Annotated in this window: 56 protein-coding genes (1 of these 56 running past the window's edge); 21 read left to right on the forward strand and 35 right to left on the reverse strand. The window is 73.4% G+C overall.

The window, feature by feature from the left end:
- Positions 1-55: 55 nt before the first annotated feature.
- Complete coding sequence (locus C3486_RS18615; protein ID WP_258052854.1) at positions 56-1,087, reverse strand: Lrp/AsnC family transcriptional regulator; 1,032 nt, start codon at positions 1,085-1,087, stop codon at positions 56-58.
- Between the two features lie 359 nt (positions 1,088-1,446).
- Between C3486_RS18615 and C3486_RS18620 the strand changes: the two genes are divergently transcribed.
- Both C3486_RS18620 and C3486_RS18625 read left to right on the forward strand, forming a co-directional pair.
- Complete coding sequence (locus C3486_RS18620) at positions 1,447-2,088, forward strand: SDR family oxidoreductase (protein ID WP_258052859.1); 642 nt, start codon at positions 1,447-1,449, stop codon at positions 2,086-2,088.
- Between the two features lie 20 nt (positions 2,089-2,108).
- Positions 2,109-3,083 (forward strand): amidohydrolase family protein, encoded by a 975-nt coding sequence (locus tag C3486_RS18625; protein ID WP_103833853.1) that lies wholly within the window; start codon positions 2,109-2,111, stop codon positions 3,081-3,083.
- 216 nt (positions 3,084-3,299) lie between these two features.
- On the opposite strand, the gene nrfD is transcribed toward C3486_RS18625, so the two are convergent.
- From nrfD to fdh, 3 genes are read right to left on the reverse strand one after another with little or no spacing between them, the layout of a single operon-like run.
- The gene (gene nrfD, locus C3486_RS18630) at positions 3,300-4,286 is read right to left on the reverse strand and encodes an NrfD/PsrC family molybdoenzyme membrane anchor subunit (protein WP_181138600.1); all 987 of its coding nucleotides are present in this window, start codon (positions 4,284-4,286) and stop codon (positions 3,300-3,302) included.
- Positions 4,283-5,233: a 4Fe-4S dicluster domain-containing protein gene (locus C3486_RS18635; protein WP_103833854.1), complete on the reverse strand. Its 951-nt coding sequence runs from the start codon at positions 5,231-5,233 to the stop codon at positions 4,283-4,285. The genes nrfD and C3486_RS18635 overlap by 4 nt, the downstream gene beginning before the upstream one ends.
- A 2-nt stretch (positions 5,234-5,235) precedes the next feature.
- Positions 5,236-8,505: a formate dehydrogenase gene (gene fdh / locus C3486_RS18640; protein WP_103833855.1), complete on the reverse strand. Its 3,270-nt coding sequence runs from the start codon at positions 8,503-8,505 to the stop codon at positions 5,236-5,238.
- Between the two features lie 191 nt (positions 8,506-8,696).
- Here fdh and C3486_RS18645 point away from each other — a divergent pair, with 191 nt between their 5' ends.
- Positions 8,697-9,254 carry a cysteine hydrolase family protein gene (locus C3486_RS18645; protein WP_103833856.1) on the forward strand — a complete coding sequence of 186 codons (558 nt, stop codon included), beginning with the start codon at positions 8,697-8,699 and terminating at the stop codon, positions 9,252-9,254.
- Positions 9,255-9,339: 85 nt separating this feature from the next.
- Positions 9,340-9,672 (forward strand): plasmid stabilization protein, encoded by a 333-nt coding sequence (locus C3486_RS18650; RefSeq protein ID WP_103833905.1) that lies wholly within the window; start codon positions 9,340-9,342, stop codon positions 9,670-9,672.
- Positions 9,673-9,685: 13 nt separating this feature from the next.
- Here the strand turns inward: C3486_RS18650 and C3486_RS18655 are convergent, their stop codons facing one another.
- Genes C3486_RS18655 through C3486_RS18680 form a run of 6 tightly spaced genes read right to left on the reverse strand, consistent with a single transcriptional unit; the run spans position 9,686 to position 16,262 of the window.
- Complete coding sequence (locus C3486_RS18655) at positions 9,686-11,071, reverse strand: S9 family peptidase (RefSeq protein WP_103833857.1); 1,386 nt, start codon at positions 11,069-11,071, stop codon at positions 9,686-9,688.
- Between the two features lie 19 nt (positions 11,072-11,090).
- The gene (locus tag C3486_RS18660; RefSeq protein ID WP_103833858.1) at positions 11,091-12,419 is read right to left on the reverse strand and encodes an MFS transporter; all 1,329 of its coding nucleotides are present in this window, start codon (positions 12,417-12,419) and stop codon (positions 11,091-11,093) included.
- On the reverse strand, positions 12,416-12,871 hold the full coding sequence (locus C3486_RS18665) for a MaoC family dehydratase (RefSeq protein ID WP_103833859.1): 456 nt from the start codon (positions 12,869-12,871) through the stop codon (positions 12,416-12,418). The genes C3486_RS18660 and C3486_RS18665 overlap by 4 nt, the downstream gene beginning before the upstream one ends.
- Before the next feature lie 42 nt (positions 12,872-12,913).
- Positions 12,914-14,419, reverse strand: a complete 1,506-nt coding sequence (locus C3486_RS18670) for a long-chain fatty acid--CoA ligase (RefSeq protein WP_103833860.1) — start codon at positions 14,417-14,419, stop codon at positions 12,914-12,916.
- 22 nt (positions 14,420-14,441) lie between these two features.
- The gene (locus tag C3486_RS18675) at positions 14,442-15,308 is read right to left on the reverse strand and encodes an amidohydrolase family protein (protein WP_103833906.1); all 867 of its coding nucleotides are present in this window, start codon (positions 15,306-15,308) and stop codon (positions 14,442-14,444) included.
- An 18-nt stretch (positions 15,309-15,326) separates the two neighbouring features.
- Positions 15,327-16,262 (reverse strand): SDR family NAD(P)-dependent oxidoreductase, encoded by a 936-nt coding sequence (locus C3486_RS18680; protein WP_308461254.1) that lies wholly within the window; start codon positions 16,260-16,262, stop codon positions 15,327-15,329.
- A 229-nt stretch (positions 16,263-16,491) separates the two neighbouring features.
- On the opposite strand from C3486_RS18680, the gene C3486_RS18685 reads away from it, so the two are divergent.
- On the forward strand, positions 16,492-16,986 hold the full coding sequence (locus C3486_RS18685) for a MarR family winged helix-turn-helix transcriptional regulator (RefSeq protein WP_258052855.1): 495 nt from the start codon (positions 16,492-16,494) through the stop codon (positions 16,984-16,986).
- A gap of 12 nt (positions 16,987-16,998) precedes the next feature.
- Here the strand turns inward: C3486_RS18685 and C3486_RS18690 are convergent, their stop codons facing one another.
- Positions 16,999-18,693 (reverse strand): IclR family transcriptional regulator C-terminal domain-containing protein, encoded by a 1,695-nt coding sequence (locus tag C3486_RS18690; RefSeq protein WP_103833862.1) that lies wholly within the window; start codon positions 18,691-18,693, stop codon positions 16,999-17,001.
- A gap of 236 nt (positions 18,694-18,929) precedes the next feature.
- On the opposite strand from C3486_RS18690, the gene C3486_RS18695 reads away from it, so the two are divergent.
- From C3486_RS18695 to C3486_RS18710, 4 genes are all read left to right on the forward strand, one after another.
- The gene (locus C3486_RS18695; protein ID WP_103833863.1) at positions 18,930-20,126 is read left to right on the forward strand and encodes a 4-hydroxybenzoate 3-monooxygenase; all 1,197 of its coding nucleotides are present in this window, start codon (positions 18,930-18,932) and stop codon (positions 20,124-20,126) included.
- Between the two features lie 186 nt (positions 20,127-20,312).
- The gene (locus C3486_RS18700; protein WP_103833864.1) at positions 20,313-20,984 is read left to right on the forward strand and encodes an HAD family hydrolase; all 672 of its coding nucleotides are present in this window, start codon (positions 20,313-20,315) and stop codon (positions 20,982-20,984) included.
- A 100-nt stretch (positions 20,985-21,084) separates the two neighbouring features.
- On the forward strand, positions 21,085-21,384 hold the full coding sequence (locus tag C3486_RS18705) for a hypothetical protein (protein WP_103833865.1): 300 nt from the start codon (positions 21,085-21,087) through the stop codon (positions 21,382-21,384).
- 20 nt (positions 21,385-21,404) lie between these two features.
- Entirely contained in the window at positions 21,405-22,637 is a 1,233-nt protein-coding gene (locus C3486_RS18710) for a cytochrome P450 (protein WP_103833908.1), read from the forward strand.
- 76 nt (positions 22,638-22,713) lie between these two features.
- Here C3486_RS18710 and ligD read toward each other — a convergent pair whose 3' ends face one another.
- From ligD to C3486_RS18730, 4 genes are all read right to left on the reverse strand, one after another.
- Entirely contained in the window at positions 22,714-23,730 is a 1,017-nt protein-coding gene (gene ligD / locus C3486_RS18715; protein ID WP_103833866.1) for a non-homologous end-joining DNA ligase, read from the reverse strand.
- Positions 23,731-23,735: 5 nt separating this feature from the next.
- A complete protein-coding gene (locus C3486_RS18720) occupies positions 23,736-24,368 on the reverse strand; it encodes a DNA polymerase ligase N-terminal domain-containing protein (protein WP_258052856.1) in 633 nt (210 codons plus the stop codon).
- Positions 24,369-24,483: 115 nt separating this feature from the next.
- On the reverse strand, positions 24,484-24,900 hold the full coding sequence (locus tag C3486_RS18725; RefSeq protein WP_181138601.1) for a VOC family protein: 417 nt from the start codon (positions 24,898-24,900) through the stop codon (positions 24,484-24,486).
- Between the two features lie 272 nt (positions 24,901-25,172).
- Positions 25,173-25,613: an SPW repeat protein gene (locus C3486_RS18730; protein ID WP_103833868.1), complete on the reverse strand. Its 441-nt coding sequence runs from the start codon at positions 25,611-25,613 to the stop codon at positions 25,173-25,175.
- 230 nt (positions 25,614-25,843) lie between these two features.
- Here C3486_RS18730 and C3486_RS18735 point away from each other — a divergent pair, with 230 nt between their 5' ends.
- Positions 25,844-26,407 carry a hemerythrin domain-containing protein gene (locus C3486_RS18735; protein ID WP_103833869.1) on the forward strand — a complete coding sequence of 188 codons (564 nt, stop codon included), beginning with the start codon at positions 25,844-25,846 and terminating at the stop codon, positions 26,405-26,407.
- A 129-nt stretch (positions 26,408-26,536) separates the two neighbouring features.
- On the opposite strand, the gene C3486_RS18740 is transcribed toward C3486_RS18735, so the two are convergent.
- The 10 genes from C3486_RS18740 to C3486_RS18785 are packed head-to-tail and all read right to left on the reverse strand — an operon-like array spanning position 26,537 to position 32,045.
- Positions 26,537-26,821, reverse strand: a complete 285-nt coding sequence (locus C3486_RS18740; RefSeq protein ID WP_103833870.1) for a gas vesicle protein K — start codon at positions 26,819-26,821, stop codon at positions 26,537-26,539.
- Positions 26,812-27,033 (reverse strand): gas vesicle protein, encoded by a 222-nt coding sequence (locus C3486_RS18745; RefSeq protein WP_103833871.1) that lies wholly within the window; start codon positions 27,031-27,033, stop codon positions 26,812-26,814. The genes C3486_RS18740 and C3486_RS18745 overlap by 10 nt, the downstream gene beginning before the upstream one ends.
- On the reverse strand, positions 27,030-27,902 hold the full coding sequence (locus C3486_RS18750) for a GvpL/GvpF family gas vesicle protein (protein WP_258052857.1): 873 nt from the start codon (positions 27,900-27,902) through the stop codon (positions 27,030-27,032). The genes C3486_RS18745 and C3486_RS18750 overlap by 4 nt, the downstream gene beginning before the upstream one ends.
- Positions 27,899-28,264: a gas vesicle protein gene (locus C3486_RS18755; protein ID WP_103833872.1), complete on the reverse strand. Its 366-nt coding sequence runs from the start codon at positions 28,262-28,264 to the stop codon at positions 27,899-27,901. The genes C3486_RS18750 and C3486_RS18755 overlap by 4 nt, the downstream gene beginning before the upstream one ends.
- 11 nt (positions 28,265-28,275) lie before the next feature.
- On the reverse strand, positions 28,276-29,490 hold the full coding sequence (locus C3486_RS18760) for an SRPBCC family protein (protein ID WP_103833873.1): 1,215 nt from the start codon (positions 29,488-29,490) through the stop codon (positions 28,276-28,278).
- On the reverse strand, positions 29,483-30,169 hold the full coding sequence (locus C3486_RS18765) for a DNA primase (protein ID WP_103833874.1): 687 nt from the start codon (positions 30,167-30,169) through the stop codon (positions 29,483-29,485). The genes C3486_RS18760 and C3486_RS18765 overlap by 8 nt, the downstream gene beginning before the upstream one ends.
- Before the next feature lie 16 nt (positions 30,170-30,185).
- On the reverse strand, positions 30,186-30,470 hold the full coding sequence (locus C3486_RS18770; RefSeq protein ID WP_103833875.1) for a gas vesicle protein GvpG: 285 nt from the start codon (positions 30,468-30,470) through the stop codon (positions 30,186-30,188).
- A complete protein-coding gene (locus C3486_RS18775; protein ID WP_103833876.1) occupies positions 30,470-31,273 on the reverse strand; it encodes a GvpL/GvpF family gas vesicle protein in 804 nt (267 codons plus the stop codon). The genes C3486_RS18770 and C3486_RS18775 overlap by 1 nt, the downstream gene beginning before the upstream one ends.
- Entirely contained in the window at positions 31,273-31,734 is a 462-nt protein-coding gene (locus tag C3486_RS18780; RefSeq protein ID WP_103833877.1) for a gas vesicle structural protein GvpA, read from the reverse strand. Before C3486_RS18780 ends, C3486_RS18775 begins: the two co-directional genes overlap by 1 nt.
- Positions 31,731-32,045, reverse strand: a complete 315-nt coding sequence (locus C3486_RS18785; RefSeq protein WP_103833878.1) for a gas vesicle protein — start codon at positions 32,043-32,045, stop codon at positions 31,731-31,733. Before C3486_RS18785 ends, C3486_RS18780 begins: the two co-directional genes overlap by 4 nt.
- Positions 32,046-32,295: 250 nt before the next feature.
- On the opposite strand from C3486_RS18785, the gene C3486_RS18790 reads away from it, so the two are divergent.
- Complete coding sequence (locus tag C3486_RS18790; RefSeq protein ID WP_103833879.1) at positions 32,296-33,210, forward strand: SDR family oxidoreductase; 915 nt, start codon at positions 32,296-32,298, stop codon at positions 33,208-33,210.
- Positions 33,211-33,246: 36 nt separating this feature from the next.
- Here the strand turns inward: C3486_RS18790 and C3486_RS18795 are convergent, their stop codons facing one another.
- From C3486_RS18795 to C3486_RS18810, 4 genes are all read right to left on the reverse strand, one after another.
- The gene (locus C3486_RS18795) at positions 33,247-34,293 is read right to left on the reverse strand and encodes a Ku protein (protein WP_103833911.1); all 1,047 of its coding nucleotides are present in this window, start codon (positions 34,291-34,293) and stop codon (positions 33,247-33,249) included.
- Positions 34,294-34,542: 249 nt separating this feature from the next.
- The gene (locus C3486_RS18800) at positions 34,543-34,956 is read right to left on the reverse strand and encodes a DUF2795 domain-containing protein (protein WP_103833880.1); all 414 of its coding nucleotides are present in this window, start codon (positions 34,954-34,956) and stop codon (positions 34,543-34,545) included.
- A gap of 190 nt (positions 34,957-35,146) precedes the next feature.
- A complete protein-coding gene (locus C3486_RS18805; RefSeq protein WP_103833881.1) occupies positions 35,147-36,187 on the reverse strand; it encodes an SDR family oxidoreductase in 1,041 nt (346 codons plus the stop codon).
- An 80-nt stretch (positions 36,188-36,267) separates the two neighbouring features.
- Entirely contained in the window at positions 36,268-37,812 is a 1,545-nt protein-coding gene (locus tag C3486_RS18810) for an FAD-dependent oxidoreductase (RefSeq protein ID WP_103833882.1), read from the reverse strand.
- Between the two features lie 165 nt (positions 37,813-37,977).
- Here C3486_RS18810 and C3486_RS18815 point away from each other — a divergent pair, with 165 nt between their 5' ends.
- From C3486_RS18815 to C3486_RS18850, 8 genes are all read left to right on the forward strand, one after another.
- Complete coding sequence (locus tag C3486_RS18815) at positions 37,978-38,397, forward strand: DUF2267 domain-containing protein (RefSeq protein WP_103833883.1); 420 nt, start codon at positions 37,978-37,980, stop codon at positions 38,395-38,397.
- A gap of 276 nt (positions 38,398-38,673) precedes the next feature.
- Positions 38,674-39,231 carry a hemerythrin domain-containing protein gene (locus C3486_RS18820; protein ID WP_103833884.1) on the forward strand — a complete coding sequence of 186 codons (558 nt, stop codon included), beginning with the start codon at positions 38,674-38,676 and terminating at the stop codon, positions 39,229-39,231.
- Between the two features lie 67 nt (positions 39,232-39,298).
- The gene (locus C3486_RS18825; RefSeq protein WP_103833885.1) at positions 39,299-39,715 is read left to right on the forward strand and encodes a CBS domain-containing protein; all 417 of its coding nucleotides are present in this window, start codon (positions 39,299-39,301) and stop codon (positions 39,713-39,715) included.
- A gap of 130 nt (positions 39,716-39,845) precedes the next feature.
- Positions 39,846-42,962, forward strand: a complete 3,117-nt coding sequence (locus C3486_RS18830; RefSeq protein ID WP_103833886.1) for an FAD-binding and (Fe-S)-binding domain-containing protein — start codon at positions 39,846-39,848, stop codon at positions 42,960-42,962.
- Positions 42,963-42,980: 18 nt separating this feature from the next.
- A complete protein-coding gene (locus tag C3486_RS18835; RefSeq protein ID WP_103833912.1) occupies positions 42,981-44,804 on the forward strand; it encodes a thiamine pyrophosphate-requiring protein in 1,824 nt (607 codons plus the stop codon).
- On the forward strand, positions 44,804-45,931 hold the full coding sequence (locus C3486_RS18840) for an enolase C-terminal domain-like protein (RefSeq protein WP_103833887.1): 1,128 nt from the start codon (positions 44,804-44,806) through the stop codon (positions 45,929-45,931). The genes C3486_RS18835 and C3486_RS18840 overlap by 1 nt, the downstream gene beginning before the upstream one ends.
- Positions 45,932-45,977: 46 nt before the next feature.
- Positions 45,978-47,840, forward strand: coding sequence for a glycoside hydrolase family 15 protein (locus tag C3486_RS18845; protein ID WP_103833888.1), 1,863 nt, complete (start codon positions 45,978-45,980; stop codon positions 47,838-47,840).
- 69 nt (positions 47,841-47,909) lie between these two features.
- Positions 47,910-48,242, forward strand: coding sequence for a plasmid stabilization protein (locus tag C3486_RS18850; protein WP_103833889.1), 333 nt, complete (start codon positions 47,910-47,912; stop codon positions 48,240-48,242).
- A gap of 18 nt (positions 48,243-48,260) precedes the next feature.
- Here the strand turns inward: C3486_RS18850 and guaD are convergent, their stop codons facing one another.
- Genes guaD through C3486_RS18865 form a run of 3 tightly spaced genes read right to left on the reverse strand, consistent with a single transcriptional unit; the run spans position 48,261 to position 50,689 of the window.
- Positions 48,261-49,634 carry a guanine deaminase gene (guaD, locus tag C3486_RS18855; RefSeq protein ID WP_103833890.1) on the reverse strand — a complete coding sequence of 458 codons (1,374 nt, stop codon included), beginning with the start codon at positions 49,632-49,634 and terminating at the stop codon, positions 48,261-48,263.
- A 35-nt stretch (positions 49,635-49,669) separates the two neighbouring features.
- The gene (locus C3486_RS18860; RefSeq protein ID WP_103833891.1) at positions 49,670-50,185 is read right to left on the reverse strand and encodes a MarR family transcriptional regulator; all 516 of its coding nucleotides are present in this window, start codon (positions 50,183-50,185) and stop codon (positions 49,670-49,672) included.
- Between the two features lie 18 nt (positions 50,186-50,203).
- Positions 50,204-50,689, reverse strand: a complete 486-nt coding sequence (locus tag C3486_RS18865; protein WP_103833892.1) for a DUF5709 domain-containing protein — start codon at positions 50,687-50,689, stop codon at positions 50,204-50,206.
- 727 nt (positions 50,690-51,416) lie between these two features.
- On the opposite strand from C3486_RS18865, the gene C3486_RS18870 reads away from it, so the two are divergent.
- Entirely contained in the window at positions 51,417-52,697 is a 1,281-nt protein-coding gene (locus C3486_RS18870; protein WP_103833913.1) for an MFS transporter, read from the forward strand.
- Between the two features lie 107 nt (positions 52,698-52,804).
- Here C3486_RS18870 and C3486_RS18875 read toward each other — a convergent pair whose 3' ends face one another.
- The 3 genes from C3486_RS18875 to C3486_RS18880 form a co-directional block, all read right to left on the reverse strand.
- Positions 52,805-53,455 carry an endonuclease gene (locus C3486_RS18875; protein WP_103833893.1) on the reverse strand — a complete coding sequence of 217 codons (651 nt, stop codon included), beginning with the start codon at positions 53,453-53,455 and terminating at the stop codon, positions 52,805-52,807.
- Between the two features lie 37 nt (positions 53,456-53,492).
- Entirely contained in the window at positions 53,493-53,612 is a 120-nt protein-coding gene (locus C3486_RS38065) for an LPFR motif small protein (RefSeq protein ID WP_258052858.1), read from the reverse strand.
- A gap of 69 nt (positions 53,613-53,681) precedes the next feature.
- A complete protein-coding gene (locus C3486_RS18880) occupies positions 53,682-54,602 on the reverse strand; it encodes a polysaccharide pyruvyl transferase family protein (RefSeq protein ID WP_103833894.1) in 921 nt (306 codons plus the stop codon).
- Positions 54,603-54,749: 147 nt separating this feature from the next.
- On the opposite strand from C3486_RS18880, the gene C3486_RS18885 reads away from it, so the two are divergent.
- Positions 54,750-55,061: the beginning of an NAD-dependent epimerase/dehydratase family protein gene (locus tag C3486_RS18885; RefSeq protein ID WP_103833895.1), read on the forward strand. It continues 732 nt past the right edge of the window; the window shows 312 of its 1,044 coding nt (coding positions 1-312); the start codon lies at positions 54,750-54,752; the stop codon falls past the right edge of the window.

Below are 55,061 nucleotides of genomic sequence, written 5' to 3' on the forward strand. Positions count from 1 at the left end.
ACCCCCGCGCCCATCCCCGCGCCCGTCCCCCGCGTCCGCCCCCCCCCCGCGCCCGTCATGCTCGGCTGTGTGCAGGCCCGACGAGGCGATCGCCGGACAGCAGCGTGCCGGCCTGCTTGACGTGCTGCAGTACAGGCGAGACCTCCATGCTCTGCAGGCCGGCCAAGGAGCCGATGCGATCGGACGTGAACTCGAACAGCTCGTCGAGGTCCCGGCAGTGCGCCACCGCATGGATGTTGTGCGGCCCGGACACCGCCGCGGCGAAGGCGATCTCCGGTTCCTGCGCCAGCGTGCGGCCGACGGTCTTCACCGCCGACGGGTGCACGCGCAGCCACAGGTTCGCCCGGGCGTGATACCCCAGAGCGGCCGCGGCGATCTCGACATCGATGTGGACGACCCGGCTCCGGAGCAAGGCACCAAGACGGCGTGACACGCGCCCCGGAGTGGAGTCCGCCGCCGCGGCGAGGTCGACGAGGCTCGCACGGCCGTCCGCGGCAAGGGCGTCGAGGATCTTCTCGTCCTCGGCGGTGAGGCGTACGGGATCGCGGGCGACCACGGGTGACTCGGTGAACGGCGGACCGTCGCTGCCGAGCGCCGCTTCCTGCTCCGGAGTCAGCGCGCCGTGCAGCGCCGTCCAGTAGTGGCCCCGCCCGCCCACGAACTGGCGGAGCATCGCGAAGGCATTGATGTCGAGCACCGCAGCGGTACGCGGAAGCCGCCGCCCGAGCAGGTTCTCCCGCTGTTCCCGCGTACGCGACTGGGTGGCGCAGGTGATCTCGCAGCCCGCCGCGCTCAGGGCGACCCAGTTGACATCGTCGCGTCGGGCGAGCGCGTCGGCGATCGCCGCGACGCTGCCGGGGCGGCAGCGGAGCCGCACCAGCCATCTGCTCTGCCCCAGCGCCCCCGGGTTGACCATGCCGGCGACGCGGAGGACGCCCTCCGCGCGCAGCCGCCGGTACCGGCGGTTGACGGCACTCTCGGTGAGTCCGAGAGCGGCTGCGATCGAGGCGAAGGAGGCACGCGGAGCGATCTGCAGTGCGCGAATGATACGCACATCGTCCGGCTGCACAGCGACGGATTCAGACATGGAGGCACCTGGCATACGGGGAATCGTACGGACGGCCCTCTTCGGCTCGCTCCGGCGACAGTCCGGCGGACACACTCGTCCCGCACGGCCGCAGAGCCGTCATGGCGTCACCGGCCGGGCCCGCCTCCGTGCGTGTTTCGGTGACGCACACGAAAAGCTCACCACGTGAAGAACGGAGATGACGCCGGATGTCATCGACTGAACCCGGGCACGGCCCCGGGCAGGGACCCGAGCGCGAACCCGGGCAGGGGCCCGGGCACGACCCCGGGCACCACCCCGGGCACCACCCCGGGCACCACCCCGGGCAAGGCACGCCGACCGCTCTCCTCGTCGGCGCCTCGCGCGGCCTCGGGCACGCGATGGCGGCCGAATTCCTCGACAGGGGCTGGAACGTCATCGGCACGGTCCGCGACACCACGGCCCGCACACCCCTGCACGACCTCGCAGACCGGGCCGGCGGACGCCTGACCATCGAGCACCTCGACATCAACGAGCCCGGCCACCTGGCGCCCCTGCACGAACGCCTCGCGCGACGCCGGCTCGACCTGCTCTTCATCAACGCCGGCACCACGAACAACGAACAGACACCGATCGGCGCGGTGCCGACGGCCGACTTCGTCGAGGTGATGGTCACGAACGCCCTCAGCCCCATGCGCGTCATCGAAGCGCTCGAAGACCTCGTCACCCCCACCGGACTCATCGGAGTGATGTCGTCCGGGCAAGGCAGCATCACGAACAACACGAACGCGGGACGTGAGGTCTACCGGGGAAGCAAGGCGGCCCTGAACATGTTCCTGCGCAGCTTCGCCGTCCGGCAAGCCGGTACCCGGCGCGGCTTCGTCCTCCTGGCGCCGGGCTGGATCCGCACCGCGCTCGGCGGGCCGGACGCGCCGTACAGCGTCGAGGAGAGCGTCCCGCTGCTGGTGGACGTCCTGCTGGCCAAGCTGGGCACGCCCGGCCTTGAGTACCTGGACCGCACGGGCCGGACCGTCCCTTGGTAAGCCCGCAGAACCGTCCGGCCATGCCACGCATCGCTGTCGAAGAACACTGGGCCATGCCGGAATTGACGTCCGCCCTCCGGGCCGCGCGGCATCCCGACGAGAGTCTTCTCCTCAACGAGACGGGCGACAATGAGGAACGCCTGACGGACCTCGGGGCCGGCCGCATCGCAGCCATGGACGCGCAAGGCATCGACATAGCGGTCCTCGCCCTGACGCCGCCAGGGGCCCAGCCGTTGCCGCCCCAGGAGGCCGTGCAGCTCAGCCGCGCCGCGAACGACATGGCGGCGGCAGCCGTCGCCCGGCATCCCGACCGTTTCCGCGCGTTGTCCACGCTGCCCATGTCGTCGCCGAAGGACGTCGCGGACGAGCTGGCACGGGCCGCAGGCATGGGGCACGTGGGCACCATGGTCTACGGCCGGTCAGGCGACCTCTTCCTCGACGACCTCGCCTACGACGACTTCTTCTCCGCCGCTTCGGCGCTCGGCCAGCCGGTGTTCCTCCACCCTCAACTGCCCTCGGCGGCCGTCCGCGACGCGTCGTACCGCGGTTTCGATCCCATGACGGACCTTGCCCTCGCCACCTTCGGATGGGGATGGCACATGGACGCGGCGACGGCGGCGCTGCGGCTGATCCTGCGCGGTACGTTCGACCGGCATCCCGGGCTCCAGGTCGTGCTCGGGCACTGGGGCGAGATGCTGCTGTTCTGGCTGGACCGGGCCGACGGTCTCTCCCGTATCGCCGGGCTGCGGCGCTCCGTGGCGGAATGCATCCGGGCGAACTTCCATTTCACCGCCTCCGGCATGCTGAACCCGGCGCTCCTGCGGCATGCCTTGGCCGTCACCTCTGCCGACCGTCTGCTCTTCTCGACCGACTACCCCTTCCAACGGCCGGCCGGAGAAGAAATCGATGGCTTTCTGGCCCACTTTTCCTCGGACGCGGAACGTCAGCGGTTCTCCTCGGCCAACGCGGCATCCCTGTACGGCATCGACCGCTAGGTGAGGGGGCGGGGGCGGGGTGGTGGAGGGGCGGCGAGAGCGGGGCACGGGGAGCGGGGAGTGTGGGGCGGGGCGCGGGGGCGAGGGCCGCTGTACCGTTTCCGCCCCCTCTTCCCCCATGGGGGCGAAATGGGGTCCCCTTCTCAACACAGTACGCGGGGGTACTGACACCCCCCGCCCCCCACAGCCCCTGTCCCGCCCCCCCCGTCCCGCCCCCTACGACTCCGCCCGCACCTCTCGCTCCCGGTCCCGGCGTCGTTCCCGTTGCGGCTCCACCGTGTACTTCGGGTCCTCCGCCGAGGCCATGCCGGCGTGGAAGACGCCGAAGCGGGTGAGGGCCGAGCCGGTCAGCAGGGCCAGGCCGCCCGCGACGGCGGCCGGACGGCTGCGGCCGCCCAGCAGCCCTGCGGTGGCCGCGCCGCCCACCGTCAGCGCCTGTGCCCAGCGCATCAGCGTGCCGGCCTTGCCCGAGTGGTAGGTCTCGGCGACCATGCCGAGCCGCCGTTCGGCCGCGGTCGTGGCCGCCTTGTCCGCGGCGGCGGCCAGCAGCGCGGCGCACCGCGCGGGGCCGGTCTCCCGGGTGGGGGAGACCACCAGCGCCATGCCGGAGGCGGCGGCGGTCGCGGAGGCGGCGAAGAGGTACGGGAGTTCGCGGTGGGCGCCGTGCCAGGCGGGCACCGCCGTGTCGGCCGCGAGCACCGCGGTGTACGTCGCCACGGCCGGGCCGAGCAGCGCGGCCGCGCCGGTCGCCGCGGCCCCCACGCGCGGCAGCCGGCCGGTCACCGCGCTCGCGGCCGCCGCGCCCGCCATCGGCCCGTACCCGGCCAGCAGCCAGGAGCCGACGCTCATGGGGGAGGTGAGCTTGCAGACGCGGAGCATGTTGGCGAAGCGGTCCGGGCGGCCCAGGTCGTTGATGAGCGCCGCGGTGGACAGGGAGATCGCCGCGAGGGAGGAGACCTTCAGGGCCTTCGCCATCGTGCGGCGGCCGGTCAGCTGCGCGCCCGCCGCCAGTACGGAGCCGGCGCCCGCCAGTCCGCCGGTGAAGAAGTACCCGGCGATGTCCCGGTCCTTCCAGGACGGTGCCTTGATGACGGGGCGGCCGTAGTAGGAGTCGAAGTCGGCGCGCGGCACCATCAGTTCCTCGCCCTTGCCGCGACGCCCCTTCCCGCCCTTGGACCGGGTGCCGGTCGTCGGCCCGCTCATCGCCGTCCCTTCCGTTGCATGATCGCCGGGAGTACGAAGGACGTCACCGCGCCGGCCGCCAGGGTCAGGGCCGCGGCGCCCGCGTGCTTCCACATCGTGGGCAGGTCGCGGGTGGTGACCACCGGGTCCGGCGGCAGGCCGTACACCTCGGGCTCGTCCAGGAGGAGGAAGAACGCACCGTCGCCGCCCACGCCGTCCTCCGGGTCGTGGCCGTAGAGCCGGGCCTCCGGTACGCCTGCCTCGTGGAGCTGGTCGACGCGGAGCGCGGCGCGTTCGCGCAGTTCGTCCAGGGGGCCGAACTGGATCGAGTCGGTGGGGCAGGCCTTGGCGCAGGCCGGTTCCTGGCCGGCGCCGAGCCGGTCGTAGCACATGGTGCACTTGAAGGCCCGGCCGTCGTTCTCGCGCTGTTCGATGACGCCGTACGGGCAGGCCGGTACGCAGTAGCCGCAGCCGTTGCAGATGTCCTCCTGGACGACGACCGTGCCGTACTCGGTGCGGAAGAGCGAGCCGGTGGGGCAGACGTCGAGGCAGGCCGCGTGCGTGCAGTGCTTGCAGACGTCGGAGGACATCAGCCAGCGCAGGTCCCCGGCGGGGCGCTGCGGGTCGTCCTCGGCGAGCGGGAGTCGCGTACGGCCGTCCGGCGCGGGCGATTCCGCGGGCACCGGTACCCGGCGCGGCGCGGACTGTTCGATGAAGGCGACGTGCCGCCAGGTGGAGGCCCCGAGGCCCTGGGTGTTGTCGTACGACATGCCGGTGAGCGACAGGCCGTCCTCGGGGATCGCGTTCCACTCCTTGCACGCCACCTCGCACGCCTTGCAGCCGATGCAGACGGAGGTGTCGGTGAAGAAGCCGACGCGGTCGGGCGGGTTTTCGTGGCCCGCGTCGCCGGCCGGGTCGGGCTCGGGGCCGCTGAAGAGACTGCCGGTCTCGAAGAAGACGCCGGTCATGGCTACTGCTCGCTTCCCGTGAGCTCGGTGATCCCGGCGCGCCGCCGGTAGTCGGCGACCAGCCGCGGCAGGTCGGCGCCGCGCGGCCGGCGGCCGGGCCGGATGTCGGCGGTGAGGGCCTTGTCCTCCTGGATGTGCGCGTTGGGGTCCAGCGAGATGGCCACCAGTTCGTTGGCGGCGTCGCCGGTGACCACGCCGTTGGGTCCCCAGTGGAACGGCAGACCGATCTGGTGGACCGTGCGGCCCTGTACGGTCAGCGGCTTCATCCGCTCGGTGACCAGGACGCGTGCCTCGATGGCGTTGCGCGCGGTGACGATGGTGGCCCAGCCGGTGTGTGCCAGCCCGCGTTCGGCGGCCAGCTCCGGGGACACCTCGCAGAAGAACTCCGGCTGGAGCTCGGAGAGGTACGGCGACCAGCGGCTCATGCCGCCCGCCGTGAAGTGCTCGGTGAGCCGGTAGGTGGTGACCACGTACGGGTAGGTGTCCGCGCCGGGTTCGTCGCCGCTGGGGTGGTAGCGGTTGCCGGGCCGGGAGTGCACCTCGCGCGCGGGTGACCGGGAGCGGGAGGGATGGAGCGCGTTGGTGAACGGGGAGTCCTGCGGCTCGTAGTGGGTGGGCAGCGGCCCGTCGAGCAGTCCGGCGGGCGCGAACAGCCAGCCCTTGCCGTCGGCCTGCATGATGAACGGGTCGTCGCCGCGCAGCGCGTCCGGGCCCTCGGCGTCGTCCGGCGGTACGTACCCCGGCTCCTTGTCGGGGACGAAGTCCGGCACGTCGCGCCCGGTCCACTTGCCGGCCTCGGCGTCCCACCAGACGTACGCCTTGCGTGCGCTCCACGGGGTGCCGTCGGGCCGGGCCGAGGCGCGGTTGTAGAGGATGCGGCGGTTGGCGGGCCAGGCCCAGGCCCACTCGGAGGCGACCCAGTCCTGCTCGGTGTGCGGCTTGCGGCGGTCGGCCTGGTTGATGCCGTCCGCGTACACCCCGCAGTAGATCCAGCAGCCGCAGCTGGTGGAGCCGTCGTCCTTGAGCTGGGTGTAGGCGGAGAGCGGCGCGCCGTCCGGGCCGCGGCCGTTGATCTCGGCGAGCACGGCGTCGGCGACCGGCTCCTCCAGCTCGCCCTCCACGGGATAGTCCCAGGCCAGGTCCTGGATCGGCCGGTCCATGGGGTCGGTGGAGGCGGCCAGCTTCGCCTTGATGCGGCGGCCCAGGTGGTACATGAACCACAGGTCGCTGCGGGCCTCGCCGTCGGGCTCGACGGCGGCGTGGTGCCACTGCAGCCAGCGGTTGGTGTTGGTGAAGGAGCCGGACTTCTCGGTGTGCGAGGCGGCGGGGAGGAAGAAGACCTCGGTGCCGATGTCCTCGGTGCGCAGTTCGCCGGACTCGATCTCCGGGCCGTTCTGCCACCAGGTGGCCGACTCGATGAGGGAGAAGTCGCGGACCACCAGCCAGTCGAGGTTGGCCATGCCGAGCCGTTGCAGGCGGGCGTTGGCGGAGCCGACGGTCGGGTTCTCGCCCATCAGGAAGTAGCCCTTGCAGGCGCCGTCGAGCTGGGCGAGGACGATGTCGTAGGCGCCGTGCGAGCCGGTCAGCCGGGGCAGGTGGTCGAAGCAGAAGTCGTTCTCGGGCTGCGCGGCGTCGCCGTAGTAGGACTTCAGCAGGCTGACGAAATAGGCCCGCATATTGCTCCAGAATCCCTTGTCCGTACGGCTCGCCGTGACGAACGTGTCGAGATCCTCATGGGCGTGCGCGTGCGGCATCGGCAGATATCCGGGCAGCAGGTTGAACAGCGTCGGAATGTCGCTGGAGCCCTGGATGGAGGCGTGGCCGCGGAGCGCCTGGATTCCGCCTCCGGGGCGTCCGATGTTGCCCAGCAGCAATTGCAGGACGCTGGCCGCGCGAATGTACTGGGAGCCGACCGTGTGCTGCGTCCAGCCCACCGCGTACACGAATGCGCTGGTGCGGTCGGGGCCGGAATTCTCGGTGAGGGCTTCGCAGACGCGCAGGAACTGCTCCCGGGGTACGCCGCAGATCTCCGACACCATCTCGGGCGTGTAGCGCGCGTAGTGCCGTTTGAGGATCTGGAAGACGCACCGCGGGTGCTGGAGCGTGGGGTCCTGCGCGGGGGCCGACTCGGCCTGCGCGCCGCCCGAGCCGTGGGTCTCGGCGTGGCCCGCCGCGTGCAGGTGGCGTCCGGTCTCGGGGTCCTTCTGGAGCCGCTCGTCGTGCCGCTGTTCCACGTCGCCGGACGGGGCCTGTACGTCGGCGCCCTCGTACTGCCAGGTCTCGGCGTCGTAGCGGTGCTTCTCCTCGTCCAGGCCGGAGAAGATGCCGTCGAGGTCCTCGGTGTCCTGGAAGTCCTCGCTGACGAGGGTGGCGGCGTTGGTGTACGCGAGGACGTAGTCGCGGAACTCCTTGCCCTCGGTCAGGACGTAGTTGATGATCCCGCCGAGGAACGCGATGTCGGTGCCGGCCCGCAGCGGTACGTGCAGGTCGCACAGGGCGCTGGTGCGGGTGTAGCGCGGGTCGACGTGGATGACGGTCGCGCCGCGTGCCTTGGCCTCCATCACCCACTGGAAGCCGACCGGGTGCGCCTCGGCGAAGTTGGAGCCCTCGATGACGATGCAGTCGGCGTGCTGGAGGTCCTGCATGAAGGTGGTGGCGCCGCCGCGTCCGAAGGACGTGCCGAGCCCGGCGACCGTGGAGCTGTGGCAGACCCGGGCCTGGTTCTCCACCTGGATCACGCCGAGGCCGGTCAGCAGCTTCTTGATCAGGTAGTTCTCTTCGTTGTCCAGCGTGGCGCCGCCGAGGCTGGCGATGCCGAGGGTGCGGGCCACGCGCTTGCCGTCGGACTCCCACTCCCAGGTGTCGCGGCGGGTCTCGATGACCCGGTCCGCGATCATGTCCATGGCGGTGTCGAGGTCGAGCGGCTCCCAGTCGGTGCCGTGCGGCCGCCGGTACAGCACCTGGTGCTCCCGCGCGTCGCCGGTCGTGAGCTGGAGCGTCGCCGAGCCCTTGGGGCAGAGCCGGCCGCGGCTGACGGGGGAGTCGGGGTCGCCCTCGATCTGGACCACCTTCTCGTCCTTCACGTACACCTGCTGGCCGCAGCCGACGGCGCAGTAAGGGCAGACGGACTGCACCACCCGGTCGGCGGTCTCGGTGCGCGGCCGCAGCCCTTCGGTGTACCCGGACATCGCGGCGTGCCCGCGGCCGAGCGGGTCCTTGCCGGTGAGCTGCCGGTACACGGGCCAGTCGCGGATCAGCCGCTGCACGCCCATGGGTCCTCCAGCCGTCGGCGTTCGCTGTGCGGGCAGGCACGAGTGTCTCCAGGGTTGTCCCCGGGGCTGACGAGTGCCCGCCGACATGCCGCTCACACCCGCCGATCGGGGGAGCGTCGCGGCCCGTGCGGGCGCGGTGGGATGCGCGCGCCGAGGTGAGAAGCGGGCCGGAGCGGTCAACCCTGGGGGGTGTGAGTACTACTGCCCTCATCGTCATCGACATGATCAACACCTACGACCACGAGGACGCCGAGCTGCTGCTGCCGTCCGTACGGAAGGCGCTGCCGGCGGTGGTGCGCCTCATCGGCCGGGCGCGCGCGGACGGCGTGCCGGTGATCTACGCCAACGACAACTTCGGCGAGTGGCGTTCGCACCACGGCGAGATCCTGGAGACCGCGCTGTCCGGGCCGCACGCGGAGCTGGTGGACCCGGTCCGGCCGGACGACTCCTCGCTGTTCATCGTGAAGGCCCGGCACTCGATCTTCTACGAGACGCCGCTGGCCTATCTGCTGTCGCAGCTGGAGATCGACCACGTCGTGCTGTGCGGGCAGGTCACCGAGCAGTGCGTGCTGTACTCGGCGCTGGACGCGCACATCCGGCACCTGAAGGTCACCGTGCCGGACGACGCCGTCGCGCACATCCATCCCGACCTCGCCGACGCGGCGCTGCGGATGATGGAACGGAACATGAACACGCACATCTGTACGGTCGACACGCTGGACTGGGAGGCGGCGGCCCGTCGTGATTGACGGCCGCCGGGCCGGGCACTCGGGTGGCGGGAAAGAAGCCGAGCGGAACGCGAGGCGCGTTCCGCGGTAGGGAAAGGAGCGCATGATGCCCAGCGGCTCCAACGCCAAGCGCGAACGGCAGTACGAGCACATCAAGGAAGGTGCCGAGAAGCGGGGCACCTCCACCGGCCGGGCGAAGGAGATCGCCGCCCGCACGGTCAACAAGGAACGGGCGCGCTCCGGCGAGGCGAAGAGCGCGAGCAAGGAGTCGGTGCAGGACCGGAAGTCCGCACCGGAGCGGGGCGGCCAGCGCTCGGGCAACCGCACGGGCCCGAAGGGCCCGACCAAGGACCAGCTCTACCGTGAGGCCAAGGAGAAGAACATCGACGGCCGCTCCTCGATGACCAAGGACGAGCTGGCCAAGGCGCTCGGCCGCTGACCGCCGCCGCCACCTACTGCCCGTCGCCCGGGTGCGCCAGGTCGTACGGCCGCGGGTACGGGCCCGGACGGAAGGCGAGGTACCGCGCCGCCGTCGTCGGGTCGGACCGCCGCGCCTCCTGGTTGAGCCCGCCGGGTGAGGTGTCGCCCCAGTGGCCCGTCGCCACCCGGCGGCCGACCGTGTGCAGCGCGGCCAGCTGCTCGGCGGGCGTGAAGGTGCAGTGCCCGGCGTTGTCGACGAAGCCCTGCCGGAGCATGCCGCCCGCCCCGGCGGCGGTGACGGCCCGCCGGTGCGCCGCTTCCACCTGCACCGGGACCAGCGGGTCACCGGTGGTGTGCACGTCCAGCTGCGGGGTGCGCAGCTTCCCGGTGAAGGCGATGTTGCGGGTCATGTAGCGCACGGCGGCGGGGTCGGCCGTGATGCGGGGCGCACCGGCGAGCCTCCGCAGGTCTTCGCCCAGCGACCGCCCGGCCTTCCGGTACAGCGCCTTCACCTCTTCGTACCCCGCCGACCTGCGCAGCATCGCCGCGTAGTCCACGCCGGTGTTCCAGGACATGTTGCCGCCGGCCCGGTGCTCGGCCTCCTGGCGGCGCCGGAAGGCGGCGTCCAGCAGCATCGTGCTGACGACCCGGTACTGAGCGGCCTGCTGCGCCTCGTGGTCGTGCGGCGCCGGCCGGTCCTGCGCCGGGTCGGTCCAGCCGGGGATGTTGTGCAGGGCGGCGGCCAGCGCGATCCGGGCCCGGCCGGCCGCGGTGCGCTGGGCCTCGGAGACGACGCTGCCGAGCCGCCCTGCGGCCCGGTCCGCCGCGCCCGCGTCGGTGAAACCGGTCAGCGGGATGCCGGAGCCGGGCGCCAGCAGTGTTGTGAGGGCGAAGGCCGGGTCGAGGGTGGAGTTCCAGTTGGCGACGCCGCCCTGGACGAGGCCGCACAGGGACAGCGAGCCGTCGATGCGGCCGGGGTGCCGCTCGGCGAGGGCGGTGGTGACCAGGCCGCCGTAGGACTCGCCCCAGGCGAGCGTGCGTCGGGCCGGGCCCACCCGGCCGGCGAAGGCGTCGAGGGTGGCGAGCTGGTCGGGCACTGCCTGCTCCACCGCCCAGCCGGTGGTGGCGTACGAGGACCCGGCGAGCGCGTACCCCTCCGCCAGCAGCAGTTTCTTCGTGGCGTCGTCGGAGGCGTCCACCGCCTCGTTGGGTTCGCCCGCGGCCCGGTAGCCATGGCTGAACAGCAGCAGGGTGCCGTTCCAGCGGGCCGGGGTGTCGATGACGTACGTGGCGCCGGACGGCAGTGTGCCTTCGAGGTGGTGCGCCGGTGCCGGGGCCGCGGTGGCCGGGGCCGCGCCGGCGGCGAGGAGCAGCGCGACGGCGGCCGCGCCGGCCCGCGCGTGCTTGCGTACTCTCATCAAGCCTTTCCTTCGGTCGTCAGTGGACTTCTTCGGGGGCGGGACGCGGGTCCTGCGCGGCGAACCGGTCGCGGCTGGTCTCCCGGACCCGCCACACGGTGAGCGCGGTGACGGCGGCGCCCGCGGCCAGCAGCAGGGCGACGGGCGTACTGCTGCCGCCGTACGCGGCGAGCAGGCTCCCGGCGATCAGCGGCGAGAAGCCGGCGCCGAGCAGCGTCGCGGTCTGGTAGCCGAGCGAGGCGCCGGTGTAGCGGACGCGGGTGCCGAACATCTCGGTGAGCAGCGCGCCCAGCGGCCCGTACATCGTGGACTGCGCGACACCGTGCCCGAGGACGAGCGCGAGGATCAGCAGGCCGGGGCGGCCGGAGCCGACCAGTGCGAACACCGGGAACGCGGTGGCGGCCGACAGCACCGCGCCGGCCAGCACCACGGGCCGCCGCCCGAACCGGTCGGAGAGCGCCCCGGCGCAGGGCAGCACCACCAGCGCCGTGCACGAGGCGAGCGTGACGCCGGTGAGCACCTGGGTGCGGGTGAAGCCGTGCCCGACCGCGTACGAGACCATGAAGCTGGTCAGCAGGGACTGGGCGGTGAACGGGCCGATGCCGACGCACGCCGCGAGCAGCACGGCGCGCGGCCTGCGCACCACGTCGAGCAGTGGCAGCCGGGCGGTCGTCCGTTCCTCCTTGACCGCGCGGAACAGCGGGCTCTCGGTGACCTTCAGCCGTACGTACAGTCCGGCGAAGAGCAGGACCAGGCTGAGCAGGAACGGCACGCGCCAGCCCCAGGTGCGGAACTCCGCGTCGGGCAGGGCGGCGACGAGTGTGACGACGGCGGTGGACAGGACGGTGCCGAGCGGGGCGCCCAGCTGGGTGAGGCTGGTCCACCGGCCGCGCGGCCGCCCGCCCGCGTGCTCGGCCACCATCAGCGTCGCGCCGCCCCACTCGCCACCGATGGCGATGCCCTGGACGACGCGGAGCAGGACGAGCAGGACGGGCGCCCACACGCCGATCGCGTCGTAGGTGGGCAGCAGGCCGATGAGGAAGCTGCCGACGCCCATCAGCACCATCGTCGCCAGCATCATCGACTTGCGGCCGAGCCGGTCGCCGAAGTGGCCGAAGACGATGCCGCCGAGCGGCCGGGCGACGTACCCGGCGGCGAAGGTGCCGAAGGCCGCGACCGTGCCGGCCGCGGGATCGGCCGCGGGGAAGAACAGGTCGCCGAAGACGAGCGCGGCGACCGTTCCGTAGACCAGGAAGTCGTAGAACTCCACGGCCGTGCCGAGCAGGCCGGAGAGTGCGACCCGTCTCAGCTGCCGGGCTTCGTCCCGGGAGCCGCGCACGGCGGTCATCCGTAGAAGCGCGAGAGGCTGCGCAGGACGCAGGCGGGCTTGTCGGCGCCCTCGATCTCGACGGTGCCGTCGACCGCGATCTGCACCCCGCCCTTCACCTCGTCCACCGAGGCGAGCGTCGCGGCCAGCCGGATGCGCGAGCCCACCTTCACGGGCGAGGGGAAACGGACCTTGTCCAGGCCGTAGTTGACCTTCGTGGTGACGCCCTGCACGTCGAGCAGCTCGGTGAACAGGGGGATGAACAGCGACAGCGTGAGGTAGCCGTGCGCGATGGGCGCGCCGAACGGGCCCTCGGCCGCTCGCTCCGGGTCGGTGTGGATCCACTGGTGGTCGCCGGTGGCGTCGGCGAAGGTGTCGATGCGGTCCTGGGTGACCTCGATCCAGTCGCTGGTGCCCAGGTCGCTGCCGGCCAGCTTGGTCAGCTCGGCGAGGCCGTTGACGGTGACGGTCATGGGAGTTCTCCTTCTGCGGAACACGAAGTGTCTGGCGGTGCGTCAGTCGCCGCCGTACAGGGCGCGGACGCGGGGTTTGAGGAGCTTTCCTGAGGCGGTGCGCGGCAGTTCGTCCGCCACCACCACGGACTTGGGGATCTTGTACTTGGCCAGCCGGCCGGCCAGGGAGGCGAGCACGTCGCCGGGGTCCAGCGCGACGCCGTCCCGGGGGACCACCACGGCCCGCGGCACCTCGCCCCACCGCTCGTCCGGCACCCCGATCACGGCGCACTCCGCGACGCCGGGGTGGGCGAGGAGGGCGGCCTCGACCTCGGCCGGGTAGACGTTCTCGCCACCCGAGATGATCATGTCTTTGAGGCGGTCGACGACGGTGACGTAGCCGTCCGCGTCGACCCGGGCCGCGTCGCCGGTGCGGAACCAGCCGTCCGCGAAGGCCGCCGCGCTCACCTCCGGCAGGCCCCAGTAGCCGGGCATCACGTTCGGGCCGCGCACCAGCACCTCGCCGGGTTCGCCGACGCCGGCGGGGGAGAGGTCGGGCCGTGCGACCCGTACGTCGGTGAAGAAGTGCGGCACCCCGGCCGAGCCCGCCTTGCTCACGGCGTGCTCACCGTCCAGGAAGAGCGCACCCGGCGCCGCCTCGGTCATGCCGTAGCCCTGCTGGAAGGTGAGCCCGCGCTCCTGGTACGCGGCGATCAGCGGTCCGGGCACGGGGGAGCCGCCGCAGGTGAGGAGGCGCAGCGAGGACAGGTCGGCGGTGGGCCAGCGGGGGCTGCGCGCGATCCGCTCGAACATCGTGGGCACGCCGAACATGAAACTGATCCGGTGCCCGGCGATCAGGTCGAAGGTGGCGTCCGGGTCGAAGGACTCCACCAGGACGCAGGTACCGCCCTTGAGCAGCACGGGCAGGGTCAGCATGTTCAGCCCGGCGGTGTGGAACAGCGGCGCGGAGACCAGCGCCACCTCGTCCGCGGTGAGGTCGGTGTCGACCAGGACGTTGAGGGCGTTCCAGGTGAGGTTGGCGTGCGTGAGCATCGCGCCCTTGGGCCGCCCGGTGGTGCCGGAGGTGTACATGATGATGCACACGTCGTCTCCGCTGACCGGCTCGTCGAGTGGTTCGTTCCCGGCGCCCGCGAGCAACTCCTCGTACGCCGGCCCGACTTCGAGGTACGTCCGTACCGGCCCGGCCGGGTCCCGCAGCCCGTCGACGAGAGCGGCGTGCGCGGGGGTGTGGATCAGGGTGCCGGCGCCCGAGTCGGCCAGCTGGTAGGCGATCTCCGGACCGGTCAGCCGGGTGTTGAGCGGGACGAAGACGGCGCCCAGCGCGCCGGCGGCGAAGAACGTCTCCAGAAACGACGGGTGGTTGGGGCCCAGATAGGCGATCCGGTCGCCGCGCCGGACGCCGGTGGCGCGCAGCGCGCGGGCCAGCCGGGTGGTGCGGTCGTGCAGCCCGGCGTAGGTGGTCGCCGCGCCCTCGTGGCGGACGGCGGTGCGGTGCGGGGTCTTGCGGGCCCGGCGGGCGGGCCACGACCCCAGTCCCTCGTTGCGCACAGCGGCTCTCCTCGGTGTGATGTCAGGCGAGCCCGAGCAGCCGGGCGGCGTTCTCCTTGAGGATCTTCGGCCGGACCGCTTCCCTGATCTCCAGCTTCTCGAAGTCCGCGAGCCAGCGGTCGGGCGTGAGCACGGGATAGTCGGAGCCGAACAGCACCTTGTCCTTGAGCAGGGTGTTGGCGTACTGCACGAGCTGCGGAGGGAAGTACTTCGGCGACCAGCCCGACAGGTCGATGTGCACCCCGGGCTTGTGCGTGGCCACGGCCAGCGCCTCGTCCTGCCAGGGGAAGGACGGGTGGGCGAGGATGATCTTCAGGTGCGGGAAGTCGGCGGCCACGTCGTCGACATGGAGCGGGTTGGAGTACTTCAGCCGGATGCCGCCGCCTCCCGGAACGCCGGCGCCGATGCCGGTCTGCCCGGTGTGGAAGAGCGCGATGGCCCCGGTCTCCTCGATGACCTCGTACAGCCCGTACGCCAGCCGGTCGTTGGGGAAGAACGCCTGGATGCTCGGGTGGAACTTGAAGCCGCGTACGCCGTACTCCTCGACCAGCCGCCGGGCCTGCTTCACCGCCGCCTTGCCGCGGTGCGGGTCGAGCGAGGCGAACGGGATCAGTACGTCGGCGTTCTCGGCGGCGGCCTCGGCGACCTCCTCGTTCGGCACCGGTTCGGTGCCGGTCGCGGACTCGGCGTCCACGGTGAAGACGACGGCGGCCATGCGGCGTTCGCGGTAGTAGGCCGCGATCTCCGGCAGGGTGGGCTTCCGGTTGCCCTCGGTCTTGAAGTACGCGGCGGAGGCGGCGGCCAGTCCGTCGTCCAGGGACGCCTGTCCCTTGGCGGAGACCTCGGCGTGCGTGTGCACGTCGATGGCGACCAGCTCGTCCACGTTCATCGCACGGGTCGGCATGGCTCAGACCTCCGGGATCGCAGGGGCGGGGATGCCCACGGACTGCGGCTCGCGGCCCACGCTGGTCCGCCAGGCCGCCGCGACGGTCTCCGGGCGCCAGCCCCCGTCCGCGTACGCCACCGCCACCTCCTGCGGGTGCGACCAGAGCGCGAGCTTGTCGCCGCCGATGCCGACGCACTGACCCGTGACGTCCTTCGCGGCGTCCGAGGCGAGGAATGGCACCAGCGCGGCGCAGTCCTCGGCGGTGCCGAAGCCCTCGCCCTTGCGCAGGAAGTCCGGCAGCGGCTCGCCGCGCCGCATGGCCTCGATGTACGGCGCGAACGCCGGGATCGTCTCGGTCATCGCGGTGGCCGCGACCGGCACGATCGCGTTGACCGTGATGCCGGCCCGGGCCAGCTCCATCGACCAGGTGCGGGTCATCGCGGCGATACCGGCCTTCGCCGCCGCATAGTTGGTCTGGCCGAAGTTGCCGCGCTGGCCCGCGGGCGAGCCGACCAGGATCAGCCGGCCGCCCTCGCCCTGCTCCCGCATCCGTACGGCGGCGGCGCGTGCGCAGGTGAAGGTGCCCCGCAGATGGGTGGTGACGACGGCGTCGAAGTCGTCGTCGGTCATCTTCCACAGCACGCGGTCCCGCAGGATGCCCGCGTTGGTGACCATCACGTCCAGCCGGCCGAACTCCTCGACGGCGCGGGCCACCAGCCGGTCGGCGGCCTCGGCGGTGCCGACCGCGACGGCCTCGGCGACGGCCCGGCCGCCGGCCTCGGTGAGCGTCTTGGCGGCCTCTTCGGCCACGGCCTCGTCGAGGTCGTTGACGACGACGGCGGCGCCCGCAGCGGCAAGTGCCGAGGCGTACGCGAGGCCCAGGCCGCGGCCGGAGCCGGTCACGACGGCGACCTTGCCGGTGAGGTCCAGGGGTGCGGGGGCAGTGGATCCGGGCACGGGGAATCCTCTCAACAAGCGTGGTAAGTACGGGAGTTGGCAGGCATGAAGGGTGGGCCCGGCCGGGCTGCTCGCCCGGCTTCCGGCCTCGCCGTGACCGAAGCTAAGACCAATCATTGTTGGCGTCAATGGTTGTCGGCGTAATCGAAAATGCGGCATGCTGGTCCCGCTGGTGAGATGGAGAACCGGAAAGACCGCCCCGCGCCCGGGGCACGGAACAGGGAGCGCCATGACCGCCCAGGGAAAGCCCGCCGCGCAGGCCAGGCCCGTCGACGCCGACGAGCCGTGGATGCGCGGGCTGCACGCCGACACCGGCTACCTGCTCTACCGGCTGGGCCTGCGCTCCGGGCAGCTCTTCAACGCGGCCCTCCAGGAGTCCGGGCTGCGGCTGCGGCACTACGCGCTGCTGCGCTATCTCGCCACCGTCGAGGGCGCGCCGCAGCGGGAGCTGAGCGAACGGCTCGGCTACGACCCGAGCGCCATCGTCGGCCTCGTCGACGACCTCGAACGGCTCCGCCTCGTCGAGCGCCGCCCGGCCCCCGCCGACCGGCGCCGCCGCATCGTCGTCCTGGCCGACGCCGGCCGTACGTACCTGCGCGACACCGACGAGGCCAGCCACCGCGTCACCGACGAACTCACCGGCCCGCTCACCCCGGAGGAACGCGACACCCTCCACGCGCTGCTGCTGCGGGTGGCGCAGACGGAGGAGACGGCCCGGACGTGACCGGGGGAGCGGCTAGGACGCCGGGATGTGCGTGAAGCGGCCCGCGACGTGCAGGTCCGCCTCGATGCCGGCGACCGCGGCGCGCAGCTCCGGCAGTACGTCGGCGACGCACTCCTCCGCGCTGCGCCGCACCGTGTGCATCGCGACGTTCACGGCCGCCACCACCTCGCCCGTGCCGCTGCGGACCGGTACGGCGATCGAGCGGAGCCCTTCCTCCAGCTCCTCGTCCACCAGCGCGTACCCCTGGTCCGCTACCCGGTCCAGGAGTGCGGCGAGCTCGTCGGGGGAGGTCACCGTCCGCGGGGTCAGCGGCCGCGGCTCGGCGCGCACGAGCCGCGCGTACCGCTCGGCGGGCGGCAGTCCGGCCAGCATCACCCGGCCCATCGCGGTGGCGTAGCCGGGCAGCCGGGTGCCGATGGTGATGTTCACGCTCATCACGCGGGTGGTCGCGACGCGGGCCGTGTACTGGATGTCGTCGCCCGCGAGCACGGCCAGGGACGCCGAGTCGTGCACGCGCGCGGCGAGCGTGGCGAGGTGCGGCGCGGCGATCCGGGGGAGCGTCGTACGGGAGAGCGGCGGATAGCCGAGCGCCAGAACTCGCGGGGTGAGCCGGAAGGTACGCCCTTCGGAGGCGACGTATCCCAGGTGTTCCAGGGTGATCAGGGCGCGGCGGGCCGTGGCCCGGGCCAGGCCGGTGGCCTCGGCGGCCTCGGACAGCGTCAGCTCGGCGCGCCCGGCGCCGAAGGCCGTCAGCACGGTCAGGCCGCGGGCCAGGGACTCGATGAACTCCCGGCCCAGCTCCTGCTTGGACGCGGCGGTCCAGGCGGCCAGCGGCGCGGGCGGCGGCGCCGCCGCTTCCCGCGACACGTCCTGTGCCTCGCGCAGCTCCCGCTCCATCTCCCGCACGGTCTCCCGCAGCCGGGGCAGCAGGCTGTCCCGGAGGGACGCCGCGTCGTGCCGGCTGGTGTGGCTCACCACGTTCGCCGCGCACGCGACCGAGCCGTCCGGCGCGCGCACCGGTACCGACAGCGCCACCAGCCCCGGCTCGATCAGCTGGTCGTCCAGCGCCCACCCCCGCGTACGGGCCTGCCGTACGCGTTCCTCGAAGCGGGCGCCGTCCGCCGCGGCGCAGCCGGCGTCCCGCGGCGGTACGGCCGGGAAGCCGTGGTGCTCCGGATCGGCGGCCCGGCGTTCCCGCCAGCGCGCCCACTCCGCCTCGGACCACTCGGCGGCGAACACCGCGCCGGGCGCGGTGCGCTCGGCGGGCAGCAGGTCGCCGATGCGGAAGCTGAGGGACATCGCCCGGCGCCGGGTGGCCTGGTGGAGGAAGCGGATGCCGTCCCGGTCGGGCACGGCGAGGGAGACCGACTCGTCCAGCGCGTCCGCCAGCGCGTCGGCGTGCCCGCCGAGCAGGGCGGGCAGCCGCAGCGCGGCGAGGTAGGCGTTGCCCAGCTCCATGACGCGCGGGGCGAGCACGGCGTCCCGGCCGTCCAGGCGTACGAAGCCCATCCGGGCCAGCGTCGCGGTGACCCGGTCCACGGTGGACCGCGCGAGGCCGGTGGCGCGCTCCAGCTCGCTCAGGCTCAGCGTGCCGTCGGCCTCGGTGAGCCGGCGCAGCACGGCGATGCCGCGCATCAGCGGCGTGACGGCCTCGGCCGGCACCCCGGCGGTGGCGGCGTGCGGCGGCGTGGTGTCGGTCGGTGGCATCGGCTCTCCGTCGCGGTCTGTGCAGGACACCGTAAGGAATGCGGGCGGCCGTCCGCACCGGGGGTCCGCGCCGTGGCGTACCGGATGACCTGCGGCGGACCGTTGACAGGCGGCAGCGCCGCGCGCAGACTCAGGCGGAACGTCAGTGAATATTACTTCACCACGCGAACATCCTGCACGGGCCCGGTTCCTGGACGACGGAGCGCGGGCCCGTCCTCGACGACGAGGAGAGACGTATGCACACCACCGTCGGGATCATCGGCGGCGGCCCCGCCGGCCTGCTGCTGGCCCGCCTGCTGCACACCGCCGGCATCGACAGTGTCGTACTGGAGAGCCGCGACCGCGGTTACGTCGAGCAGCGCCAGCGCGCCGGCATCCTGGAGCAGGCCACCGTGGACGCCCTCCGGGCCTGCGGAGCCGGGGCGCGGCTGGACGCCGAGGGCCTGGTCCACGACGGGATCGAGCTGCGCTTCGACCGGCGCGCCCACCGCATCGACTTCCCCTCCCTCGCCGACGGGCGCCGCGTGACGGTGTACGCGCAGACCGAGGTGGTCAAGGACCTCATCGCGCTGCAGCTCGCCGAGGGCGGCCCGCTGCTCTTCGGGGCCGAGGTGCACGCGGTGGCGGGCGCGGACACCGACCGGCCCCTGATCCGCTACACCCACGAGGGCCAGGAACAGACCCTCACCTGCGATTACGTCGTCGGCTGCGACGGGTTCCACGGGGTGGCACGCAACGCCGTGCCGGAGCACGTGCGCACCACGTACGAGCGCGTCTACCCCTACTCCTGGCTCGGCATCCTCGCCGACGCGCCGCCCGCGGCCGACGAGCTGATCTACGCCCACTCCGACCGCGGCTTCGCGCTCGCCAGCATGCGCTCCCCGTCCGTCAGCCGGCTCTACCTCCAGGTGCCCAACGGCACCGACCCCGCCGACTGGTCCGACGACCGCATCTGGGACGAGCTGGACGCCCGCTTCGCCCTCGCCGCCGACCCCGGGTGGCGGCTGAAGCGCGGCCCGATCACCAGCAAGTCCGTCCTCCCGATGCGCAGCCACGTCACCGAGCCGATGGCGTACGGCCGGGTCCTGCTGGCCGGCGACGCGGCCCACATCGTGCCGCCCACCGGCGCCAAGGGCCTCAACCTCGCCGCCGCCGACGTCATCGTGCTCGCCCGCGCCCTCACCCACTGGCACGCCACCGGTGCCACCGACCTGCTGGACGCCTACTCCGACACCTGCCTGCGCCGCGTCTGGCGCGCCGAGCACTTCTCGTACTTCATGACCACCACCCTGCACACCGCGCCCGACCAGTCCCCGTTCGAGACCCGCCTGCAGCTCTCCCAGCTCGACCGCATCGCGACCTCCCGCCACGCGGCCGCCGAGCTGGCCGAGAACTACACCGGGCTGCCGCTGCCCACGGGCCCGGCGGCCTGAGCCGCACCGGGGCGGACCGCCCGCCGGTCCGCCCCGAGCGCTCCCGTCACCCGTTCGGCCGGGAGTGCCCGGCGGGGCGCCGGAGGCGTGGTCAGGCTGTGAGGGGATACCCCGTACCGCTGTGAGGCGGGGTACCCGGTACCGCTGTGACGGGTACCCCGTACGCCCCGGACGGAAAGGACATCCATGGCACGCGCGGCACTCTTCGACGTCGACGGCACGCTCGCCGACACCAACCACCTGCACGTCACGGCCTGGTGGGAGGCGTTCCGGCAGCACGGCCACGACGTGCCGATGACCACCATCCACCACGCGCTCGGCCGCCCCTCGAACGATCTGATCGGCCACGTGCTGGGCGAGGACCGGGACCCGGACCAGGACGCGGGCATCAGCGCCGCGCACAAGACGCTGTACGCCACGTACTTCGACCGGCTGCCCGCGCTGCCCGGCGCCGGCGACCTGCTGCGCGCCCTCCACCGGCGCGGCTGGCACAACATCCTGGTCACCTCGGCGGGCGGTGACGAGCTGGGCGCGCTGCGCCGGGCCATCGACGCCGACGACGCGATCACCGACACCGCGAGCGCCGACGACGTGAGCGAGGGCAAGCCCGCGCCCGAACCGGTGGAGCAGGCACGGGAACTGGCCGGCGTGGCGCCGGACGAGGCGGTCTTCGTGGGCGACTCGGTCTGGGACATGCAGGCCGCCTCCCGCGCCGGGGTCGCGGCCGTCGCCCTGCTGTGCGGCGGCATCCCCCGCGCGGACCTGGCGGAGGCCGGCGCCTCGGAGGTCTACACCGACCCGGCCGACCTGCTGGCCCGGCTCGACGACAGCCTGTTCACGAAGATCGGGCAGGGCTGACGGCGCCGCGCCGCCGTGCCGGATATGAGTTGCCCCACCATCATGAGTTGAGGCCCGCAGCCGGGGCACCCGGACGCCCCGGACGACGGAAGGGAGCGTCATGACCCGGAAGCACGACCAGGACGAGGACGGGCACAGCGCGGCGAAGGGAGCAGGCCGCGGCGATCCACGGGACCGCGACACGGCGGCCAAGGAAGTGCTGGCCGAGTTCGAGGACGCGGAGACCCGGGTGGCGGAACCGGAGCAGCGCCGGCACGAGGTCGGCGAGAGCGGCGACCCGCTGACCCCCAGCCTGGACGCCCAGGAGGACATGGACGAGGACGCCCGCGCCGAGGCCGGCACCCGGCGCGACCCGGAGCGCCCCGAGCGCACCCGGCCGCCCCGCGCCGGGGAGGAGTGACCGCCGTGGCGCTGTCCCCCCTGACCGACAGCACCCTGCCGCTGCTCCTGAAGGGGTACGCCTGGCTGCCCGGCCGGCGGCGGCGCAACGGCGGCGCGCCGGTCCGCACCCGCCTCCTCGGCAAGCCCGCGATCGCACTGCACGGCACGGACGCGGTGCGGTTCTTCTACGACGAGGACCACATCCACCGGCGCGCAGCGCTGCCGGGACCGGTGCTCGACACGCTCTTCGGCCGCGGCGCCGTGCACACCCTCGACGGTGAGCGGCACCGGGTGCGCAAGGCCCTCTTCGTGCACCTGCTCAAGGACCGGGAGGGCATCGCCGATCTGACCGAGCGCGCGGCCGCCGAATGGGAGCGGGCCCGCGCCGACTGGGCCGGCCAGTCCCAGGTCGTCCTCTTCGACGCGTTCGCGCTGCTCCTCACCCGCACGGTCTGCGGCTGGGCGGGCATCGCGCTCGACGACGACGAGGCGCGGCGGACGGCGGACGACCTCGTGGCGATGGTGGACGGCTTCGCGACGCCGGGACCGCGCCACTGGCGGGCCCGCCGGGCCCGCCGCCGCCAGGAGGAGCGGCTGGCGCGCCGTATCGAGGAGATCCGGCGGACCGGCCCCGAGCCCGCCGGCACGGGCGCGCCGACCGGTGCGGCGCTGGCGGAGGTGGCCCGGCACCACGAGGCCGACGGCACCCCGCTGGACCCGCACACGGCGGCCGTGGAGATCCTCAACGTCATCCGGCCGACCGTGGCGGTCGCCTGGTTCCTGACGTTCGCGGCGCACGCGCTGCACCGCTGGCCCGAGCACCGCGCGCCGCTCGCCAAGGGCGACACCGCGTACGCCCGGGCCTTCGCGCACGAGCTGCGCCGCTTCTACCCCTTCGTGCCGTTCCTCGGCGGCCTGGCGGCGCGCGACCTGGAGTGGCGGGGGGAGCGCATCGAGGCGGGCACCATGGTCCTGCTCGACGTCTACGGGCAGCTGCACGACCCCGGGCTCTGGCCCCGCCCGTACACCTTCGACCCCACGCGGTTCCTGGGGGCCGAGCCGGGGCGCGACGACCTCATCCCGCAGGGCGGCGGCGACGTCACCGGCGGGCACCGCTGCCCGGGCGAGGACATCGTGCTCGCCCTCCTCCAGACGCTCGTCCCGCTGCTCGCCCGGCTGGAGTACCGGGTGCCGGGGCAGGACCTCAGCGTGCCGCTGGAGCGGGTGCCCTCGACGGTGGGCGGCGGCTTCTTCGTCACCGACATGCACTGAGACGAACGGCCTCGAACGGACACAGGGGCGGCCCGGCGTTCTCCGCCGGGCCGCCCCTCCGTTCATGCGCCGGTGCTCACGCGGCGCGCGGCTCCTCCCGCACCACCTCGGACGGCTCCTTGTCGTCGCGCAGGCCGAGGAAGCGCGGGTGGCGCAGCATGCCGTCCCTGGTCCACTCGGTGAAGCCGACCTCCGCCACCAGCTCGGGGCGCACCCAGTGCGCACCCCGCTCCCGCACCGGGTCCCCGAAGGGAGAGCGGTCCGTTCCGCGTTCGTCGAGGAGGCCGCTGATGCGGTCCAGCGCGGCCCGGTCGTAGCCGGTGCCGACCTTGCCCGCGTACCGCAGCGCGCCGTCCGCGTAGTAGCCGAGCAGCAGCGCCCCGAAGCCGGTGCGGCTGCCGGCCGGCTCGGTCCAGCCGCCGATGACGAACTCCTGGCCGCGCGCGCACTTCAGCTTCAGCCAGTCGCCGGAGCGGCGCGGCACGTACGGCCCGTCGGCCCGCTTGGCGATCAGCCCCTCCCAGCCGCGCTCGCAGGCGTCGGCCAGCTCCTCGGGCCCGCCCTGATTGCGGTGCGGGGTGAAGCGGAGCGGGGAGGCGAAGTGCAGGGCGCGGCGGAGCAGGGACTTGCGGGTGCGCAGCGGCAGCCGGGTGAGGTCCTGGCCGTCCAGCCGCAGCAGGTCGAAGACGTAGTACGTGACGGCCACGGAGCTGGCGCGGGCCTGTGCCGGGTCGGTGATGCCCATCCGCTGCTGCAGCCGGGAGAACTCGGTGCGGCCGCCGGCGAACGCCACGATCTCGCCGTCCACCACGAAGTCCCGGCAGTCCTGCGCGGCCAGCGCGTCCGTGATCTCGGGGTAGGTGACGTCCATGGCCCGGCCGGTGCGGGACAGCAGCGCGGTGCGGTCACCGTCGCGCACGGCCAGTGCCCGGACGCCGTCCAGCTTGCGTTCGAAGACCCAGTCCCGGCCGAAGTCGCGCCGGTCGGAGAGCACCGCGAGCATGGGGCGGGCCGCCAGCTCGGCGCCCGGAGGCGCGTCGGCCAGCAGCCGTCGTTGTTCGCCGGGCAGCGACTCCAGCAGTCCGTCCGCCATGGTGCTCAGCTCCCGTCGGTGCCGTCGCCCTCGTCGGCGGCGACCTGCTTCAGCGTCCGGCCGCTCCGTACCGACTTGGCGCGCCGCGGGTCGGGGGCGCCGCGGCCGCCGGCCCGCTCGTCGTTCTCCTTCACCAGCAGCCAGGACTCCCGGCCCTCGGACTCCGCGGTGCGGAAGCGGGTGAGCGCGTAGCCGCCGTGCAGCTTCTCGCCGTCCATCCAGAAGGTGATGTGCCCGTGTTCCAGCCGCTCGGCGAAGGAGGCGTCGCGGTCCTTGCGCTTCTTCGGCGGCAGCGGGCGGTACGTCCCCTGGTCCCACACGATCACCGTGCCGCCGCCGTACTCGCCCTTCGGGATCACCCCTTCGAACTCGCGGTACTCCATCGGGTGGTCCTCGGTCGGCATCGCCAGGCGCTTGTCGTGCGGGTCGGTGGACGGGCCCTTCGGCACGGACCAGGACTTCAGGACGCCGTCCACCTCGAGGCGGAAGTCGAAGTGCATGGTGGTGGCGTCGTGGATCTGCACGACGAAGACCGGATCGCCGTCGGCGCGCGCCGTTCCGCCCGCGCCCCGCGGCTCGCGGGTCCGCTCGAAGTCACGCTTGTTCTGGTACGTCGTGAGGCCTCGCTCGCCCTTCACGGCAACCCCTTCCTGCCGAGTCCTGCCGCCGGTGGCCACTGCTGTCACTGTCGCGCACCGGCCCGTACGGCGCATCGCGGGAGCGGCGCGCCGTACGGCCGTGCCGTGCCGTCCGTCATACGGAGCGGAGCGCGAAGGGATGGCCCGCCGGGTCCGAGAAGAGGCGCAGCTGCTCGCCGCTCTCGCTCCGCTGCGACTCCATCGGGCGCCCGCCGTAGTCGATGACCTGGCGTTCCACGTCGTCCATGCGGTCCTTGGGGACCACCAGGTGCAGATGGGCCTGCTGGGAGTCGTCGGGCCGGGGCCAGGCGGGCGGCGCCGCGCCGTGGTCCCGCCGGAACGCCATCCGCGTGCCGTGCCTGCCGGTGATCTCGATCAGTTCCATGCCCCGCTGGTCCGGCAGCTCGGCGCCGATGAGCTTGGCGTAGAACTCCGCGACCGGCTCGGGCTCCGCACAGTCCAGTACCAGCACCCCGGCCTCGACGTGGACCGGGGGCTCCCCGAAGACGGGGCCGTCCGCAAGGTCTGCCATCACATGTCTCCCCGATGTGGCGCGTCCGGCGGAGGCGCCCGCCGGAGCCGACCGCCCGGCCGTCGCCCGGCGGTACCGGCCCGGGTGTCCGCGTGCGGCCGCTTCATGCACCGTGCGTGGCGCGGAGGGGGCGCCGAGGGGCGCGGGGGAGGGGGACGGCGCCGCACCGTGTGCCGGCCGGTCCGCGTACGGACCGGCCGGCCTGTCCGGTGGCGTTCCGGTGCTGTCGCTCGCCGTCTCCTTTCGTTCCGCCGCCGTGCGTCCTGCCGCCGCTACGGGCGCCTGGCCACCTTCGCGGCCGCCGCCGCGCAGGCCAGCCCGAGGAGGACGGTGAGGGCGCCGACGATGACGTTGTTCCAGACGACTCCCGCGTCGGGGCTGCTGCCGACGATCCACGGCGAGATGATCAGCCAGACGCCGATGGCGGACATGGCCCAGCTCATGCCGTACATCCGCTCCGGCGTGATGGTGAATCCCAGTGCCAGCAGGCCGATCGCGATGCCCAGGATGAGGTTGTGGGTCACGAGCGCCGGCTGGTTCGCGGTGAAGTGGAGTGTCCAGGGCGAGATGGCGCAGTACAGGCCGATCAGGAAGACCGGTCCGTCCATGAGCGCCACATCGCGACCGCCGAGCATGCGGGCGTACCTGTCCCGCATCTCGGGCACATCGGGGTGACTGGCGATATCGCCTCTGGTGTGTGAGACGTCTGCCATCAGACTCGCCTCTTTCGATAGCCGTTCCCTGCGGCTCCGCGCCGCTGACGTGGCGAGCGCCGCTACGGCTATCTTGCGCTTATTTCTTCCTTATGTGTAGCGGGGGACCGGACCGCCCCGTTCCGGCCTTCCCCGCGGCCCGCGCACGGCCGGTTCCCGCCGTCTCGGGCGGCGCCGCCCGGGTACTCGACCGGGGTCCCGCACGACGAGACGAGAGGGGCACGCAGGACATGGCCGAGAAGCAGAAGAACGTCGTGGAACTGCTGGAACAGCAGCATCAGCAGATCCGCCGCCTCCTGGACGACGTCGTGAACAGCAAGGGCGACGAGCGCAAGGACCACTTCCAGCGCCTGGTGCGGCTGCTGGCGGTGCACGAGACGGCCGAGGAAGAGGTCGTCCACCCCTACGTCCGCGATCACATCGAGGGCGGCGAGCAGGTGGTCAAGGACCGCACCACGGAGGAGAAGGGAGCCAAGGAGACGCTGCAGCGGCTGGAGGACATGGACACCGAGTCGTCCGAGTTCCACCGGCTCTTCGACGAGCTCCGCCAGAACGTGCTGGCGCACGCCGAGGCGGAGGAGAAGTACGAGTTCACGCACCTGCGCGCGGTCGCCGACCAGGACGCGCTGCGCGGGCTGGCCAAGGCGGTCGAGGCCGCCGAGGCGGTGGCGCCCACCCATCCGCACCCGGGCACCGAGTCCGCCGTGAAGAACGTGGTCGTCGGCCCGCTGGCGTCCGTGGTGGACCGCACCAGGGACGCGATCCGCGCCGCGACGGGCAAGAGCGGCCACTGAGCCGCCGACCGACCCGGCACAACCCCGGCACGGCAGGCGGCCCGCCCCGCACGGCGGGCCGCCGCACGGCCGGTCCGTGGTGCCGGAACCCGGCACACCCGGCACCACGGAGTCCACTGCCGCGCCGCGCTACCCGTCCCGCGGGAGCAGCGACCCGAGCAGTCCCAGGTCCAGGTTCAGCTCCTCGCGGCCCACGTCGTAGCGCGCGCACAGCTCGTCCATGCGCCGCTCCAGCAGCATCAGCGTCGTGCCGATGCGCTCCTCCTGGTCCTCGGAGAGGTCTCCCTGCTCCACGCGGCGCAGCGCCTGCCGCTCCATGAGCTGGTGCAGCAGCTCCACGACGGTGAGCACCAGCCGTACGAGGTCGCGCTCCACGCTCTCCTCGTCCAGTTCCACCCGCCTGCTCACGGCCATTCCACCTCCTCCGGGGCGATCTCGCCGAACGGCGACGGCACGTTCTCGTTCACCGAGCTGATCAGGGCGCGCAGGTCCACGCGTACGAGGTCCACGTCCGCGATGCGCAGGGTGAGGTCCCCGGCGATCACCACGCCGCCCGCCAGCAGCCGGTCCAGCAGGTCGATCAGCGCCACGGGCGTGGCCGGGGAAGCGGGGGAGGGGCTGCTCATGGCGCCTCGTCCGGCAGGTCGGTGAAGGAGTACGGGGCCCAGGGGCCGGTCAGCTCGATCCGCAGGGCGGGGGAGCGGGCCGCGACCTCCCCGACGTGCTCGGCGAACACTCCGGCCTCCTCGCGGCGGACCAGGTACGCGCCGTTCAGCACGTTCGGGCCGCGCGGCACGCCCGTGCCGGAGCCACTGGGGGCGTGGCCGTCGGCGTCGGCGGCCCCCGAAGCGGCCACCGCCTCGGCGAGCCGCTGATCCTGCGGCCGGTGCAGCCGGCTCTCCTCGGCGGCCCGCGTCAGCGCCTCGTGCACGCTCCGCGCCAGCCCGTCCGCCTCCTGCTGCGCCGTCTCCTTGGCCTTGCGGTCCTGCAGCCGCCGCCGCAGGAACTCCCGGCCGGACGCGGCCCCCTCCGCCGGCCGCCGGCCGGACGGCTGCCGCGCGTCCGCCGCCCCCCGGCCGTCGGAGTGCTGCGCATACGCCTTCACGCCCCACTCCAGCCGGCCGTCCAGCCGGTCCAGCAGCCGCTGGAACCGCTCCGCGTTCGCGGCCAGCGCGGCCCGGACCGAGTCCTCGTCGCGGTAGACCGTGACCAGCCGCAGCGGCAGCACGCCGGTCTCCGCCGCCGCGTCGTCCACGACCTGGCGGTGTGCCCGCGCGGTCGCCTCCAGCCACGCCAGGTCCTCCAGGCGCTCGCGCACCTGCGGCTGGTCGAACTCCGCCGCGGGCACCGTGGAGACCAGGGCCGCCAGCGGCCCCTCGGCCACGGCGCGCACGGGCTCCTGTCCGATGCCGAGCAGCCCGGCCGGCGGCCGGGCACCGCTGCGCACGACGGCGTAGGCGTACGTCAGCCGTCCGTTGTCCAGGGGCGTGCTCACGCCGACTCCTCCGTTCCGTCCGCCAGGGCGTCCCGCCGGCCCTCCAGGGCCGCGAGCCGCGCGCGCAGCTCGGCGTTCTCCCGGGCCAGCTCCTGCTGTTCCCGGCTCTCCTCGCGCTCGCGCTCCATCTCCCTGCGGCGGGCACCGGCCGACAGCGACGGGTCGTCGCGCCACCAGTCGATGCCCATCTCCTCGGCGCGTTCCACCGAGGCCACGATCAGCCGCAGTTTGATGGTCAGCAGTTCGATGTCGAGCAGGTTGATCCGGATGTCGCCGACGATCACCACGCCCCGGTCCAGGACGCGTTCGAGGATGTCGGCGAGGTTGGCGCCGTTGCCGGCGCCGGTCGCGGGATAGGTCATGGGACGCGTGCTCACCTCACCCGTTCCGGCTCGGGTGCGGGCTCGTCGGCGTACTCCCCGGCCTCGACATCATCCGCCTCGGCCTCGTCGTCCGGGACGTCCTCGTCCGCGAGGCCGTCGTCGGCCTCGGCGTCTTCCTCGGCGTCTTCAGCGGCCTCGGCGTCCTCGTCCTCGTACGCCTCCGGCTCCTCATCGGCGTACTCGTCGTCCCCGGGGTCCTCCTCCGCGAGCTCCTCCTCGGGGACGTCTTCCGCCGGGACGTCCTCGTCGTCGTACGCCTCGTCCGGCGCGTCCCGCTCGTCCTCGGCGGCGGGCTCCTCCGGACCGTCCGCCGGCTCTTCCCGGCCGTCCGCCGCGGTCGCCGGGTCCTCGTCGTCCTCGCGGGCCACCGCGTCCTCGTGTGATGCGACGACCTCGCCGTCGCGTACCTCGCCGCGCCAGCCGTCGGTCGCCTCGCCGCGCAGCATCACGAAGCGGCGGAAGTGCTTCAGGTCCAGCCGGGCCCGGCGGCCCTGCGCCCGCCACAGGTTCCCGGTGCGCTCGAAGAGGCCCTTGGGGTAGTACTCGATGACCAGCAGCACCCGTGTCAGCTCGGGCGCCAGCTCGTGGAAGGTGACGACCCCCTTGAGGGACGCCTTCGCGCCGCGCGCCGTCCAGGCGATGCGCCGGTCCGGCACCTGCTCGGTGACGGTGGCCTGCCAACTCCGCGTGGACCAGAAGACCTTGGCGCGCCAGTCGGACGTGGTGTCGTCCGTGCGGTCCACGTTCTGCACGCCCTTGGCGAAGGAGCCGAACTCCTGGAACTGCGTCCACTGGTCGTACGCGGTACGCACCGGCACCCCGACGTCGGTGTCCTCCACGATGGTGACGAACGCGCCCTGCCCGGTGCCGGTCCGCTGTCCGCCGCCGGCCTTGCGCAGCGTTTCGCGCAGCCGGTCCTTGGCGCCGCTCGCGCCGGCCCCGAGCGCCGCCCGCAGCGGTCCCTCGCCGCTCGCGAGGCGGCGGCCGCCGTCCAGCACCGTCCGGCCGAGGCCGGGGCCCTCGCCCTCGGCCATGTCCTGCAGCCGGGTGGTGGCGGCGCCGAGCCTGCGGCCGCCGGCGATCAGCAGCCGCTGGGCCTGGGCCGCGGCGAACGCGGCGGCCTCCTCCTTGAGCCGGTCGGTGGCCGGGCTGCGGGCGAGTGTCTCCTTCAGGGTGGCCGTGCCACCGCGCTTGCCGTCAGCCATCGGTACGCCCCCGACTCCGGCCGGACGACGAACCGGCGCCGCCCGCCGACCGGGTGCCGGCCTTGCCGCCCGTCTTCGTTCCGGCCCTGCTCGTGGCCTTCTTGGTGGTGGTGCGGGACGCGGCCTTGGTGCCGCTCTTCGCCGCCGCCTTCGCAGGGCGGCGGGCGGGGGCGGTCCGGCCCGCGGCCTTCTTCCGCGGCGTACGTGCCCGTGGCGTCCGGTCCTCGTCCGGCTCCTCGTCCCCGCGCCCGGTGCCGCCCTCCGGTTCGCCGTCCGTGACCTCGGCTTCGCCGTCCGCCTCCCGGGCGTCGTCGTCCGGTCCGCCCTCATCGTCCGAGCCGTCCCGTGAGGGCGCGGTGCCGCCGGCGATCCGGTCCTGCACGCTCAGTGTGCGCTCGTGCAGGCTGCTGGCCAGCCCGTCGATGCGGCGGTCCAGGAAGGCGCTCGCCGCCGCGCGGCCCACACCGCCCAGGTCTTCCCGCAACTGGTCGCGAAGCTCGGCGAGTTGGGGGTCCTTCTTCAGCCGCTCGTCGACCAGCCGCAGCAGCCGCTGCGGGTCCGTCTGCAGCCGCCGTCCCAGTACCATGCCGCCGACGCCGAGCGCGAGTTTCATCTTCTTCGTGCGGCCCAGTGCGTATCCTCCGGCGACGGCCAATGCCAGTGCCGCCCGGTTGTTCATCTCACCCGTCTCCTCGTCATTCCCGTTGTCCGTGCGGGGCCTGTCCGGGTACCGCCGGGCCGTGCGGGGCCTGTCCGCGTGCCACCGCCAGCCGGTCCAGCAGCTCGTCCTCGCGCCGGTCGAACTCCGCCTCGTCGATGCGGCCGTCGTCCAACTCGTGCTCCAGCTCCCGCAGTTCCTTCTGAATGGCCTGAGGGTCGTAGTACTGCCGCTCCGCCTCGGCGACGACCTGGCGCAGCACCCATCCGGTGCCGCGCACCGGCGCCACGGGCAGCAGCAGTACCTCCTTCAGCAGCCCCATCAGCCCTGTACCGACTTCTCGTGCGGCCGCTCGCCGGCCCGTCCGCCCGTCTGTCCGTCCGCCTGTCCGTCCATGGCCGCGTGGACCGTGCGGACGAAGCTGTACGGCGGGAGCGGGCCGTTGACCAGCAGCTCCAGGTGCGGCTCGGCCTCGGCGAGCCGGTGCGCCGCCTCGGTGAAGGACGCGCTGTCCTCACGCGGCAGCAGGAACGAGAGGTTGACCAGCCACCCCGAGCCCTCGGGCCCGGGCGCCGACCGCTCGGCCAGCGGTGCCAGGGTCTGCTCGATGGTGTGGGCGTCGCGCACCTCGCGGGCCCGTACGCCGTTGGCCACCAGTTCGCCCAGCCGCACCCGCTCGGGGTAGCTGCCGCCGCCGGCGGACTGCAGGGCCTCCGTCAGCCGGCGGACCTCCGGTTCGTCGTCGACGACGAGCCGCAGCACGGCTTCCTCGCGGTGCGCCGCCTTGACGTTGAACTCCACCCGGCCGGTCAGTTCGGCCAGTTGTGCCTTGTAGTGCTCGGTGTGCTCGCCGAGCGCGCCGAGCACCGCGTCGTCGTCCGCCGAGAGGGAGCCGAAGCGCAGCGGGAGCACCGCTCCGGCGCTGCCGGTCTCGGTGAGGACGTGCTGGTGGGCCAGCAGGTCGCGGCGCTTGGGGCGCAGGTCCTCGGGGCAGTCGCTGACCACGGCCGCCAGCTCGCCGGCCCGTACGATGCGGACCGGGCGGGGCGGGTCGCCGATGCCGAGCACCTGCTGCTCGGGGTCGGGGTGGTCGGCGTGCGCGATGCCGTACACATAGGTGGCCATCAGCTCTCCTCCTTCTTGCGGGAGCTGGTGGTGCGGCGGGTGCGGCGCGGTGCTTCCTCGCCCTCGGACGCGCTCCGCGACGAGCCGTTGCCACTGCCGGCCGCCTCGCGGCCCTGGCCGATGGCGTCGGCGAAGGTCTGCGCTGCGCCGGAGAGGGCGCCCTTGCTCTTGCCGCGCGCACCGGACTCGGTGATCTCACCGACCAGGTCGGGCACGCCGGGGTCCTTCTTCGGCCCCGACTCCAGGTCCAGCCGGTTGCAGGCCTCGGCGAAGCGCAGGTACGTGTCCACGCTCGCCACCACGACCCGGACATCGATCTTGAGGATCTCGATGCCGACGAGGGAGACCCGCACGAAGGCGTCGATCACCAGGCCGCGGTCCAGTACGAGTTCGAGCACGTCGTACAGTCCGCTGCTGCCGCCTCCGCTGCCACTGGTCTGCTGGGCAGGTATCACGCTCACGTCTGACCACTTCCTTTCGCTCGCTCGTAGCGATCGATCCGCCGGTAGCCGGTGAGCACGCCCTCTTCGTCGAGGACCAGCTCGTACAGGCCCATCAGGCTCATCGTGTCCGGCACCCTGGCCAGCTCCAGCACTTCGGCCTCCAGCACCCAGCCGTCCTCGGTCCGCTCGAACCGGGTCACGGTCTCGGGGCGCAGTCCGGTCAGCTCGGCGAGCTGGGCGCGTGCGGCGCGCATCAGCTCGGGCAGTGCCGCGCCGCCCAGGGGGCTCCGGCGGTCGCTTCCGTCCCGTCTCTGCGTCTGGTCCGTCATGACGTCATCTCGATCGGGTTTCTCCGTTCGGTCGGCTGCGCCGCGAAGTCCATGACGCACCGAGTACCGCCCCGGGACGAAAGGAAACCCGTCGGCGCGATCGGGCACCACGGGCCCCGGCGGGCGCCGACTCGCCGCTCCCGGTGGGCGCCCCGATGATGGATTGAGGCCCATCGGGCGGGGGACCCGAGGAGCGGCCGAAGGGGGCGGCTCAGCACGGAACACTGCCGAAGCGGAACAGGAGGAGTCAGTGGCCGCGCACAACGGAGACCGGCACGACGAGGCGAGCGGGCAGCCGCAGAACCCCAGGGAGAAGTACCCGCAGCCCGATTTCCCGCAGCAGGACCAGGAACATCCCGGCTGGACCGGGCCGATGGACCCGCCGCCCGACCACGGCGAGGAGAGCTACCGCGGCAGCGGCCTGCTCACGGACCGCAAGGCGCTGCTGACCGGCGGCGACTCCGGCATCGGCCGCGCGGTGGCGCTGGCGTTCGCGCGCGAGGGCGCCGACGTGGTCTTCACCCATCTGCCGGAGGAGGCCGACGAGGCCCGGGAGACCACCCGGCTGGTGGAGGAGGCGGGCCGCAAGGCGGTCGCGGTGCCCTGCGACATCCGCGAGGAGCCGGCCTGCCGGCAGCTGGTGGACCGGGCCGTCGCGGAGCTGGGCCGGATCGACATCCTGGTGAACAACGCGGCGTACCAGATGTCCCAGCCGGACGGCATCCAGGCCATCAGCACCGAGCAGTTCGACCGGGTGCTGCGCACCAACCTGTACGGCATGTTCTGGCTGTCGAAGATGTCGCTGCCGCACATGCCCAGGGGCGGCTCCATCATCAACACCACGTCGGTGCAGGCGTACAAGCCCAGCCCGCACCTGCTGGACTATGCGACGACCAAGGGCGCGATCGTCACCTTCACGCAGGGGCTCGCGCAGATGGTCGCCGGGGACGGCATCCGGGTGAACGCGGTGGCGCCGGGCCCGGTGTGGACGCCGCTGATCCCGGCGACCCTGCCGGACACCCAGGAGTTCGGCAAGCAGGCGCCGCTCGGGCGGCCCGCGCAGCCCGCCGAGATGGCGCCGGCCTATGTCTTCCTGGCGTCCGAGCGCGCAGGGTTCATCACCGCGGAGATCGTGAACGCCACCGGCGGCACGCCGCTGCCGTGACGTGTGACGGACAGCTGCCGTCTGACTGACAGGGCGTCAGGAGGCCCTCTTCCGGGGGCGGCCCTTCGTGCCGCCGCCGGAGAGGGCCTCGATCAGCTGGTCCCGGCTCATCGACGAGCGGCCGGGCACGTCCGCCTCGGTGGCCCGCCGGTACAGCTCCGCCTTGGTCAGCCCGTCGAGTCCGTCCGCGGCGGACGCCGACTCCGGCTTCCGCTTCCCGCCGGACGACCGGCCGCTGCCGGACTTCTGCTGCTCACCGGACGTCCGGTCCTCCTCGGACCCGCCCTTCCCGCCGGACTTCCGGCGGCCCTTGGCGCGGTCCACGCTGGCCTGGAGGGCCTCGCGCAGGTCGATGACGTTGGTGGGCTCCGGAGCGGGCTCGGCCTTCTCCACGCTCTCCCCGGCGCGCTTGGCCTCGATGAGCCGCCGCACCTTCTCCTGGTACGTGTCCCGGTACTCCGCCGGGTCCCACTCGACGGTCAGCGCGTCGATCAGCGCGACCGCGGTGTCCAGCTCCTTCTTGTCCGGCTTGGCGCGCCCCGGCACCGTGGGCAGCTCCTTGTGCGGGTCCCGCACCTCGTCGGCCCAGTGCAGCGTGTGCAGGGCCAGGATGTCGTCCTCGGCCTTCACGGCGACCAGGTACTCCCGGTTGCGCATCACGAAGGTGGCGACGCCGGCCTTGTTGGCCTTCGCGAGCGCCTCCCGCAGCAGGCCGTAGACCTTGGCGTACTCCTTGCTCTTCGGAGCGAGGTAGTACGTCTTGTCGAAGTAGATCGGCTCGATGTCGTCGAGGTCGACGAAGCCGGTGATCTCCAGTGACTTGGACCGGCCCGGCGCGATCTCGTCCAGCTCGTCCGGCTCCACGAGCACGTACTCGTCGCCCGCGTCGTAGCCCTTGACGATGTCGTCGTACCGGACTTCCTTGCCGGTGCGTTCATTGACCCGCTTGTTGCGCACCCGGTCGGAGGTGCCGCGTTCGAGCTGGTGGAAGTGGACGGTGTGGCTCTCCGTCGCGGTCACCAGCTGCACCGGCAGGGCGACCAGCCCGAACGAGAGCGCACCGGCCCAGACCGCGTGTGCCACGTACGCCACCTCCTCACCTCCCATCGCACCGCGGCGGGGCGGTGCGCGCATCCCGGCGTGCGCCGTACGGAGGGCGGTGCGGGCGGCGGGGGTTTGGGCCCGGGGAAGCGTGGCACTCGGCAGTCCGGCCGAGCGGCCGGCACTGGGAGATGGGAAAGCGCCGGGCCGGAGGGGATCATCCGGCCCGGCGCAACCATGCCGGGGAAGACGGCCGCGGCGCGTGCGCGCCGGGCGGCCGCCGTGGCGGTCTCAGGTACGGCGCTCCTCGACACCGAGGCCGAGCGCCCGCGCGATGTCCTGCACATTGGCGAACCGCTCGCCGCCGGGCAGCTTCTCCGCCCGGGCCAGCAGCCCGTCCGGCGCGTTGTTGCCGCGCAGCGAGTCCAGCACGGCGTCCCGGTCGGCGGGGTAGATGCTGGGGTCGAGGTGGCGGGCCAGGTCCGAGCGCAGCTCCACGTCGTCCCCGGACATGCCCGGAGGTGTGCCGCCTTCGAGGGAGCCTTCGGGAGAGCGCCGCACGGCGGGCTGGTCCTCACCCGCCGGCTCGGGCTCGTGCTCCTCCTCGACCCGGATGCCGCGATTGGCCCGCAGTTCGCCCTCCAGGCGCTTCTTCACCTCGTCGTCGTGCAGCGGGCTGTCCGGCCCGCTCCCCTTGTCTGCCATGCTTCTTCCTCCAGAGGTTCGATGCTGACGGGCGGTGTGCCGCCGGGCCCCGGCCGCGGCGCGCGCCGCGGCGCTGTGACCTGCCGACGGCGCTCCCGGAGTGCCCGTCGGCGCGGCACCGGAAACCCGTAACGATCAAGTTCGGCCCAACGGCGCAGCGCTCCGTCCGGGACCCGGCGCACCCGTGCCGTCAGGCGGTCTTCGGACGGCCGGCCAGGGGTGGCGTGGGCGCCCCGCTCGCGTTCCGCAGGCCGCTCAGCAGCGCGCCGACGGCCTCGGTCGCGGTGCGCTCGGGCCGCCAGCCCAGCTCCTCGCGTGCCCGGCCGCAGTCCATGAGCGGCAGCCCCAGGACCGCGTCGAAGAGGTGCGGCGACGCGCGCACCAGCCGCAGCCGCCAGCCGGTGCCGAGGGCCACGCGCGCGGCCGCGGCGGGCATGCGTACGGTACGGGCCTTCAGCAGCCGGGCCAGGAACGGCATGTCCACCGGCGGCTCGGCCGCGAGGTTGAAGGCGCCGCGCGCCTCGCCGAGGACGGCCAGCCGGTAGGCGCGGGCCGCGTCGTCGGTGTGCAGCACCTGGAAGCGCAGGCCCGGGATGTCCGGCAGGACCGGCAGCAGTCCGGGGCGGGCCAGCTTGCCGAGCTGCGCGGGCGTGGCGACGCCGCCGAAGATCCGCCGCTGCTCGGACGCCGACTCCTCCTTGAACAGGAACGCCGGGCGCATCCGGACCACCCGCATGTCGGGATGGTCCCGCTCGAAGCCGTCCAGGACCCGCTCCAGGTACGCCTTCTCGCGGCAGTACGCGGCGTCCGGCCAGCCGTGGGTCGGCCAGTCCTCGGCCACCTTGTGGTCCTTGGGGCCGGGGGAGTAGGCGCCCACCGAGGAGGCGTGCACCAGTGCGGGCACCCCCGCCCTGGCCGCCGCCTCGAAGACCCGCATGCTGCCGAGGACGTTGGTGCGCCAGGTCTCCGGCGGGCGGTGGGTGGGCTGGAAGGCCCAGGCCAGGTGCACCACGGCGGACGCGCCGGCGAAGTCGGCGGCGAGGTCGTACTCCTCGTCCGCGATGTCGGCCGCTGTCCAGGTGGTCTTCTCCGGCGCGCGGTGCGGCATGCGCCGCGCGACGCAGTGGATCTCGTCGATCTGCGGGTCCTCGCTCAGCACGCTGACCACGCTGGTGCCGACGTTGCCGGTGGCGCCGGTCACCACGACCCGCCGTACGGGAGCACTGCTCATCAGCTGTTTCCTCTCCTGTCGCCGGTACGCCGGCGAGGCGGTCGGACGGTGCCCGTCCTGGGTTCCCGCGGCACCCGCCGTTACACGTCGGAGCCGAGGTCCAGCTGCTCCAGCGGGTGCTGCGCCGGACCCTGGAGTACCGTGCCCTCCGTCCCGAAGCGGGAGCCGTGGCAGGGGCACTCCCACGCCGTCTCCGCCGCGTTGAAGGCGACCAGGCAGCCCAGGTGGGTGCAGCGGGCCGAGACCGCCTGCACCGTGCCGTCCTCGTCCCGGTACACCGCGGCCCGCTGCCCGCCGACCCGGACCACGGCGCCGGTGCCCGGCGGGATGTCCGTGACGGAGTCGACGTGGGTGGTGCGCAGCCGGTCGCCGATGAAGTGCATGCCGACCTTGGCCTGGTGGCTGAGGAACGCGGGCGCCTCGCGGACCGGGCCCCACAGCCGCCGCGGGTCGTACAGCCCGGCCCACGGCGGCGGGTCGCCGTCGATCAGCCCGGTGAGGAGCCGGCCCGCCATCACGCCGCCGCTCAGCCCCCAGCCGCCGAAACCGGTGGCGACGTAGGTGTGCCGGGCGCCCGGGTGGAACGGCCCGACCAGCGGCACGGTGTCGGTGGAGTCGTTGTCCTGGGTCGCCCACCGGTAGGCCACCTCGGTGCCGGGGAAGGTCCGCTCGGTCCAGTCGGCGAGCTTCCTGAACCGCTCGACGGTGTCGCCCGTGCCGGGGGTGAAGGTCTCCCCGGTGACGACGAGCAGCCGCCGGCCGTCGCCGTAGGGCGCGGTGCGCATCGAGCGCTTGCCCTCCTCCTCGGTGATGTACATGCCGCCGATGTCCCGGCCGGCGTCGATGGGCGCGGCCACCACCAGCTCCCGGCGCGACGAGAGCCGGGTGAAGAGCAGGGCCCGGTCGAACACCGGGTAGTGGGTGGCGACGACCACCTCACGGGAGGTCACCGTCGTGCCGGTCTCGGTCGTCACCCGGCACGGCGAGCCCTCGTGCAGCCCGGTGGCGCGGGTGCGCTCGTACACCTCGCCGCCGTGCTCCCGCAGGTCCTCGGCGAGCGCCAGCAGGTACTTGCGGGGGTGGAAGAGGAGCTGGTCCTCGACGCGCACCGCACCGGCCACGTCGAACGGCAGCCCGGTCCCGGTCACGTACGAGGCCGGCAGCCCGGCCTCCCGCGCGGCGTCCGCCTCGGCCCGCAGCTGGTCGGTGCCGGCCGGGTCGCGGACGTAGGTGAACGCGGGGAACCGTTCCAGCTCGCAGTCGATGCCCAGCTCCTGCGCGACCTCGGCCACCCGCTCCACCGCGCCCTGCTGCGAGACGGCGTACTGCAGGGCGGCGCCGCTGCCGCGGGTGCGGCGCAGCCGGTCGTAGACCAGGGTGTGCAGCGACGAGAGCTTGGCGGTGGTGTAGCCGGTGACGCCCGCGGCGATCCGGTCCGCTTCCAGGACGACGACGCGGCGGCCCGTTCTCGCCAGTTCCCACGCGGTACTGAGCCCCGCGACGCCACCCCCGATCACCGTCACGTCGGCTTCGGTGTCCTCGGTCAGCGGCGCGTACGCCGTGGTGTCCGCACTGGCCATCCAGTACGACTCGTCGATGCCCGGGAGGTCTGAAGTGTCGAACATGCGGCAACGGGTGCCCGGCTCCCGCCCGGCCGAAGCCTTCCGGTCCGGTGATGCCCTCGGACGGAGGGCCGGGGATGGCCGGGTGGCGGTGCGGCGCGCGGCCCGCTCCGGTGTTGCGGGTTCCCGGGGGAGGCGGACGATGGAAGGGGACCACAGGAGGGCAGCATGGGCGGCGACCTGCTCGGGGCGGTGCGCACCTCGGGGCGCTACCGGACCACGGCCGAGGCCGAGCGGGCGCTCCGGCAGGTGCTGGCGGCCTTCGCCGGCCAGCTCAGCGGCGCCGAGCGGGCCGCGCTGCTCGGTGCCCTGCCGCCGGAGGCCGCACGGCTCGTCGCGGGGGCGGTGCGGGACGAGCGGCGGCGCACCGCCTGTGCCTTCGTCGACGGGGTGGCGGCGCGTACGGAGGGCGCCACGCACGCCACCGCGCGCTGGGACGCCAGCACCGTCCTCATGGCCGTCGGCGCCCACCTGGGCGAGGAGCTGCTGCAGCGGATACTGGACCGGCTGCCCCGGGGGTACGCGCTGCTGTTCGGCCGCGCCGATCTGCGGCCGACCGCCGGTCCTGTCCCTCCCGCACCATCCTGACCTGCCGGAACCGGCGAAATTTCGACGGTGGGAGGTTTGCCCGCCGCGGGGCGAGGGACCCGGACGCCGGGCCATGGGGTCCATGGGATGGGAAGAGCGCCGGACCGGTGACCGTCGCACCGGTCCGGCGCGCACCCTTGTGCGAAACAAGAGCCATTCGGCCCAATCGTTCCCGATCGGTCGACTTGCGGCGTTACGGGCGTGAGGTATCGGGAACTCGTCCGATGGCGCCCGGAGAGTCCGGCCGCGCCGTTTCCGCGAAAGGTGGCAGCAGTCATGGGGCACGGCGGCGACGTCATCCAGGAACTGACCACCGACCACCGCGAGGTCACCGAGCTCTTCGGACGGATCGAGAGCGCCGCGCCGGGGTCGGACGAACGCAAGCGCCTGGCCGACGAGCTGACGATCGAACTGGTCCGGCACTCCGTTGCCGAGGAGCAGCACCTCTACCCGGCGGTGCGCAAGCACCTCCCCGAGGGCAACGCGCTCGCCGACAAGGAGATCGCCGACCACAGCCGGGTGGAGGAACTGCTCAAGGAGCTGGAGAAGACCGGCGCCGAGCACCCCGACTTCAACCACCTCGTCGTCAAGCTCCGCACGGAGGTCACCGAACACGTCAGGGACGAGGAGGGCCGCCTCTTCCCGCAGCTGCGCGACGCCTGCCCGCAGGAGGAGCTGGACGCGCTCGGCGAGAAGATCCGCAGCGCCAAGAAGACGGCGCCCACCCGGCCGCACCCCAAGTCCCCGACCACTCCGCCCGCCAACAAGCTGCTGGCCCCCGGAGCGGGGCTGGTCGACCGGGCCCGGGACTTCGTCACCGGGCGCGGCAAGTAGGCCCGGCCACCCGGCCGGCCGACCCAGGAACAGCGACAACGGACAACCGCGAGGAGGACCACCCGACATGCCTACCGCACGCGACATCATGTCCCCCGGCACGGAGTGCATCGGCGCCGAGGACAGCGTGCTCGAAGCCGCCCGGCGGATCACCTCGCTCGGCGTCGGCGCACTGCCGATCTGCGGTACCGACAACAAGCTCAAGGGCGTGCTGACCGACCGCGACATCGTGGTGAAGGTGCTCGGCGCCGGCAAGGACCCGGAGAAGACCACGGCCGGCGAGCTGGCCCAGGGCGAAGCCGTGACGATCGGCGCAGACGACGGCGCCGAGGAGATCTTCGCGACCATGGCCGAGCACAAGGTGCGGCGGCTCCCCGTCATCGACGGCCACAGCCTCATCGGCATGGTGGCCCTGGCGGACGTCGCCCGCGCGCTGCCCGACCCGCAGACCGGGGACCTGCTCGAAGCGCTCTCGACGGACTGACGGCACCGGCCCGTCACCGGTTCCCGGTGCGCCCGCCCGCGCGTCCGGCGGGCGTACCGGTGTCATCGGGCCGAAGGGCCGGACACGGTCACGGAAACACGAAGGCGGTGGACGGACGAGGAAGGTGACCATGGCCCCGAACGAACCAGCGGAACTCACCGCACGCAAGCGCCCGGCGCACGGTGGCGAGGAGCCGGACCTGGGCGCGCTGGAACGGGCGCTGCGCGCCAGGGTCGACGGCGAGGTGCGCTTCGACGCGGGCAGCCGGGGCGCGTACGTCACCGACGGCTCGAACTACCGGCAGGTGCCCCTCGGGGTGGTCGTGCCGCGGAACGTCCGGGCGGGCGCCGAGGCCGTCGCGGTCTGCGCGGAGTTCGGCGCGCCGGTGCTCTCCCGGGGCGGCGGCACGAGCCTGGGCGGCCAGTGCACCAACACCGCCGTGGTCATCGACTGGACGAAGTACTGCCACCGACTGCTGTCGGTCGACGCCGAGCGCCGCACCTGCGTCGTCGAGCCCGGCATCGTCCTGGACGACCTCAACCAGCAGCTCGCCGAGTACGGACTGAAGTTCGGGCCCAAGCCGTCCACGCACAGCCACTGCGCCCTCGGCGGCATGCTCGGCAACAACTCCTGCGGCGCCTCGGCACAGGCGTACGGCAAGACCGCCGACAACGTCCGCCGCATGGAGGTGCTCACCTACGACGGCACCCGGATGTGGGTCGGGGCCACCTCCGACGCGGAGTTCGAGGAGACCGTCGCCGCCGGCGGCCGCAAGGGCGAGCTGTACCAGGGGCTGCGCCGCATCGCCGACCGCTACATGGCCGACATCCGCCGGGGCTATCCGCGCATCCCGCGCCGGGTCTCCGGCTACAACCTCGACGCGCTGCTCCCGGAGAACGAGTTCCACCTCGCCCGGGCCCTCATCGGCAGCGAGGGCACCCTGGTCACCGTCCTGCACGCGGAGCTGGACCTGGTACCGGTGCCGGCCGCGGAGGCCATACTGGTCCTCGGGTACGACGACATCTGCGCCGCCGCCGACGACGTGCCCCGGCTGCTGAAGCACTGCCGGCCCACCCAGCTCGAGGCGCTGGACGGGCGGATGGCCCAGCTCATGCGCGAGGAACACGCCTTCCTCGACTCCCTCGAACGGTTCCCCGAGGGCGACAGCTGGCTGCTGCTCCAGTTCAGCGGCGACGACCAGGAGGACGTCGACGGGCAGGCCCGCGACCTGCTGCGGGCCATCGGCCGCAGCGAGGACGCGGCCGACGTGTCGTTCTCCGACGACCCCGAGCGCGAGCAGAAGATGCTCAAGGCCCGCGAGGCCGGGCTGGGGGTGACCGCGCGGCCCCCGGACGACCGGGAGACCTGGGAGGGCTGGGAGGACTCCGCCGTACCGCCCGACAAGCTCGGCGACTACCTGCGCGACCTCAAGCAGCTCTTCGCGGAGTTCGACTACGACCACCCGTCCCTCTACGGGCACTTCGGGCAGGGCTGCGTGCACACCCGCATCCCGTTCGGGCTCAAGGACGCCGAGGGCATCGCGCGGTTCCGGGAGTTCGTGCACCGCGCCGCCGACCTCGTCGCCTCCTACGGCGGCTCGCTCTCCGGCGAGCACGGGGACGGCCAGGCCCGCGGCGAACTGCTGCCGAAGATGTTCGGCGAGCGGCTGGTCACCGCGTTCGGCGAGCTCAAGGCGCTGTTCGACCCGGACGACCGGATGAACCCCGGCAAGGTCGTGGCGCCGTACCGGGTGGACGAGAACCTCCGGCTCGGCGCCGACTGGCGGCCGAAGAGCCACGACACGCACTTCGGCTACCCCGAGGACGACCACTCCTTCACCCGCGCCGTGATGCGCTGCGTCGGCATCGGCAACTGCCGCACCCACTCCGGCGGCGTGATGTGCCCCTCCTACCGGGCGACCAACGAGGAGGAGCACTCCACCCGCGGGCGCGCCCGGCTGCTCTTCGAGATGCTCGGCGGGCACGACGACTCGTCCGTCACCGACGGCTGGCGCTCCACCGAGGTCAAGGACGCGCTCGACCTCTGCCTGGCCTGCAAGGGCTGCAAGTCCGACTGCCCGGTCGGCGTCGACATGGCCACCTACAAGGCCGAGTTCCTGTCCCACCACTACGAGGGCCGGCTGCGCCCCGCAGCCCACTACTCGATGGGCTGGCTGCCGCTGTGGGCCCGGCTCTCCCGCGCGGCCCCGCGGCTGGTCAACGCCGCGCTCAGCGCACCCGGCATCGGCCGGCTCGGCAAGATCGTGGCCGGGGTCGCGGGCGAGCGCACCCCGCCGGTCTTCGCCGAGGAGTCCTTCGTCCAGTGGTGGCGGGCGCGCGGCACACCGGAGCCCGACCCCGCCGACCCGCGCACCGTCGTCCTCTGGCCGGACACCTTCAGCACGTACTTCCACCCGAGCATCGCCCGGTCCGCTGTGCGCGTGCTGGAGGACGCGGGCTTCCGCGTCACCGTGCCCACACAGGCCGTGTGCTGCGGGCTCACCTGGATCTCCACCGGCCAGCTGCGCACTGCCAAGCACGTCCTCGGCCGCACCCTCGAAGTCCTGCGGCCCTGGCTGGAGGCCGGTACGCCGGTCATCGGACTGGAGCCGTCCTGCGCCGCCGTCTTCCGCGCCGACGCGCCCGAGCTGATGCCGGAGGACAAGGACGTCCAGCGGCTCGCGAAGCAGTTCCGCACCTTCGCCGAACAGCTGGTCAACCACGCGCCCGACGACTGGCGGCCGCCGCGCATGGCCCGCACCGCCACCGTCCAGACCCACTGCCACCAGCACGCCGTCCTCAAGGACGACGCCGACCGGGAGCTGATGCGCCGGGCCGGCATCGAGGCCGAGGTACTGGACGAGGGCTGCTGCGGGCTGGCCGGCAACTTCGGCTTCGAACGCGGCCACCACGACCTGTCGATGAAGGTCGGCGAACTGGGCGTGCTGCCCGCCGTACGGGACGCCGCGCCCAGCGCCCTGGTGCTCGCCGACGGGTTCAGCTGCCGCACCCAGATCGAACAGGGCGGCACGGGGCGACGCGCGCTGCACCTCGCCGAGGCCCTCGCGCTCGGCCTGGACGGGCCGCTGCCGGCCACCCGGCCCGAAGCCCTGGCCCGGCGGCCCGCCGTCGGCGCCCGCGACGGCCGGCTGCTCACCGCGGGCGCGCTGGCCGTCCTCGGCGCCGCGGCCGCCGGCGCGTGGTCGGCGGCGCGCCGCCCGCCCCGTACGTCACCCATCGGAAAGTGAGAGGTAAGCCAAGTGTCGATCAAGGTGTCCGACTACGTCCTCCAGCGGCTGCGCGAGTGGGACGTCGACCATGTCTTCAGCTACGCGGGTGACGGCATCAACGGACTGCTGGCCGCGTGGGGGAGGGCCGACAACAAGCCCCAGTTCGTCCAGGCCCGGCACGAGGAGATGGCCGCGTTCGAGGCCGTCGGCTACGCGAAGTTCTCCGGCAAGGTCGGCGTCTGCGCGGCGACCTCCGGACCCGGCGCCATCCACCTGCTGAACGGCCTCTACGACGCCAAGCTCGACCACGTGCCCGTCGTGGCCATCGTCGGCCAGACCAACCGCAGCGCCATGGGCGGCTCCTACCAGCAGGAGGTGGACCTGGCGAGCCTGTACAAGGACGTCGCCTCCGACTTCTGCGAGACGGTGACCGTCCCCGAGCAGCTGCCCAACGTCATCGACCGGGCCATGCGCACCGCGATGGCCCGGCGGACCGTCACCGCGATCATCATCCCGGCCGACGTGCAGGAGCTGGACTACTCCCCGCCGCAGCACGCCTTCAAGATGGTGCCCTCCAGCCTGGGCATGGCCCAGTACGCGCCGGTCCCCGCCAAGCCCGCGCTCGCCGAGGCCGCCAAGGTCATCAACGAGGGCGAGAAGGTCGCCATCCTCATCGGGCAGGGCGCACGCGGCGCCCGCGCCGAGGTCGAGGAGCTGGCCGAGGTCACCGGCGCCGGCGTCGCGAAGGCCCTGCTGGGCAAGGACGCGCTGCCGGACGACCTGCCGTACGTCACCGGCGCCATCGGCCTGCTCGGCACCCGGCCGTCCTACGAGCTGATGATGGAGTGCGACACCCTCGTCGTCATCGGCTCCAGCTTCCCGTACACCCAGTTCATGCCCGAACTGGACCAGGCGCGCGCCGTCCAGATCGACATCGACGGGCACATGATCGGCATGCGCTACCCCTTCGAGGTCAACCTCGTCGGCGACGCCAAGGAGACGCTGCGGGCGCTGCTGCCGCAGCTGAAGCGGAAGAAGCACGGCGACTGGCGCAAGAAGATCGAGAAGAACACCGCACGCTGGTGGGAGGTCATGCAGCGGCGCGCCGCCGTGGACGCCGACCCGGTCAACCCCGAGTACGTCGTGCACGCGCTGGACCAGCTGCTGCCGCACGACGTCATCCTGGCCGCCGACTCCGGCTCCGCCGCCAACTGGTATGCGCGCCACCTGCGGATGCGCGGCGCCATGCGCGGCTCGCTCTCCGGCACGCTGGCGACCATGGGACCGGGCGTGCCGTACGTCATCGGCGCCAAGTTCGCGCACCCCGAGCGGCCCGCGCTGGCGATCGTCGGTGACGGCGCGATGCAGATGAACGGCATGGCCGAGCTGATCACCGCGGCCAAGTACTGGCACGAGTGGTCCGACCCGCGGCTCATCGTCGCCGTCCTGAACAACCAGGACCTCAATCAGGTCACCTGGGAGATGCGCGCGATGTCCGGTGCCCCGCAGTTCGAGCCCTCGCAGCACATCCCGGACGTGCCGTACGCCGACTTCGCGCGCTCCATCGGCCTCGGCGGCGTCCGGGTGGAGAAGCCCGGCGACGTGGAGTCCGCGTGGCGCCAGGCGCTGTCGGCCGAGCGCCCGTTCGTCATCGACTTCCGTACCGACCCGGCCGTGCCGCCGATCCCGCCGCACGCCAGCTTCGACCAGATCGAGGCCGCGGCGACCGCCATCCTCAAGGGCGACAGCGACCGCGCCGACGTGCTCAAGCAGGGCATCAAGGCCAAGATGCAGGAGTTCCTGCCCGGCCACCGGCACCGCGAGGACCGGCCCGGCGCCGAGGGCGGCCGGAACGCGTGATGACGGCCGTGCACGAAGGGGATGCCGAGCCCCCGGTGGAGTCGGTCGGGGCGGCGGTCTACACCGTCCCGACCGACGCGCCGGAGGGCGATGGCACCCTCACCTGGGACTCCACGACGCTGGTGCTGGTCACCGTGCGGTCCGGCGCCACCACCGGCTTCGGCTGGACGTACGGCGCGCCCGCCACCGCACAGGTCGTCACCGGGCAGCTGGCCGGCGTGGTGACCGGCCGCTGCGCCCTGGACGTGCCGGCCGCCAACGAGGCCATGAACCGGGCCGTCCGCAACGCCGGGCGGCCCGGCCTCGTCGCGGGCGCCGTCTCGGCCGTCGACCTCGCGCTGTGGGACCTCAAGGCCCGGCTGCTGGACCTGCCGCTGGTCCGGCTGCTCGGCGCCTGCCGGCCCGACGTGCCGGTGTACGGCAGCGGCGGCTTCACCACGTACGACGCGGAGCAGCAGGAGCACCAGCTGCGGCACTGGGTCGAGGAGCAGGACATCCCGCGCGTCAAGATCAAGATCGGCGAGTCCTGGGGCAGCGCCACCCGGCGTGACGCCGAGCGCGTGGCAGCGGCCCGTCGCACCATCGGCCCCGCCACCGACCTCTACGTCGACGCCAACGGCGGCTACTCCCGCAAGCAGGCCGTCCGGATGGCGGCCCGCCTCGCCGATGAGGGCGTCACCTGGTTCGAGGAGCCGGTCTCCTCCGACGACCTCACCGGCCTCGCCCACGTCCGCGCGGCCGTCACCCCCGACGTCACCGCGGGCGAATACGGCTACACCCTGCCGTACTTCGGGCACATGCTCCGCGCCGACGCGGTGGACTGCCTCCAGGCCGACGCCACCCGCTGCGGCGGCCTCACCGTCTGGCTGCGCGCAGCGGCGCTCGCCGAGGCCGCGGGCCTGGAGATCTCCGGCCACTGCGCGCCCCACGTGCACGCGCACGGGGCAGCCGCGGTGCCCAACCTGCGCCACCTGGAGTGGTTCCACGACCACGTCCGCATCGAGAACATGCTCTTCGACGGCGTCCTCGACCCGGCCGGCGGCAGCATCACCCCCGGCGCCGACGGCGCGCCGGGGCACGGCCTCACCCTCCGCGCCGACCTGGCCGAGCAGTACCGCACCGGCTGAACCGCGTCCCCACGGCGTCCGTCCGAACCACCCCCTCCGGAGCCCGATGACCGCCATCGACCTGCCCGAAAGCCATGCCTACCCGCCGCAGGCGCTGCACGACTACGCCGTACTGGCCGACGGCGAGCGCGCCGCACTGGTCGGCCCGCGCGGCGAGGTCTGCTGGCTGTGCGCCCCGCGCTGGCACGACGAGGCGGTCTTCGCCACCCTGATCGGCGGGGGCGGCGCGTACGCGGTGACGCCGGAGGACCGCTTCGTGCCCGGCGGCCACTACGAAGAGGGCACGCTGATCTGGCGCAGCCGCTGGGTCACCCAGCACAGCATCGTCGAGTGCCGCGAGGCGCTGGCCTACCCGGGCGACCCCGACCGCCTCGTCCTGCTGCGCCGCGTGGAGGCCCTGGAGGGCCCGGCCCGCCTGCGGGTGGTCCTGCACCCGCTGGCCGGCTACGGCGCCGAGCCGCTGCACGCCCCGCACCGCGACGAACACGGCGTGTGGACCGCCCGCGTCGGCGACCTCCACCTGCGCTGGACCGGCGGCGCGGAGGCCCGGCTGACGGACGCCCCGGCGGACACGGACGAGGCGGCGGACCCGGCGACGGGCGCCGGCTCCCGTCGCGCCACCCGGCTCGTCCTCGCCCTGCGGCTCGACCCCGGGCAGCACCACGACTTCGTCCTGGAGATCGGCCGCACCCCGCCGGCCGGTCCGCCCCCGGAGCCCGACGCCGCCTGGGACCGCACCGCACGCGCCTGGCGGGAGGCGGTACCGGCACTGGACGCGACCGTCGCTGCGGGGGACGCGCGCCAGTCGTACGCCGTGCTGCGCGGCATGACCGGCGCGAGCGGCGGAATGATCGCGGCGGCCACCACCAGCCTCCCCGAACGCGCCGAGGAGGGCCGCAACTACGACTACCGGTACGTCTGGATCCGCGACCAGTGCTACGCGGGCCAGGCAGCGGCGGCGGCCGGCGAGTACCCGCTGCTGGACGCCGCCGTCCGCTTCATCGGCGCACGGCTGCACGAGGACGGCCCCCGCCTCAGCCCGGCGTACACCGTGGACGGCGGGCCCGTGCCCGACCAGCGGGAACTGGACCTGGCCGGCTACCCCGGCGGCTACGACCGGATCGGCAACCGCGTCAACCGGCAGTTCCAGCTCGACGCCTTCGGCGAGGCGCTGCTGCTCTTCGCGGCCGCGGCCCGCGCCGGCCGGCTCGAAGGCGACGGCTGGAAGGCCGTGGACATCGCCGCTGACGCCGTCGCCCGCCGCTGGCGCGAACCGGACGCGGGCATCTGGGAACTGGAGCCCCGCGTCTGGACGCACAGCCGCCTCATCTGCTCCGCCGGGCTGCGCGCGATGGCCGGGGCCGCGCCGCGCGGACCACGGGCCCGCCGCTGGACCGAGCTGGCCGACACCCTGCTGGCCGCCGCCACCGCCACCTGCCTGCACCCCGACGGCCACTGGCAGCGGGCCGCCGACGACGCGGGGCTGGACGCGGCGCTGCTGCTCCCGGCCCTGCGCGGCGGGGTGCCCGCCGACGACCCGCGCACCCACGCCACGCTGCGCGCCTACCAGGACCGGCTGACCGACCACCACTACGCGTACCGCTTCCGGCACGACGACCGGCCGCTGGCCGCGGCGGAAGGCGCCTTCGTGCTCTGCGGTTTCGCGGTGGCGCTGGCAGAACACCAGCAGGGCAGGGAAGTTGAGGCGTTCCGCTGGTTCGAGCGCAACCGCGCCGCGTGCGGCGCCGCCGGGCTGTACGCCGAGGAGTTCGACATCACGCAGCGTCAGTTGCGGGGCAACCTGCCGCAGTCCTTCGTGCACGCCATGATGCTGGAGTGCGCGGCCCGGCTGGCCGGCACCGGCGGCGTGCCCGAACGGCCCACCTCCTCTCGCGGACCGCGGGGCTGAGAGGTGGAGTGGAACGTGCCACCGGTCCGCACTCCCGGCGGGACGGGGCCGACCACAAGGAGACATGACATGCCGCGAGGTTCCAGCAACAAGCGCGAGCGCCAGTACGAGCACATCAAGGAGGGCGCCCAGAAGCGCGGCACCTCGACCGGCCGGGCCAAGGAGATCGCGGCACGCACCGTGAACAAGGAGCGGGCACGCGCGGGCGAGTCCAAGACCGCGAGCAAGACCTCCACCCAGGACCGCAAGTCCGCGCCCCAGCGCGGCGGCCAGCGCTCGGGCAACCGCGCGGGCTCGCACGGCCCGACCAAGGACCAGCTCTACGCCGAGGCCAAGAAGAAGAACATCGACGGCCGCTCCTCGATGAACAAGGACGAGCTGGCCAAGGCACTCGGCCGCTGACCGGACGGACCCGGCCGGCTACGCGGCGCCGTTCCCGCCGGCCGGCGCCGCGTCCCGGTCGTGGACGAGCCGGCCCGCTGCGTACGTGGCGCGTACCGTGCGGTCGTCGCCCAGGGCCGCGAGGACGAACAGCAGCTCCTCGATGTCCTCGGCGCGGGCAGCGCGCCGGGCGAGCAGCGGCGTGGCACGGGGATCGAGCACCGCGAAGTCCGCTTCCTGACCGGGGACGAGCGAGCCGACGGTGTCCGCCAGGCCGAGCGCGGCGGCGCCGCCCCGCGTGGCGAGGTAGTACGCCTGCACGATGTCGACCGGGGCGCCGCACACGGCGGCGACCTGGTACGCCGCGTACAGCGTCGACAGCATCGAGAAGGTGGGGCCCGCGCCCACGTCGGTGCCCAGCCCCGTCGTCACCGGCCGCGGCCCGCCGGCGGTCTCGCGCAGCGGGAACAGTCCGCTGCCCAGCGCGAGGTTGGAGCCGGGGCAGTGCGCGAGCGCGGTGCCGGTGGCGGCGCAGCGGTCGCGTTCGGCGGGGGAGAGGTGGACGCCGTGCGCGAGCACCGCGCCCGGCCCGAGCAGCCCGTAGTGATCGTAGACGTCGAGGTAGCCGGCGCGCTCGGGGAAGAGGGAGCGGGCCCACGCCACCTCGTCCGGCGTCTCCGAGACATGGGTGTGCAGCAGCGTGCCGGGGTGTTCCCGCCACAGCGCGGCGGCCGCTTCGAGCTGTTCCGGCGTACTGCTGGGCGCGAAGCGGGGCGTGACCGCGTACTGGGCGCGCCCCTTGCCGTGCCAGCGGTCCAGCAGCGCCCTGGACTCCTCGTAGCCGCGCTGTGCCGTGTCGCGCAGCGCGTCGGGCGCGTTGCGGTCCATCAGCACCTTGCCGCAGGCGATGCGCAGGTCCCGCCGGGCGGCCGCCTCGAACAGCGCGTCGGCCGACCCGGGATGCACGGAGCCGAAGACCAGGGCCGTCGTCGTGCCGTGACGCAGCAGCTGGTCGCAGAAGACGGCGGCGGCCGCACGGGCGTACCGGTCGTCGGCGAACCGCTCCTCCTCGGGGAACGCGCGCTCCTCCAGCCATGACGTCAGATCGGCGCCGAAGGCCGCCATGACGTCGGTCTGGACGCCGTGCACGTGCGTGTCGACGAACCCGGGCACGATCACGTGGTCCGGGTAGTGGTCGGGCGTGACGCCCGGGGGCAGCCGGTGGCGCAGCGCGGCGTACTCGCCGGCCGCGGTGATCCGGCCGTCGGCGCAGAGCAGCAGCGCGTCGGGCGTGTACCGGAACGCCTCGGCGGACCCGGTGCGGAAGGGGTCGTCCAGGAAGCGGACGAGGGGGCCGCGTACGGCGGTGACGGCCGGACCGGTGCCGGCTCCGGCGTCGTCGGCGATGGTCATGCGGCGCACCTCCGGGGCCTGGTGGGCGGCCCGCCTCAGGCAGTGCCGGGGTCGGGCCGGCCGGGTACGGACGGGTCGGCGGCGGGGGCCGGAGCGAGGGGCTCACCGGCGGCGGTGGCGAAGGCGGACAGGGCCGTCACCAGCTCGCCGCGCTGCGCCGCCGGCATCCGCGCGACGATCGCCGCGACCTCGGCGTGCCGCCGCTCCGTGACGTCGGCGACGATGCGGCGGCCCTCGTCCGTCAGCTGAAGAATCGTTTCTCGACGGCTGCGCGGATTGACCTCGCGCACCACGAAACCGGCCGCGATCAGCCGGTCGATCATCCGCAGCGCGGTCGAGGGATTGACCCCCAGCAGCTCGGCCACGGTCACCAGCTTGGCGGCCCGGTGCTCGGCGAGCACCACCAGCAGCCGGAACTGCGGGAGCGTCACCGTCCCCTCGATGGCGGCCAGCGAGCGTGCCGAGACGGCCACCAGCACCCGGGACGCGCTCAGTACGGCCCCGGTCACCGCGTCCACGTCGTCGTGTCCCCGTCCGGCGTCCTCGCTCATGCCCCCTTTTCTACCGCGTCAGCGCAGCGGCGGGGACTCGTCGTCGTTGACGTTCTCGTCGTCCACGACGTGCACCGCGGCCTCCTCGGCGCCCGCCGCGCCGCCGTCGATGCCCACGTCCTCGGCGACCACGTCGTTGGCGTTCCGCCCGCGGTACGGGTAGCCCTGGTCGCCGCCGACGATCCGCCCGGCCCGGTCCTCGCCGGCCTGCTCGTCCACCGGCTCGCCGTCCTTGTCCAGCTCGTCGCCGATGCCGTCGCCCGGTGGCGGCGTCACGTCCGGCACCTCCTCGGCCAGCCGCTCGTCCAGGCTCTCGCCCTCGCGCTGCTCGTTGGCCGTGGTGCCCTTCTTGTTCACCCCGAGGGGCTTCTCGGGCGGGGAGTAGCCCCGCTCCATCTCTTCGTCCGCGTCCGGCTCGTCGAGGGCGTCCTGCATGTCGAGCTCGTCGGACGTCTCGTAGGTCTGCGGCTGGTAGACCTCGTCACCCATCGTCTCGTCGGACATGGCCGCTCTCCTCTCCTGGACTGCCGTTCCGCGCCACCGCGCCGGCGGCCTCCACTGCGCCTTCTCCGGCGGGTGCTCCCGGCGGGTGCAGACCGGGTGCCCGTTCGCGCCCCGTCGCACCCACCCTGCGGAACCGTCACGTGTCGTGCAAATGCAACTCCGGGCCGTCAGCGAGTACCCCCGTGTCACCGGCTCACCGCCCGCTGTGAGAATCCGCACCCACTCGGCGGAGCCCTTGGGGCGCAAGGGTTTCGCGGCAGGGTGACGGCCATCGCACCCCGTAAACGTTTTACCGGCCGCACCGGTGTGTGAAAGTCGAATCTTGTCGTGCCCGGGGCACGCGCTTCCGTGCGCCCTCCGCCCCGGCCCGGCACCCGACCGATCTCGGCGCCCGGCCGCCGCACGCCGCCGTGCCCGCGCGCCCCGCCGAGCCGCTTTCCGAGCCTGACGGGCTCTTCACGAAGTGTCTTCCGCTGTGCCTTCTCCCGTGCTTGCTCCCGAGCCCCTGCCCGGGCAGACGCCGTCCGCGCATGCGGCCGCCACCGACGCCGCCGACCCCGCGGCCCCCGTCGCCGAACCCGGCGACCCGGCCGGCGATCCAGGCGGCGGCCGCGCCCCCGGCGCGGTCCGCCGCTACACCGCCAACCTGCGCTACCTGTTCGGCCGCGGCCGCCCCCGCGACAAGGGCGGCGACCACGCCCCCTGGCGCTCGCTGCGCTACCGCAGCATGCGCTGGTGGTCGGTGGCCAACCTGGTCTCCAACGCCGGCACCTGGATGCAGCTGACCGTGCAGAACCTGCTGGTGCTGCAGCTCACCGGGTCAGCGGCCGCCACCGGTCTGTCGCTCTCCGTACAGGCCGGGCCCGGCCTGGTCATGGGCCTGTTCGGCGGCGCCGCCGTCGACCGCTGGCCCCGCAAGCTCACCGCCGCGGTGAGCCAGGCGATCCTGGGCCTGGTGGCCTTCACCACCGCCTTCCTGGTGGCGACCGACCAGCTCAACTACGGCCTGCTGATGGCGCTGTCCGCCGTCACCGGCCTGATCGCCACGGTCGACGGCCCCGCCACCTCGCTGCTCGGCAACGACCTGGTGCGCCGCGAGGACGTGCCCTCGGCCATCGCGGTCGGCTCGCTGGTGCACAGCGTGGGCCGGCTGAGCGGTACGGCGCTGGCCGGCGTGGCCGTCGGCGTGCTCGGCACGGGCGCCGCGTACGCCGCGAACGGCTTCTCCTTCCTCTTCGTCGCGGCCGTCATCCCCTTCCTGAAGCCGGCCGTGCAGGCGCTGGGCGCCGCGGGCAGGGCCGGGCAGGGCGAGGCCACGGCGGAACCGGCCACCGGCCCGGAGCAGAAGGCGGCGGAGGCGGCCGAGGACACCGAGCCCGCCATGACGGCCCGCGAGGGCATGGCCTTCTTCATGCGCCGGCCGCGGCTGGTCGCCCTGGCCGTGATCACCGGCCTGAGCGCGATCTTCGGCCGGAACTACCAGCTCACCCTGGCCGTCCTGGTCACCGGGCCGCTCAGCGCGGGCGCCGGCGCCTTCGGCACCGTCTCCTCCGTGCTGGCCGCCGGCGGCATCGTCGGCGCGGTCCTGGCCGCCCGGCTGCGCAGGCCCTCGGTCAAGCTCGTCGGCGCGCTGGCCGCGGCGGGTGCGCTGCTCCAGGTCGTCGCGGGCCTCTCGCCCTCGCTGATCTTCCTGCTGGTCCTGGTGCTGCCGATGTCGGTGGTGGAGTCGGTGTCCGACACCGCGGGCACCACCGTGCTGCAGACCGACCCGCCGGCCCACATGCGGGGCCGGGTGCTCGGCGTCTGGCGGAGCCTGAGCACGGGCTGGGGCCTGGTGGCCCCGCCGCTGCTCGGCCTCCTCATGGAGCAGGCCGGCGCGCGCGGCGCGCTGGTGCTCGGCGGCCTGATCATCGCGGGCGTGACCGGCCTGGGCGCGCTGCTGCACACCCGCAGGGGCACCCTGCGGACCGCACCGGCCGTCCCCGAGGCCTACCGCACGGCCGCCTGAGGGCAGGCACCCCGAAGACACCGAAGGGGCCGGGACTCCCACGAGTCCCGGCCCCTTCGCGTCCGCCCGTACGGAGGAGCGTCAAGGGCGACGGTGCCGCGGCCGGCTCAGGAGGTCTCCTCCGCCACGTCCTCCACCACGGATTTCTCCAGCGCGGCGCGGACCAGCGCGGCGGCGAAGGCGGCGGTGTCCTCGGCGGGCACCAGCCGGGCCAGTGCCTTCGGGTCCTTCGGCAGGCCCAGCCGCTCGGCGCCCTGTACGGCCTTGCCGTCGATGCAGGGGACGAGGTCCGGCCACACGGCCTGCACCTCGCGCAGGAAGATGTCGGCGCCGGCCGGGCCCAGGCCCGGCACCTTCTGCAGCAGCTCACGCAGCCGGTCCACGTCGCCGCCCGCCTCGTCCCGCAGCCGTCGCAGGTCACCGTGGTACTCGTCCAGGAGCAGCTGCGCACCGTCGCCCAGCTGGGTGGAGGTGCGTTCGTCGTACCGGCGGTAGCTGCCGCGGCCGAGGGCGTCCACGCGCTGCTGCCAGGTCGCGTCCCGCATGCTCCGGGCGTCCTTCATGCCGGCCTCGAAGAGCTCACGGGCGGCCGCGACCGCCACCGAGGCCCGGATGCGGGCGCTGAGCAGGCAGGCCAGGACGAGCAGCTGGTAGAGGGGCTGCGGGGTGTCGCGGAGCGTGATGCCCGCTTCGGCGGCGTACGTCTGCCCGTGCGTCTTCAGCAGGGCCCGCGCCGTCCGCTGCCGGTCGGCCGTCATACGCATCCCTCCTCGGGGGAGCCGGTGCGCGCGCGGGTCAGCGGGCGCCTCGCGAGGCGCCGCCGAAGAGCCGGGCGAGCGCGCGGAAGGGGAGCGTCACCACGGCGGCGAGGGTGCTGCCGATGGTGCGCAGGACGTCGGCGATCGCGCTGAGCACGATTCCTCCTCATATACGGGGAACTGTTCCTCTTCTCCTCCCTCGGGTTACCGGAATCGCGGTACGTAATCACCGCCGGTCGGACGCGTGGGCCCGGTCCATCAGCCGGGCCCGCCGAGCGGCCGCCGCGCGGCCCGCGGGGGAGAGGCACCACTCCCACCACCGGTCCAGCGCCTTCGGCGTGACGTCGTCCGCCGGGAGGACGGCGGGCCAGCGCAGCGCGCGGGCTTGCGCCGACACCTTCGCGCCGCCCTGTACGGGATCGACGACCAGGGCCGGTGTCCCGGCCCGCAGTGCCAGCACCATGCCGTGCAGCCGGTTGGTGATCACGGCGTCGAGCCGGGCGGCGAGCCCCATGAACTGCTCGGGCGTCGCGCAGTGCCGCCAGTCGTCGATCGCCAGCCGGGTGTCGGCGGCCACTCGTGTGCAGTCCAGCCGGGTGAGCCACTCGGTCAGCCGTCCGCCGACCGTGTCGTGCCGCCGCCGCTCGCCGTACTCGCCCTGCCCGTACGTCAGCATCACGCCCGCGACCGGCGGCGTCGCGTGCACCGGTGCCGAGGCGGCCAGGTCGACGGCCGGCGGGCCGGCGGGTTCGTCCCGGGCGAAGACCCGGTCGAAGCCGGTCACCGCGGGGTCGCCGGGGTCGATGACGCTCACTCCGACGGCCAGCCGCCGGCAGCCGGCGAACTGCCGGTGCAGCCGCCGTACTTGCTCTCCGTGCGCGGGTCCGCAGGCGAAGAGGACGTGGCCGTAGGCGGCGGGGTCCGCCTCGTCCAGCGGCAGCCGGTCCGGCGCGAACCCGCGGCTCCAGGCGGTGTCGTGCGGGATGCCGCAGGCCGTCAGGGCCGCCGACACCCGGCGCTGGGCCAGCGCGTCGCCGACGGTGACCTCGCCGTCGTCGAAGCTGAACCACCCGGTCAGCAGCGTCCGTCCGGGGCCCCCGGGGCGGGCGAGCAGATCGTCGGTGAGGGCGTGGAGGGGGTGGTGCATCGATGTTTGCTCCTTCGCTCAGCGCGCACTCAGGAGGCGTACCCGCACTGTCGCCGGTAGAACTGGACGAGATGCGTAAAAGCATGGAAACAGGACACTCAGTGTCCGTGCTGCCCGGACCATGCCGCACAAGAAGGAGGACGACGCGTGACTGCCCTGCCCTTGCGACCGACGTGGCGGCGAGCGCTCGTGACCGGAGGTGCCGGCTTCCTCGGTTCCCACCTCTGTGAACGCCTGCTGGAGAGTGACGTCGAGGTGGACTGCGTGGACAACCTGTCCTCGGGGTCCATGGAGAACATCGAGCACCTGCTCGGCCGTCCCGGCTTCCGCTTCCTGGACCGGGACGTCTGTCTTCCGCAGTGCATCGACGAACTCTCCGGCCCCTACGACCTCGTCCTGCACTTCGCGTGCCCGGCCTCGCCCGTCGACTACCTCCGGATGCCGCTGGAGACGCTGGAC

Source organism: Streptomyces sp. Ru73, from assembly GCF_002920575.1.
Lineage (GTDB): Bacteria > Actinomycetota > Actinomycetes > Streptomycetales > Streptomycetaceae > Streptomyces.

Excerpts from the sequence above, each read along its gene's own strand:
- C3486_RS18635 (WP_103833854.1), bottom strand. The coding sequence starts at position 5,233 with ATGACCGGCGTCTTCTTCGAGACCGGCAGTCTCTTCAGCGGCCCCGAG.
- guaD (WP_103833890.1), bottom strand. The coding sequence starts at position 49,634 with ATGACCATCGCCGACGACGCCGGAGCCGGCACCGGTCCGGCCGTCACC.
- C3486_RS18685 (WP_258052855.1), top strand. The coding sequence starts at position 16,492 with ATGACCGCCCAGGGAAAGCCCGCCGCGCAGGCCAGGCCCGTCGACGCC.
- fdh (WP_103833855.1), bottom strand. The coding sequence starts at position 8,505 with ATGGGCGTGCAGCGGCTGATCCGCGACTGGCCCGTGTACCGGCAGCTC.
- C3486_RS18860 (WP_103833891.1), bottom strand. The coding sequence starts at position 50,185 with ATGAGCGAGGACGCCGGACGGGGACACGACGACGTGGACGCGGTGACC.
- C3486_RS18825 (WP_103833885.1), top strand. The coding sequence starts at position 39,299 with ATGCCTACCGCACGCGACATCATGTCCCCCGGCACGGAGTGCATCGGC.
- C3486_RS18615 (WP_258052854.1), bottom strand. The coding sequence starts at position 1,087 with ATGTCTGAATCCGTCGCTGTGCAGCCGGACGATGTGCGTATCATTCGC.
- C3486_RS18620 (WP_258052859.1), top strand. The coding sequence starts at position 1,447 with ATGGCGGCCGAATTCCTCGACAGGGGCTGGAACGTCATCGGCACGGTC.
- C3486_RS18785 (WP_103833878.1), bottom strand. The coding sequence starts at position 32,045 with ATGACGGACCAGACGCAGAGACGGGACGGAAGCGACCGCCGGAGCCCC.
- C3486_RS18665 (WP_103833859.1), bottom strand. The coding sequence starts at position 12,871 with ATGACCGTCACCGTCAACGGCCTCGCCGAGCTGACCAAGCTGGCCGGC.
- C3486_RS18740 (WP_103833870.1), bottom strand. The coding sequence starts at position 26,821 with ATGGCCGTGAGCAGGCGGGTGGAACTGGACGAGGAGAGCGTGGAGCGC.
- C3486_RS18725 (WP_181138601.1), bottom strand. The coding sequence starts at position 24,900 with ATGGCAGACCTTGCGGACGGCCCCGTCTTCGGGGAGCCCCCGGTCCAC.
- C3486_RS18730 (WP_103833868.1), bottom strand. The coding sequence starts at position 25,613 with ATGGCAGACGTCTCACACACCAGAGGCGATATCGCCAGTCACCCCGAT.
- C3486_RS18675 (WP_103833906.1), bottom strand. The coding sequence starts at position 15,308 with ATGAACGTGGACGAGCTGGTCGCCATCGACGTGCACACGCACGCCGAG.
- C3486_RS18760 (WP_103833873.1), bottom strand. The coding sequence starts at position 29,490 with ATGGCTGACGGCAAGCGCGGTGGCACGGCCACCCTGAAGGAGACACTC.
- C3486_RS18765 (WP_103833874.1), bottom strand. The coding sequence starts at position 30,169 with ATGAACAACCGGGCGGCACTGGCATTGGCCGTCGCCGGAGGATACGCA.
- C3486_RS18845 (WP_103833888.1), top strand. The coding sequence starts at position 45,978 with ATGACCGCCATCGACCTGCCCGAAAGCCATGCCTACCCGCCGCAGGCG.
- C3486_RS18735 (WP_103833869.1), top strand. The coding sequence starts at position 25,844 with ATGGCCGAGAAGCAGAAGAACGTCGTGGAACTGCTGGAACAGCAGCAT.
- C3486_RS18850 (WP_103833889.1), top strand. The coding sequence starts at position 47,910 with ATGCCGCGAGGTTCCAGCAACAAGCGCGAGCGCCAGTACGAGCACATC.
- C3486_RS18690 (WP_103833862.1), bottom strand. The coding sequence starts at position 18,693 with ATGCCACCGACCGACACCACGCCGCCGCACGCCGCCACCGCCGGGGTG.
- C3486_RS18875 (WP_103833893.1), bottom strand. The coding sequence starts at position 53,455 with ATGACGGCCGACCGGCAGCGGACGGCGCGGGCCCTGCTGAAGACGCAC.
- C3486_RS18775 (WP_103833876.1), bottom strand. The coding sequence starts at position 31,273 with ATGGCCACCTATGTGTACGGCATCGCGCACGCCGACCACCCCGACCCC.
- C3486_RS18800 (WP_103833880.1), bottom strand. The coding sequence starts at position 34,956 with ATGGCAGACAAGGGGAGCGGGCCGGACAGCCCGCTGCACGACGACGAG.
- C3486_RS18705 (WP_103833865.1), top strand. The coding sequence starts at position 21,085 with ATGACCCGGAAGCACGACCAGGACGAGGACGGGCACAGCGCGGCGAAG.
- C3486_RS18865 (WP_103833892.1), bottom strand. The coding sequence starts at position 50,689 with ATGTCCGACGAGACGATGGGTGACGAGGTCTACCAGCCGCAGACCTAC.
- C3486_RS18870 (WP_103833913.1), top strand. The coding sequence starts at position 51,417 with ATGCGCTGGTGGTCGGTGGCCAACCTGGTCTCCAACGCCGGCACCTGG.
- C3486_RS18650 (WP_103833905.1), top strand. The coding sequence starts at position 9,340 with ATGCCCAGCGGCTCCAACGCCAAGCGCGAACGGCAGTACGAGCACATC.
- C3486_RS18745 (WP_103833871.1), bottom strand. The coding sequence starts at position 27,033 with ATGAGCAGCCCCTCCCCCGCTTCCCCGGCCACGCCCGTGGCGCTGATC.
- C3486_RS18830 (WP_103833886.1), top strand. The coding sequence starts at position 39,846 with ATGGCCCCGAACGAACCAGCGGAACTCACCGCACGCAAGCGCCCGGCG.
- C3486_RS18770 (WP_103833875.1), bottom strand. The coding sequence starts at position 30,470 with ATGGGGCTGCTGAAGGAGGTACTGCTGCTGCCCGTGGCGCCGGTGCGC.
- C3486_RS18655 (WP_103833857.1), bottom strand. The coding sequence starts at position 11,071 with ATGAGAGTACGCAAGCACGCGCGGGCCGGCGCGGCCGCCGTCGCGCTG.
- C3486_RS18820 (WP_103833884.1), top strand. The coding sequence starts at position 38,674 with ATGGGGCACGGCGGCGACGTCATCCAGGAACTGACCACCGACCACCGC.
- C3486_RS18700 (WP_103833864.1), top strand. The coding sequence starts at position 20,313 with ATGGCACGCGCGGCACTCTTCGACGTCGACGGCACGCTCGCCGACACC.
- ligD (WP_103833866.1), bottom strand. The coding sequence starts at position 23,730 with ATGGCGGACGGACTGCTGGAGTCGCTGCCCGGCGAACAACGACGGCTG.
- C3486_RS18840 (WP_103833887.1), top strand. The coding sequence starts at position 44,804 with ATGACGGCCGTGCACGAAGGGGATGCCGAGCCCCCGGTGGAGTCGGTC.
- C3486_RS18660 (WP_103833858.1), bottom strand. The coding sequence starts at position 12,419 with ATGACCGCCGTGCGCGGCTCCCGGGACGAAGCCCGGCAGCTGAGACGG.
- C3486_RS18805 (WP_103833881.1), bottom strand. The coding sequence starts at position 36,187 with ATGAGCAGTGCTCCCGTACGGCGGGTCGTGGTGACCGGCGCCACCGGC.
- nrfD (WP_181138600.1), bottom strand. The coding sequence starts at position 4,286 with ATGAGCGGGCCGACGACCGGCACCCGGTCCAAGGGCGGGAAGGGGCGT.
- C3486_RS18625 (WP_103833853.1), top strand. The coding sequence starts at position 2,109 with ATGCCACGCATCGCTGTCGAAGAACACTGGGCCATGCCGGAATTGACG.
- C3486_RS18755 (WP_103833872.1), bottom strand. The coding sequence starts at position 28,264 with ATGACCTATCCCGCGACCGGCGCCGGCAACGGCGCCAACCTCGCCGAC.
- C3486_RS18880 (WP_103833894.1), bottom strand. The coding sequence starts at position 54,602 with ATGCACCACCCCCTCCACGCCCTCACCGACGATCTGCTCGCCCGCCCC.
- C3486_RS18815 (WP_103833883.1), top strand. The coding sequence starts at position 37,978 with ATGGGCGGCGACCTGCTCGGGGCGGTGCGCACCTCGGGGCGCTACCGG.
- C3486_RS18695 (WP_103833863.1), top strand. The coding sequence starts at position 18,930 with ATGCACACCACCGTCGGGATCATCGGCGGCGGCCCCGCCGGCCTGCTG.
- C3486_RS18810 (WP_103833882.1), bottom strand. The coding sequence starts at position 37,812 with ATGTTCGACACTTCAGACCTCCCGGGCATCGACGAGTCGTACTGGATG.